At 65.1% G+C, this 54,760-nt stretch carries 57 protein-coding genes and 1 pseudogene (1 of these 58 running past the window's edge); 38 read left to right on the top strand and 20 right to left on the bottom strand.

Going from position 1 to position 54,760, the window contains the following annotated elements:
- On the top strand, window positions 1-1,583 hold the 3' portion of the coding sequence (locus tag ABS45_RS08995) for a DUF3488 and transglutaminase-like domain-containing protein (RefSeq protein ID WP_291555090.1). The gene continues 445 nt to the left of window position 1, outside the view; 1,583 of the gene's 2,028 nt are visible here — the last part of the coding sequence; the start codon falls outside the window, past its left edge; it ends in the stop codon at window positions 1,581-1,583.
- A 37-nt stretch (window positions 1,584-1,620) separates the two neighbouring features.
- Here the strand turns inward: ABS45_RS08995 and ABS45_RS08990 are convergent, their stop codons facing one another.
- Together ABS45_RS08990 and tsaD are read right to left on the bottom strand one after the other, a co-directional pair.
- On the bottom strand, window positions 1,621-2,289 hold the full coding sequence (locus ABS45_RS08990) for a DUF2242 domain-containing protein (protein WP_291555089.1): 669 nt from the start codon (window positions 2,287-2,289) through the stop codon (window positions 1,621-1,623).
- A gap of 182 nt (window positions 2,290-2,471) precedes the next feature.
- Window positions 2,472-3,518: a tRNA (adenosine(37)-N6)-threonylcarbamoyltransferase complex transferase subunit TsaD gene (gene tsaD / locus ABS45_RS08985; protein WP_291555088.1), complete on the bottom strand. Its 1,047-nt coding sequence runs from the start codon at window positions 3,516-3,518 to the stop codon at window positions 2,472-2,474.
- Between the two features lie 169 nt (window positions 3,519-3,687).
- Here tsaD and ABS45_RS08980 point away from each other — a divergent pair, with 169 nt between their 5' ends.
- The 9 genes from ABS45_RS08980 (at window position 3,688) to galU (ending at window position 12,741) form a co-directional block, all read left to right on the top strand.
- The gene (locus tag ABS45_RS08980) at window positions 3,688-5,355 is read left to right on the top strand and encodes a cbb3-type cytochrome c oxidase subunit I (RefSeq protein WP_024536966.1); all 1,668 of its coding nucleotides are present in this window, start codon (window positions 3,688-3,690) and stop codon (window positions 5,353-5,355) included.
- Window positions 5,345-5,932 carry a cbb3-type cytochrome c oxidase subunit II gene (locus tag ABS45_RS08975; RefSeq protein WP_024536967.1) on the top strand — a complete coding sequence of 196 codons (588 nt, stop codon included), beginning with the start codon at window positions 5,345-5,347 and terminating at the stop codon, window positions 5,930-5,932. Before ABS45_RS08980 ends, ABS45_RS08975 begins: the two co-directional genes overlap by 11 nt.
- 33 nt (window positions 5,933-5,965) lie before the next feature.
- Complete coding sequence (locus ABS45_RS08970; protein ID WP_024536968.1) at window positions 5,966-6,568, top strand: cytochrome c; 603 nt, start codon at window positions 5,966-5,968, stop codon at window positions 6,566-6,568.
- A 19-nt stretch (window positions 6,569-6,587) separates the two neighbouring features.
- A complete protein-coding gene (locus ABS45_RS08965) occupies window positions 6,588-7,217 on the top strand; it encodes an SCO family protein (protein ID WP_291555087.1) in 630 nt (209 codons plus the stop codon).
- Window positions 7,214-7,873, top strand: coding sequence for a hypothetical protein (locus ABS45_RS08960; RefSeq protein WP_291555086.1), 660 nt, complete (start codon window positions 7,214-7,216; stop codon window positions 7,871-7,873). The genes ABS45_RS08965 and ABS45_RS08960 overlap by 4 nt, the downstream gene beginning before the upstream one ends.
- 33 nt (window positions 7,874-7,906) lie before the next feature.
- Window positions 7,907-8,377, top strand: coding sequence for a YeeE/YedE thiosulfate transporter family protein (locus ABS45_RS08955; RefSeq protein WP_291555085.1), 471 nt, complete (start codon window positions 7,907-7,909; stop codon window positions 8,375-8,377).
- Complete coding sequence (locus tag ABS45_RS08950) at window positions 8,377-8,790, top strand: DUF6691 family protein (RefSeq protein WP_291555084.1); 414 nt, start codon at window positions 8,377-8,379, stop codon at window positions 8,788-8,790. The genes ABS45_RS08955 and ABS45_RS08950 overlap by 1 nt, the downstream gene beginning before the upstream one ends.
- Before the next feature lie 147 nt (window positions 8,791-8,937).
- Complete coding sequence (locus ABS45_RS08945; RefSeq protein ID WP_291555083.1) at window positions 8,938-11,808, top strand: valine--tRNA ligase; 2,871 nt, start codon at window positions 8,938-8,940, stop codon at window positions 11,806-11,808.
- A gap of 48 nt (window positions 11,809-11,856) precedes the next feature.
- Window positions 11,857-12,741, top strand: a complete 885-nt coding sequence (gene galU / locus ABS45_RS08940) for a UTP--glucose-1-phosphate uridylyltransferase GalU (protein WP_291555081.1) — start codon at window positions 11,857-11,859, stop codon at window positions 12,739-12,741.
- A gap of 6 nt (window positions 12,742-12,747) precedes the next feature.
- Here the strand turns inward: galU and lolA are convergent, their stop codons facing one another.
- Both lolA and ABS45_RS08930 read right to left on the bottom strand, forming a co-directional pair.
- Window positions 12,748-13,383 carry an outer membrane lipoprotein chaperone LolA gene (gene lolA, locus ABS45_RS08935; RefSeq protein ID WP_291555079.1) on the bottom strand — a complete coding sequence of 212 codons (636 nt, stop codon included), beginning with the start codon at window positions 13,381-13,383 and terminating at the stop codon, window positions 12,748-12,750.
- 11 nt (window positions 13,384-13,394) lie between these two features.
- Entirely contained in the window at window positions 13,395-15,719 is a 2,325-nt protein-coding gene (locus tag ABS45_RS08930; RefSeq protein WP_291555077.1) for a DNA translocase FtsK, read from the bottom strand.
- A gap of 111 nt (window positions 15,720-15,830) precedes the next feature.
- Here ABS45_RS08930 and trxB point away from each other — a divergent pair, with 111 nt between their 5' ends.
- From trxB to ABS45_RS08845, 17 genes are all read left to right on the top strand, one after another.
- Complete coding sequence (gene trxB / locus ABS45_RS08925) at window positions 15,831-16,784, top strand: thioredoxin-disulfide reductase (protein WP_291555075.1); 954 nt, start codon at window positions 15,831-15,833, stop codon at window positions 16,782-16,784.
- A 173-nt stretch (window positions 16,785-16,957) separates the two neighbouring features.
- Window positions 16,958-17,191, top strand: a complete 234-nt coding sequence (rpmB, locus tag ABS45_RS08920) for a 50S ribosomal protein L28 (protein WP_291555073.1) — start codon at window positions 16,958-16,960, stop codon at window positions 17,189-17,191.
- A 20-nt stretch (window positions 17,192-17,211) separates the two neighbouring features.
- The gene (gene rpmG / locus ABS45_RS08915) at window positions 17,212-17,382 is read left to right on the top strand and encodes a 50S ribosomal protein L33 (RefSeq protein WP_291555072.1); all 171 of its coding nucleotides are present in this window, start codon (window positions 17,212-17,214) and stop codon (window positions 17,380-17,382) included.
- A 187-nt stretch (window positions 17,383-17,569) separates the two neighbouring features.
- On the top strand, window positions 17,570-19,303 hold the full coding sequence (gene pilB / locus ABS45_RS08910; protein WP_291555071.1) for a type IV-A pilus assembly ATPase PilB: 1,734 nt from the start codon (window positions 17,570-17,572) through the stop codon (window positions 19,301-19,303).
- Between the two features lie 15 nt (window positions 19,304-19,318).
- Entirely contained in the window at window positions 19,319-20,536 is a 1,218-nt protein-coding gene (locus tag ABS45_RS08905) for a type II secretion system F family protein (protein ID WP_291555070.1), read from the top strand.
- 3 nt (window positions 20,537-20,539) lie between these two features.
- Complete coding sequence (locus ABS45_RS08900) at window positions 20,540-21,424, top strand: A24 family peptidase (protein WP_291555069.1); 885 nt, start codon at window positions 20,540-20,542, stop codon at window positions 21,422-21,424.
- The gene (coaE, locus tag ABS45_RS08895; protein WP_291555068.1) at window positions 21,424-22,053 is read left to right on the top strand and encodes a dephospho-CoA kinase; all 630 of its coding nucleotides are present in this window, start codon (window positions 21,424-21,426) and stop codon (window positions 22,051-22,053) included. Before ABS45_RS08900 ends, coaE begins: the two co-directional genes overlap by 1 nt.
- Before the next feature lie 30 nt (window positions 22,054-22,083).
- Window positions 22,084-22,839: a cell division protein ZapD gene (gene zapD / locus ABS45_RS08890; RefSeq protein ID WP_291555066.1), complete on the top strand. Its 756-nt coding sequence runs from the start codon at window positions 22,084-22,086 to the stop codon at window positions 22,837-22,839.
- Window positions 22,840-22,887: 48 nt separating this feature from the next.
- Window positions 22,888-23,175, top strand: a complete 288-nt coding sequence (locus tag ABS45_RS08885; protein WP_291555065.1) for a DUF1330 domain-containing protein — start codon at window positions 22,888-22,890, stop codon at window positions 23,173-23,175.
- Between the two features lie 37 nt (window positions 23,176-23,212).
- The gene (locus ABS45_RS08880) at window positions 23,213-23,644 is read left to right on the top strand and encodes a GFA family protein (protein WP_291555063.1); all 432 of its coding nucleotides are present in this window, start codon (window positions 23,213-23,215) and stop codon (window positions 23,642-23,644) included.
- A 265-nt stretch (window positions 23,645-23,909) separates the two neighbouring features.
- Window positions 23,910-24,467 carry a DUF6622 family protein gene (locus ABS45_RS08875; RefSeq protein WP_291555062.1) on the top strand — a complete coding sequence of 186 codons (558 nt, stop codon included), beginning with the start codon at window positions 23,910-23,912 and terminating at the stop codon, window positions 24,465-24,467.
- 14 nt (window positions 24,468-24,481) lie between these two features.
- Complete coding sequence (locus ABS45_RS08870) at window positions 24,482-24,778, top strand: 2TM domain-containing protein (RefSeq protein WP_291555060.1); 297 nt, start codon at window positions 24,482-24,484, stop codon at window positions 24,776-24,778.
- 4 nt (window positions 24,779-24,782) lie between these two features.
- A complete protein-coding gene (locus ABS45_RS08865) occupies window positions 24,783-25,445 on the top strand; it encodes a glutathione S-transferase (RefSeq protein WP_291555058.1) in 663 nt (220 codons plus the stop codon).
- 80 nt (window positions 25,446-25,525) lie between these two features.
- On the top strand, window positions 25,526-25,780 hold the full coding sequence (locus ABS45_RS08860) for a hypothetical protein (RefSeq protein ID WP_291555056.1): 255 nt from the start codon (window positions 25,526-25,528) through the stop codon (window positions 25,778-25,780).
- A complete protein-coding gene (locus ABS45_RS08855; RefSeq protein ID WP_291555054.1) occupies window positions 25,780-26,367 on the top strand; it encodes a histidine kinase in 588 nt (195 codons plus the stop codon). The genes ABS45_RS08860 and ABS45_RS08855 overlap by 1 nt, the downstream gene beginning before the upstream one ends.
- Window positions 26,364-27,173: a LytTR family DNA-binding domain-containing protein gene (locus ABS45_RS08850; protein ID WP_291555052.1), complete on the top strand. Its 810-nt coding sequence runs from the start codon at window positions 26,364-26,366 to the stop codon at window positions 27,171-27,173. Before ABS45_RS08855 ends, ABS45_RS08850 begins: the two co-directional genes overlap by 4 nt.
- A gap of 55 nt (window positions 27,174-27,228) precedes the next feature.
- Window positions 27,229-28,485, top strand: a complete 1,257-nt coding sequence (locus ABS45_RS08845) for an MFS transporter (RefSeq protein WP_291555050.1) — start codon at window positions 27,229-27,231, stop codon at window positions 28,483-28,485.
- 46 nt (window positions 28,486-28,531) lie between these two features.
- Here the strand turns inward: ABS45_RS08845 and ABS45_RS08840 are convergent, their stop codons facing one another.
- Window positions 28,532-29,548, bottom strand: coding sequence for an OmpA family protein (locus tag ABS45_RS08840; RefSeq protein ID WP_291555048.1), 1,017 nt, complete (start codon window positions 29,546-29,548; stop codon window positions 28,532-28,534).
- Window positions 29,549-29,632: 84 nt separating this feature from the next.
- Window positions 29,633-30,583 (bottom strand): ribosome biogenesis GTPase YlqF, encoded by a 951-nt coding sequence (ylqF, locus tag ABS45_RS08835; RefSeq protein ID WP_291555046.1) that lies wholly within the window; start codon window positions 30,581-30,583, stop codon window positions 29,633-29,635.
- Window positions 30,584-30,663: 80 nt separating this feature from the next.
- Between ylqF and ABS45_RS08830 the strand changes: the two genes are divergently transcribed.
- Entirely contained in the window at window positions 30,664-32,364 is a 1,701-nt protein-coding gene (locus ABS45_RS08830) for a thiamine pyrophosphate-binding protein (protein WP_291555044.1), read from the top strand.
- Here the strand turns inward: ABS45_RS08830 and ABS45_RS08825 are convergent.
- From ABS45_RS08825 to ABS45_RS08810, 4 genes are all read right to left on the bottom strand, one after another.
- Complete coding sequence (locus tag ABS45_RS08825) at window positions 32,337-33,035, bottom strand: Rieske 2Fe-2S domain-containing protein (protein WP_291555043.1); 699 nt, start codon at window positions 33,033-33,035, stop codon at window positions 32,337-32,339. The two genes, ABS45_RS08830 and ABS45_RS08825, sit on opposite strands and share 28 nt — an antisense overlap.
- Window positions 33,036-33,095: 60 nt before the next feature.
- A complete protein-coding gene (locus ABS45_RS08820) occupies window positions 33,096-34,442 on the bottom strand; it encodes an FAD-dependent oxidoreductase (protein ID WP_291555042.1) in 1,347 nt (448 codons plus the stop codon).
- Between the two features lie 300 nt (window positions 34,443-34,742).
- A complete protein-coding gene (locus ABS45_RS08815; RefSeq protein ID WP_291555041.1) occupies window positions 34,743-35,048 on the bottom strand; it encodes a hypothetical protein in 306 nt (101 codons plus the stop codon).
- Window positions 35,049-35,050: 2 nt separating this feature from the next.
- Window positions 35,051-36,517, bottom strand: a complete 1,467-nt coding sequence (locus tag ABS45_RS08810) for a leucyl aminopeptidase (RefSeq protein WP_291555040.1) — start codon at window positions 36,515-36,517, stop codon at window positions 35,051-35,053.
- Window positions 36,518-36,540: 23 nt separating this feature from the next.
- Here ABS45_RS08810 and lptF point away from each other — a divergent pair, with 23 nt between their 5' ends.
- From lptF to ABS45_RS08790, 4 genes are all read left to right on the top strand, one after another.
- Window positions 36,541-37,635, top strand: coding sequence for an LPS export ABC transporter permease LptF (lptF, locus tag ABS45_RS08805; RefSeq protein WP_291555039.1), 1,095 nt, complete (start codon window positions 36,541-36,543; stop codon window positions 37,633-37,635).
- Window positions 37,632-38,732, top strand: a complete 1,101-nt coding sequence (lptG, locus tag ABS45_RS08800; protein ID WP_291555038.1) for an LPS export ABC transporter permease LptG — start codon at window positions 37,632-37,634, stop codon at window positions 38,730-38,732. The genes lptF and lptG overlap by 4 nt, the downstream gene beginning before the upstream one ends.
- Before the next feature lie 56 nt (window positions 38,733-38,788).
- Window positions 38,789-39,730, top strand: coding sequence for a CysB family HTH-type transcriptional regulator (locus ABS45_RS08795; protein ID WP_291555037.1), 942 nt, complete (start codon window positions 38,789-38,791; stop codon window positions 39,728-39,730).
- 132 nt (window positions 39,731-39,862) lie between these two features.
- Window positions 39,863-41,014 (top strand): pyridoxal phosphate-dependent aminotransferase, encoded by a 1,152-nt coding sequence (locus tag ABS45_RS08790; RefSeq protein WP_291555036.1) that lies wholly within the window; start codon window positions 39,863-39,865, stop codon window positions 41,012-41,014.
- Window positions 41,015-41,060: 46 nt separating this feature from the next.
- Here ABS45_RS08790 and rng read toward each other — a convergent pair whose 3' ends face one another.
- Window positions 41,061-42,551: a ribonuclease G gene (rng, locus tag ABS45_RS08785; protein ID WP_291555035.1), complete on the bottom strand. Its 1,491-nt coding sequence runs from the start codon at window positions 42,549-42,551 to the stop codon at window positions 41,061-41,063.
- Window positions 42,552-42,579: 28 nt separating this feature from the next.
- Entirely contained in the window at window positions 42,580-43,200 is a 621-nt protein-coding gene (locus ABS45_RS08780) for a Maf family protein (RefSeq protein ID WP_291555034.1), read from the bottom strand.
- A 40-nt stretch (window positions 43,201-43,240) separates the two neighbouring features.
- On the opposite strand from ABS45_RS08780, the pseudogene ABS45_RS08775 reads away from it, so the two are divergent.
- Window positions 43,241-43,396, top strand: a pseudogene (locus ABS45_RS08775) (ABC transporter permease); the annotation flags it as partial.
- Between the two features lie 15 nt (window positions 43,397-43,411).
- Here the strand turns inward: ABS45_RS08775 and ABS45_RS08770 are convergent.
- From ABS45_RS08770 to ABS45_RS08740, 7 genes are all read right to left on the bottom strand, one after another.
- Window positions 43,412-43,618 (bottom strand): hypothetical protein, encoded by a 207-nt coding sequence (locus tag ABS45_RS08770; protein ID WP_291555032.1) that lies wholly within the window; start codon window positions 43,616-43,618, stop codon window positions 43,412-43,414.
- 195 nt (window positions 43,619-43,813) lie between these two features.
- Complete coding sequence (locus ABS45_RS08765) at window positions 43,814-44,068, bottom strand: hypothetical protein (RefSeq protein ID WP_291555030.1); 255 nt, start codon at window positions 44,066-44,068, stop codon at window positions 43,814-43,816.
- 65 nt (window positions 44,069-44,133) lie between these two features.
- A complete protein-coding gene (rlmH, locus tag ABS45_RS08760; RefSeq protein ID WP_291555028.1) occupies window positions 44,134-44,601 on the bottom strand; it encodes a 23S rRNA (pseudouridine(1915)-N(3))-methyltransferase RlmH in 468 nt (155 codons plus the stop codon).
- A 3-nt stretch (window positions 44,602-44,604) separates the two neighbouring features.
- Window positions 44,605-45,345, bottom strand: coding sequence for a ribosome silencing factor (rsfS, locus tag ABS45_RS08755; RefSeq protein WP_291555026.1), 741 nt, complete (start codon window positions 45,343-45,345; stop codon window positions 44,605-44,607).
- Window positions 45,346-45,445: 100 nt separating this feature from the next.
- A complete protein-coding gene (hemF, locus tag ABS45_RS08750) occupies window positions 45,446-46,384 on the bottom strand; it encodes an oxygen-dependent coproporphyrinogen oxidase (RefSeq protein WP_291555024.1) in 939 nt (312 codons plus the stop codon).
- Complete coding sequence (purD, locus tag ABS45_RS08745) at window positions 46,381-47,655, bottom strand: phosphoribosylamine--glycine ligase (RefSeq protein WP_291555022.1); 1,275 nt, start codon at window positions 47,653-47,655, stop codon at window positions 46,381-46,383. The genes hemF and purD overlap by 4 nt, the downstream gene beginning before the upstream one ends.
- Entirely contained in the window at window positions 47,652-48,371 is a 720-nt protein-coding gene (locus ABS45_RS08740) for a YebC/PmpR family DNA-binding transcriptional regulator (protein ID WP_291555020.1), read from the bottom strand. The genes purD and ABS45_RS08740 overlap by 4 nt, the downstream gene beginning before the upstream one ends.
- Window positions 48,372-48,435: 64 nt before the next feature.
- On the opposite strand from ABS45_RS08740, the gene ABS45_RS08735 reads away from it, so the two are divergent.
- From ABS45_RS08735 to ABS45_RS08715, 5 genes are all read left to right on the top strand, one after another.
- A complete protein-coding gene (locus ABS45_RS08735; protein WP_291555018.1) occupies window positions 48,436-49,959 on the top strand; it encodes a helicase HerA-like domain-containing protein in 1,524 nt (507 codons plus the stop codon).
- A 19-nt stretch (window positions 49,960-49,978) separates the two neighbouring features.
- Window positions 49,979-50,821, top strand: a complete 843-nt coding sequence (locus tag ABS45_RS08730) for an enoyl-CoA hydratase-related protein (protein WP_291555016.1) — start codon at window positions 49,979-49,981, stop codon at window positions 50,819-50,821.
- A gap of 80 nt (window positions 50,822-50,901) precedes the next feature.
- On the top strand, window positions 50,902-51,861 hold the full coding sequence (locus ABS45_RS08725) for a pyridoxal-phosphate dependent enzyme (protein WP_291555013.1): 960 nt from the start codon (window positions 50,902-50,904) through the stop codon (window positions 51,859-51,861).
- Between the two features lie 14 nt (window positions 51,862-51,875).
- Window positions 51,876-52,505: a uracil phosphoribosyltransferase gene (gene upp, locus ABS45_RS08720; protein WP_291555011.1), complete on the top strand. Its 630-nt coding sequence runs from the start codon at window positions 51,876-51,878 to the stop codon at window positions 52,503-52,505.
- A gap of 28 nt (window positions 52,506-52,533) precedes the next feature.
- Complete coding sequence (locus ABS45_RS08715; protein WP_291555010.1) at window positions 52,534-52,908, top strand: pyridoxamine 5'-phosphate oxidase family protein; 375 nt, start codon at window positions 52,534-52,536, stop codon at window positions 52,906-52,908.
- Window positions 52,909-53,000: 92 nt separating this feature from the next.
- On the opposite strand, the gene ABS45_RS08710 is transcribed toward ABS45_RS08715, so the two are convergent.
- Window positions 53,001-54,746, bottom strand: a complete 1,746-nt coding sequence (locus ABS45_RS08710) for a nitrite reductase (RefSeq protein ID WP_291555008.1) — start codon at window positions 54,744-54,746, stop codon at window positions 53,001-53,003.
- Between the last annotated feature and the right edge of the window lie 14 nt (window positions 54,747-54,760).

Genomic DNA, 54,760 nt, shown 5'->3' with positions numbered 1-54,760 from the left:
CGCACCAGCCCGCCGGCCGCCCGCCCTTGAGCGACTCGCTACGCACCGCGCTGCGCATGGCACTGCTGGGCGCGCCCATCATGGTGCTGCTGTTCGTGCTGTTCCCGCGCTTTGCACCGCTGTGGGGCATTCCGAACGACCAGCTGGCCGGGCGCAGCGGCCTGTCGGGAGAGATGAGCGTGGGCGCCATCGCCAAGCTGGCGCTGGACGACAGCGTGGCGCTGCGGGTGCGCTTCCATACGCCCGGCGGTCAGCCACCACCGCAGGCCGAGCTGTACTTTCGCGGGCCGGTGCTCAGTGTCTTCAATGGTCGCGAGTGGTTCGCGCTTTCGCAGCCGCAGGCCCGCACCATCAGCTGGGCGGCCCCGGTTCCTGCGCGGCTGCAAGTCCTGGGTCAACCCATACGCTACGAGATGACGCTCGAAGCCAGCCGCCGCCCCTGGCTGGTGACCCTGGACGTGCCTCAGGATCCTCCCGTGCTGCCCCAGGGCGTGCGCACACACATGACGCCCGAGCTGCAATGGGTCACGGCACAGCCCATCACCAGCGTGCTGCGCTACGAGGCCAGCAGCTACCCGCAGTTTCGCAACGGCCCCTTCGAGCGCACGCCGCTGCTGCGCACCTACACCGAGCTGCCAGCCGGCAGCAACCCGCGCACGGCAGCGCTGGCGGCGCAGATGCGCGCCGACCCAAAGCTGACAGCGGGCGGCGCGCAGGCCATGGTGGATGCAGCGCTGCAGCGCTTGCGCAGCGGCGGCTACGTCTACACGTTGGAGCCCGGCGTGTACGCAGACGACACCGCCGACACCTTCTGGTTCGACCGCAAGGAGGGCTTTTGCGAGCACATCGCTTCGGCCTTCGTGGTGCTGATGCGCGCGCTCGACATTCCGGCGCGCATCGTCACCGGCTACCAGGGGGGAGAACGCAACAGCGTGGATGGCTACTGGACGGTGCGCCAGAGCGATGCCCACGCTTGGACCGAGGTCTGGCTGGCAGGTCGCGGCTGGGTGCGCGTGGACCCGACGGCCGCCGTCTCACCGGGGCGGATCGGGTCGCTGCAACGCCTGCAGGCGCCGCGCACGGTGCTGGGCGAAGCACTGGTCGGCATGATCAGCCCTTCCATGCTCGCACGGCTGCGCGCCGCTTGGGAGGCACTGGACAACCGCTGGACGCAGTGGGTGCTGAACTACACCCAGGACCGGCAGCTCGATCTGCTCAAGCAACTCGGGTTTTCCCAGCCGAACTGGCAGGACCTGGTGCGCCTGATCGGTACCGCCCTGCTGGCCGCCATGCTGGCCGGCATGGTTTGGGCGCTGTGGGAACGCGGCCGCACCACGCCCTGGCAACGCCTGCTGCGCCTGGTGCACCGCAGGCTCGCGCATCTGGGCGCGCCGCTGCCCGCGCACCTGCCGCCGCGCGCCATCGCGACGCAGGTACGGGAGCAATTCGGTGCGCCTGCGCAGCCGCTGGCCGATTGGCTGCTGCAGCTGGAACAGGCGCGTTATGCCGCCCGCCCGCAGGCAACGCTCAAGACACTGCGCAACGCATTGAGAAATCTACCCTGGCCAGAAAAAAAAACATAGCTGATAACGCCCTGTCTGTGGGCGCCAAAAGCAATTTTCACTGTGAATCATCCGACGCAGGCAATGGCTCCACACCCTGCTGCGCCGCCTCGGGCTGGGTGACCGGGCGCACTTTCACATCGCTGGCACGCGCCACAGGCGTCGGGCTCGGCAGGTAGCGCTGGAACAGATCAAAGAATCGTGCGTAGAACTGCGCATCGGAAATCGTCTCGCTGCCGACTTTTACCAAAGTGTCATCGGTCGAATTGAGCGGCAGCGACAGCGAACCCAAGCCGCCCACGCCGACCGAGGCAGAGTTGTTGACCTTCTTGATGACATAGCGGTCTTGCACCGCGCTGGCGAAGACCGAGCTGCGATCGCCCTCCTGCCCTTCGGGGGCACAGACGACACGCATCTGCACCTCATAGTGCACGTCAGGCGTGGGCTGGTAGTACTTGCGACCCTTGACGTCTTCCTTCGCTGCCCCTTCGACGATGTAGCCCTGGCTCAGCAGCGCCCGTCGGGCCGCCTCGCACGCCTGCGCCTGCGTCGCCCGCAGATGGCGCGTGTGCACATCGGCACCGTCAAAGTCATTGGGCGTGAAGGCGATGGCGCGCTCGGACCCCGGCAGAGCCTCGGGCAGGCGCGCGCAGGCGGCGAGCAGGCTGGCCGCCAGCAGCAGCGCAGGCAACCGCGCCGCGCCGCGCCAGGAAAGATCGATGAACATGGTGGGTCGATTGTGCGGCTTCAGAGGTTGAGAGTTTTTTGCCCGTGTCCGAAAGGCGCACCAAAACGCACCGGATCGAGGCGCAAAACGCAGCCATAGCCCGGGCTACGGCGAGTATTTGCAACGATGAAACGGGGTGTTTTGGGGTGCAAGGCGGGCATGAGTGAAAAGCGCTCAACCTCTCAGGCGGCCAATGCAGGGGAAATGGCCTGCAAAGGCCAGCGCGGGCGCACGTCAAATTCGTAACGGCGGTCAGGGAATGCAACACCTACCTGCACCCGCATCGCGGCGGCCATCGCGATCATCGCGCCGTTGTCGGTGCACAACTGCAGCTCGGGGTAGTGCACGCGCACGCCCCGCTCTGCGCAGGCGGCATCCAGCATGGCGCGCAGTTGCCGATTGGCGCCCACGCCACCCGCCACCACCAGGCGCCTGAGCCCTGTCTGCGCCAACGCCTTGAGCGACTTCTTCACCAATACCTCGACGATCGCCGCCTGGGTGCTGGCGGCCAGGTCCGCCTTGTGCGCCGGCAGCGCATCGCCGAGCTTTTTGGCCTGGGTGAGTACCGCGGTTTTCAGGCCGGCAAACAGATCTCCGCTGTGCAGCAGCGGCCGCGGCAGCTTGAAAGCCGCAGGATCGCCCTGCTCGGCCAGCTGCGCCAGCACCGGCCCGCCCGGGTACGGCAGGCCCATGAGCTTGGCGGATTTGTCGAACGCCTCACCCGCCGCATCGTCTATGGTCTCGCCCAGCAAGGCGTAGGCGCCCACGCCATCCACCCGCATCAGCTGCGTATGGCCCCCCGACACCAGCAGCGCCACAAAGGGAAACTCGGGCGGATCGGCGCTCAGGAAGGGCGAGAGCAGGTGCCCTTCCAGATGGTGAATGCCCAGCACCGGTACGTTCAACGCCGCCGCCAGCGCACAGGCCACGCCCGCCCCCACCAGCAGCGCGCCCGCCAGCCCCGGGCCGCGGGTGAACGCAACCAGATCCACTGCATTCAACGGCAACGCGGCCTCGGCCAGCACCGCCCGCGCCAGCGGCAGCACGCGGCGGATATGGTCGCGGCTGGCGAGCTCGGGCACCACGCCGCCATAGGCCTGGTGCATCGCTATCTGGCTGTGCAGCGCATGCGCCAGCAGCACCGGCAACGCCGCACCCTTGCCCTGGCGCACCAGGGCCACGCCGGTTTCATCGCAGGAAGACTCGACGCCAAGGATCAAGAAGTTCATGATGGGCAAGTGTAGGCGCCGCGCCGCAGGCGACCCCACGGTGGCCCCGGTCATCAAATAGTCATCGTCAATGACCTTTATACTCCTCGGGTTTTCCCGTAATTTTTTATAACATAAGCGTATACTTATGTAATTCGCCGTAAAGTCGTAAAGTGAAAGGTAGGTCGCCATGGACAGCGCAGTAGTCAGCCTGTTGTCGGCCTTTGTGCTCTCCCTCATAGGGCTTTTCGCCTTCATGTGGTCGATGCGCAAGGGGCTGCTTGTCGAAAACCCGCGTGCCGCCGGCACCATCTTCGCCGCCGACGAAGTCGGCAAGGCGGACGACCCGTCGCTCACCAAGAGCGGCGAACAGCTGCTGCAGCAGGCCATCAACGAGACGCAGGACAAGGGGCGTGAGCTGGTCCAGGCCGAAGACCCCGAAGAACTCGAAGACCGGACGGAGGCAGACCGCTCCAGCGCCTTCCCCACCTTCATGTTCATCGCCTTCGCGGTGATGTGGCTGGTGGTCGGCTCCGCGGCGGGGCTGACGGCCTCGCTCAAGCTGCACTGGCCCGACTGGCTGGTCTCCGAAGCCTGGGAAACCTTCGGGCGCATGCGCACCTACCACCTCACGGCCGTGCTCTACGGCTGGATCACCAATTGCGAGCTGGGCATCATCGTCTGGCTGATCCCGCGGCTGATGCGCACGCCGCTGCGCAATCCGCTGCTGGTGATGATGGGCGGCGCCTTCATCAATGTCGGCATCGCCAGCGCCATCGGCGGTTTCGGCATGGGCTGGACGGCCGGTATGGAATACCTGGAAATTCCGTGGCAGATCGGCATTTTCCTGGTCATCGGCTTCATTCTCATCATCATCCCGGTGATCTCCACCGTCGTGCACCGCAAGTCGCACGAGATCTACGTCAGCGCCTGGTACCACGTCGGCTCGCTGCTGTGGATCGCGCTGCTGTTCACCGTGGCCAAGATCCCCGGCGCGCACTTCGGCGTGGAGCAGGCGACGATGAACTGGTGGTACGGCCACAACGTGCTCGGCCTGTGGTTCACGCCGGCGGCGCTGGGCGCGATCTATTACTTCCTGCCCAAGGTCATCGGACGGCGCGTGAGCTCCTACAACCTCTCCATCCTGGGCTTCTGGACGCTGGCCTTCTTCTACGCCCAGGTGGGCGGCCACCACCTCATCGGCGGACCGGTGCCCGAATGGCTGATCACGCTCTCGGTCGTGCAGAGCATGATGATGATCGTGCCGGTGGCGGCCTTCACGGTGAACATGGCCGGCACGATGTGGGGCCGCATGAAGCTGGCCCTGTACTCGCCCACGCTGCGCTTCATGATGTTCGGCGGCTTCATGTACATGGTGTCCTCGGTGCAGGGCTCGTTCGAGGCGCTGCGCTCGGTCAACCAGGTGGCCCACTTCACCCACTTCACGGTGGCCCACGCCCACCTGGGTGCGTACGGCTTCGTCACCATGGTGCTGTTTGGCGCCATCTACTACATGCTGCCGCGCGTGCTGCGCTGGGAATGGCCCTTCCCCAAGCTCATCTCCTGGCATTTCTGGCTGGCCGCGATCGGCATCCTGATCTACTTCGGGCCGCTGACCTACGGCGGCTGGCTGCAGGGCAAGGCGATGCTGGACCCGAGCGTGCCCTTCATCGATTCGGTCACGCTGACCATCCCCTATCTGTACTGGCGCAGCGTGGGCGGCTCATTGATGCTGGCAAGCCACCTGATCTTCGCCTTCCACGTGCTGGTGATGGTGCTGCGCTTTGGCCCGAACCGCGCCGGCGCCGCGCTCTTCACGCACGAGCAGAACAAGCTGGAGACCGTCCATGGAAAATGAAGTCAAACTCATCACCGGCACGCTGGTCACCTTCAGCATCGCCGTCGCGGCGCTGATACTGATCCCCTACTTCCAGGTGCGCGACCTCCCCGTCCCCGACGGCCTCAAGCCCTACACCAGCGCCGAGCTGCGCGGGCGCGAGGTCTACATCGCCAATGGCTGCGTCTATTGCCACACCCAGCAGCCGCGCGATGCCAGCTTCGGCCCGGACGCCAAGCGCGGCTGGGGCCGCGTCTCGGTGCCGGCGGATTACATCTACGACCGTCCGCACCTGCTGGGCAGCATGCGCACCGGGCCGGACCTGTTCAACATCGGCGTGCGCCAGCCCAGCCTGGACTGGAACCTGGGGCACCTGTACCAGCCGCGGGCCTACGTCAAAGAATCCATCATGCCTTCCTATCCCTATCTGTTCGACGTCAAGGACAAGGCGGACAAGGATGAGGTCGAGGTGCACCTGCCGCCGGACGCCCAGCCCAAGGGCAAGGTGGTGGTGGCCAAGCCCGAGGCGCTGGATCTCGTGAAATACCTGCAGTCGCTCAAGCACGTCTACCCCATCATCCCGGCAGACCCGCAATGAACGCCGCGCGCACCCATACCGTGGAGGTAAGCCATGCCTGAAAACAACCAGCCCGCCCGCGCCCAGAAGCGCGAAAGCGTCGATCCGGAAGAGCGCATCCGCCCCATGCCCCTGCTGCCGGCCATCATTGCCGTCGGCATGGTGCTCTTCGGTGTCATCTACATCGCGATGTCCGGCCCCTACAGCCGCCCGTGGATGGGCGACGAACGCACGCTGGCCGACCTGCAGGCCAAGCCGGCGGGCGCGGCCGACGCTGGCGGCGGCGCGGTCGATGGCGCTGCCATCTTCGCAGCCAACTGCGCGTCCTGCCACCAGGCGACCGGCGCCGGCCTGCCGGGCGTCTTCCCGCCGCTCGATGGCTCCGAGTGGGTGCACGGCAGCCCCAAGGTGCTGGCCAACATCGTGCTGCACGGCATCAATGGCGAGATCAACGTCAAGGGCACCAGCTACAAGGGGCTGATGCCAAGCTTTCAGCAGCTCAGCGACGCCGAGCTGGCTGGCGTGCTGACGCATATCCGCAGCAGCTGGTCGAACAAGAACGACGCGGTGGGGCCGGATGTGATCGCCGAAGCGCGCAAGAGCGATCGCACCACGCCATTCGAGAGCGAAGCAGAGCTCAAGGCGCTGGACCACTGAGCACCACAGGAAGCCCGCCATGGTACGCACCGCACTGCTGAGCCTGCTGGTCGCGCTGGGCGGCTACTTCAGCGCCGCCTGGCTCACGCACGATTTCCAGGTCTGGACCGACGAGGGTGCACGGCGCCTGGAAGTGGCGCTCAGCCCCGTGCCACTGCCCGCCGTCGAGCTGCGGGGGGAGGATGCGCGCCAGCTTGCCCTGCCCGCCATCGCCCAGGGGCAAGTCACCATTGCCGACTTCTTCTACACGCGCTGCCAGACGGTATGCCTGTCCCTGGGCAGCACCTTCCAGCAGCTGCAGGCGGCGCTGCAGGCCGATGGCGACCGGCCGGGCGCCGCTCCGGTCCGGCTGCTCTCGCTCTCCTTTGACGGCGCGCACGACGGCGCCCCGCAGCTCGCGGCCTACGCCGGCAAGCTCGGCGCAAACCCGGCGCTCTGGCGCTTTGCCAGCGTGCCCGACAGCGGGCAGCAGCAGGCGCTGCTGGCGCAGCTCGGCGTGGTCGTCATTCCTGACGCTCTTGGCGACTACGAGCACAACGCCGCCCTGCTGATCTTCGATGCCCGGGGGCGCATGGTGCGCATCTTCGACCTGGCCGAGCAGCAACTGGCGCTGAACTACGCCCGCCACCTCGCATCCAAGGCCTCATGAAGCTTGACTGGCGCAGGTCCTTGGCACCGGCATTCACCCTGGCGCGCCAGGCGCTGGTTGGTCTGGCCATCGCCGCGCTGCTGGCGTTGCCCGCATCACGGCACCTGTTGGAGGCCAGCATGTGGCGCCACATGGTGCTGCAGTACCCCCTGTGGATGCTCGCCGGCGCATTGCTGGCAGCCGCGCTGCCCAAGCGGGCGCACAGCGGCCTTGCACGCTGGAACGCGTCCGGCATCAGTGGTCTGATGCTGGCAGGGACCGCCCTGCTGGTGCTGATGATTCCGCGGGTGCTCGATCTTGCGTTGCTGCACCCACCCACTGAAATCGCCAAGAGTGCCGCATTGGTGGCCACGGGCAGTGCCCTGCGCCTGTCGTGGCGACGCGCCGGGCTGGTCGTGCAAGGCTTTTTTCTGGGCAACATGCTGCTGATGGGCATAGCCATCGGCCAGCTCTATGCCAATTCCCCGCTGCGCCTGTGCAACGCCTATCTGCTGGACGACCAGGTGCGCCTGGGCCACTGGCTTACCGGCATTTTCACGGCTTTGGCCGTCGCGTGGCTGGTGCAGGTGGCCTGGTGGATCATGCGCCGCGAAGCCGACACCCAGGCCATGGCCGGCTCGGCGCCGCGCCCCTCCAGTCACCGCGCCGCGCCCTGACACGATCCATCGTCCAGCGGGATAATGACCCGCATGACTCTTCTGCATACCCTGTTTCCCCTCGGCTGGGAGCACTACCTCTACGGTGGCATCGTCATCGGCTTGGGCGTCACCTTTCTTTTCGCCATGACCGGCCTGGTCGGCGGCATGAGCAGCGTCTTTTCATCGACCTGGTCCTTCATCGTCGACCGGCCCTTCTTCCAGCAGGCACGTCTGAAGGGCTCCCGCATCTGGCGGCTGGAATACGCTGCGGGCCTGATTCTTGGGGCTTTCCTCTGGTGGCTGTTGTTCGGCGGTCCGGGCCCCGAAACCACCTCGGTGCCGGTCTGGCAACTGCTCTTGGGCGGCTTCATCGGCGGCTACGGCGCACGCCTGGGCCACGGCTGCACATCCGGCCATGGAATCTGCGGCATGGGGTCGCTGCAATGGCCCTCCGCCGTGGCCGTCCTCACCTTCATGGCAACCGCCATGATCACCGCCAACCTCGTCTGGAGGCTGCAATGATGAAACTCGGCAACTCACTGGCCACGCTGGCCGCAGGCGCTCTGTTCGGCTTTGGCCTTGCCGCATCCACCATGATCCGCCCCGAAGTGGTACTGAGCTTTTTGCGCCTGCAGGACTTCGGTCTCATGCTGGTGATGGGCGGCGCGCTCATCGTCACCGCCATCGCCTACGCGCTGCTGCCTCGCCTCATGAAAAAGCCCGTGCTGGGCGGCGAATTTCACAAGCACCCGATTCATTGGGGGCGCAGCACCGTCGTCGGCGCAGCACTGTTTGGCGTGGGCTGGGGCCTGTGCGGCGTCTGCCCGGGCCCGGCCATCGCCGGCTTGGGCGCGGGCAACTGGATGCTGCTGTACGCTGTGGGCGGGCTGGCGCTGGGTGCGCTCGTCCAAGGGCTCACCAGCAAAGGCGATTGACCATATTTTCAAGCCGAAATTGGTCTTTGCGCGCACCAGAAAAGCGCATTCAGCTACATATACAAGAGCGATTTTGAACGCATAAAATCGCATGACTCTTCTCCTTCTGCCCGACACGGCATCCCGCGGGATGCCGTTTTCATTGCTATGAGCGACACCCCCCTCCAACCCGGCCTGCAATCCCTGTCCAAATCGTTCGAGCCCGCCACGCTCGAAGCCCACTGGGGCCCCGAGTGGGAGCGCCGTGGCTACGGCCGCGCCGGCGTGCGCGGCACGGGTGCGCCCGACGCGGCCGCCCCAGCCTTCGCCATCCAGCTGCCGCCGCCCAACGTGACCGGCACGCTGCACATGGGCCACGCGTTCAACCAGACCATCATGGACAGCCTGACGCGCATGCATCGCATGCTGGGCTGCAACACGGCGTGGATTCCGGGCACCGACCACGCCGGCATCGCCACGCAAATCGTGGTGGAGCGCCAGCTGCAAGAACAAGGCGTGAGCCGCCACGACCTGGGCCGCCCGGACTTTGTGAAGAAGGTCTGGGAGTGGAAGGAGCACAGCGGCAACACCATCACCACGCAGATGCGCCGTCTGGGCGACACCGTGGACTGGAGCCGCGAGTACTTCACCATGGACGACAAGCTCTCCACGGTGGTGACCGAGACCTTTGTGAAGCTCTATGAACAGGGCCTGATCTACCGTGGCAAGCGCCTGGTCAACTGGGACCCGGTGCTGCAATCGGCCGTGTCCGATCTGGAGGTGGAAAACGAAGAAAAAGACGGCTCGCTGTGGCATATCGCCTATCCCCTGGCCGACGGTTCGGGCCAACTGGTGGTGGCAACCACCCGGCCTGAGACCATGCTGGGCGACGTGGCCGTGATGGTGCACCCCGAGGACGAGCGCTATGCGCACCTGATCGGCAAGCAGGTCAAGCTGCCGCTGTGCGACCGGGAAATCCCGGTGATTGCCGACGAATACGTGGACAAGGCCTTCGGCACCGGCGTGGTCAAGGTCACACCCGCGCATGACCAGAACGACTATCAGGTAGGCCAGCGCCACAAGCTGCCGATGATTTGCGTGCTGACGCTGACGGCCACCATCAACGACCAGTCGCCCGAGAAATACCGTGGCATGGACCGCTTTGCCGCGCGCAAGGCCGTCGTGGCGGACCTGGAAGCGCTGGGCCTCTTGGTCGAAATCAAGAAGCACAAGCTCATGGTGCCCATCTGCACCCGCACCGGCCAGGTGATCGAACCCATGCTGACCGATCAGTGGTTTGTCGCCATGAACAAGGTGGGCCAGGGCGACGCCACCGGCAAATCCATCGCGCAAAAAGCGATTGACGCCGTCGCCAGCGGCCAGGTGCAATTCGTGCCCGAGAACTGGGTCAACACCTACAACCAGTGGATGAACAACATCCAGGACTGGTGCATCTCGCGCCAGCTCTGGTGGGGCCACCAGATTCCGGCCTGGTACGACGAGGACGGCAAGGTCTACGTGGCCAAGAGCGAGGCCGAGGCGCAGGCACAGGCCCCCGGCAAAACACTCACGCGCGACGCCGACGTGCTCGACACCTGGTACTCCAGCGCGCTGGTGCCGTTTTCCACCATGGGCTGGCCAAATCAAACCGACAGCGCCACCGACGACTACAACCTGTATTTGCCCAGCAGCGTGCTGGTCACGGGCTACGACATCATCTTCTTCTGGGTGGCCCGGATGATCATGATGAGCACCCACTTCACCGGCCGCGTGCCGTTCAAGCATGTCTACATCCACGGCCTGGTGCTCGACGCGCACGGCAAGAAGATGAGCAAGAGCGAGGGCAACGTGCTCGACCCGGTCGATCTGATCGACGGCATCGAGCTCGAACCCCTGCTCGACAAGCGCACCCAGGGCCTGCGCCGCCCCGAGACCGCACCCCAAGTGCGCAAGAACACGCAAAAGGAATTCCCCGAAGGCATTCCGGCCTACGGCGCGGACGCGCTGCGCTTTACCTTCGCCGCGCTGGCGTCCTTGGGCCGCAGCATCAACTTCGACAGCAAGCGCTGCGAGGGTTATCGCAACTTCTGCAACAAGCTCTGGAACGCCAGCCGCTTCGTGCTGATGAATTGCGAGGGTTTTGACTGCGGCTTTGACGGCGACGGCAGCTGCAGCGAGAGCTATCTGCATTTCAGCCAGCCCGATCGCTGGATCGTCTCGCGCCTGCAAAAGGTGGAGGCTGAGGTGGCCCGTGGCTTTGCCGAATACCGCCTGGACAACGCCGCCAACGCCATCTACGACTTCGTCTGGAACGAGTTCTGCGACTGGTACCTGGAAATCGCCAAGGTGCAGATCCAGACCGGCTCCGAGGCGCAAGAGCGCGCCACGCGCCGCACGCTGATCCGCGTGCTGGAAGCCATCCTGCGCCTGGCGCATCCCATCATCCCGTTTGTCACCGAAGCGCTGTGGCAAGTGGTGGCGCCCGTGGCCCGCATTGAGGGCGCATCGATCGCCATCGCCGCCTACCCAGAGGCGCAGCCGGCCAAGATCGACGAGGCGGCTGAAGGCTATGTGGCGCGCCTGAAAACCATGGTGGACGCCTGCCGCACCCTGCGCGGCGAGATGGGCGTGTCGCCCGCGCAGCGCCTGCCGCTTCTGGCCGTGGCCGACACGGCAGAGGACAGCGCCTTCCTGCGTGCCAACGCCGATGTGCTGAAAAACCTGGCCAAGCTCAGCGAAGTCAAGGTGTTCGACGACGCCGCCGCATGGGCCAGCGAGGCGCAGAACGCCCCGGTCAACGTGGTGGGCGGCGCGCGCCTGGCGCTGTTTGTCGAGATCGACGTGGCGGCGGAAAAGGCCCGCCTGGGCAAGGAGGCCACGCGCCTGCAAGGCGAGATCACCAAGGCCAACGCCAAGCTCGGCAACGAAGCCTTCTGCGCCAAGGCCCCCGCCGCCGTGCTGGAGCAAGAGAAAAAGCGCCTGGCCGACTTTGGCAGCACGCTGGCGCGCATCCAGGAACAACTCGCCCGCCTGGGCTGACCCCGGGAGCGCCGGCGTCCCGCCGGCCCTCTCCACCAAGGAACCCCCATGACCAGCACCCGCGTCCGCAAAGCCGTCTTCCCCGTCGCCGGCCTGGGCACTCGCTTTCTGCCCGCCACCAAAGCCAGCCCGAAAGAAATGCTGCCGGTGGTGGACAAGCCCCTCATCCAATACGCCGTCGAGGAAGCCTACGAAGCCGGCATCCGCGACATGGTCTTCGTCACCGGGCGCAGCAAGCGCGCCATCGAAGACCATTTCGACACCGCCTACGAGCTCGAAAGCGAGCTCGAACACGCCGGCAAGCAGGAGCTGCTGCACCTGGTGCACAGCATTACTCCGGCCGACATGAACTGCCTGTTCGTGCGCCAGCCGCGCAGCTTAGGCTTGGGCCACGCCGTGCTGTGCGCCGAGCCGCTGGTGGGCAATGAACCCTTTGCCGTGTTGCTGGCCGACGACCTGATGGTCGGTGAATCTGGCGGCCCCGGCGTGATGGCGCAGATGACCGCCGCCTTTGAAAAACAGGGCCGCTCGCTGCTGGCGGTGCAGGAGGTACCCCACGAGGAAACGCGGCGCTACGGCATCGTCAAGGGGGAGCCCGCAGGCGGGCCGCTGCTGCGCATCGACGAAATTGTCGAAAAACCGGCGCCGGAAGTCGCACCCTCACGCATGGGCGTAGCCGGGCGCTATGTGCTCACGCCGCGCATTTTTGAAGAAATCCGCAACCAGCCACGCGGCGTGGGCGGCGAGATTCAGCTCACGGATGCGATTGCCAGACTGATGGCGCATGAGACGGTTTACGCTTACCAGTACAGCGGCAAACGCTACGATTGCGGTAGCAAAGAAGGTTTTTTGCAGGCCACGGTGGAACTCGCGCTGCAGCACCCGCAGGTCGGCCAGCACTTCCGCGACTGGCTCAGAGCGCTGACGCTGTAGCTCCGCTCACTGCTCGCGCAGCACATCGGCCCCTTGGGGCGGCTTGAAAACAAAGGTGCTGGCCGGCAGCTTCGGATTGAGCGCGAAGTTCGCGAACCGCAGCAACGAGCGCTGGCCGAAGTGGTCCAGGATATCCAGCGCCGCCAACTGCTCGCCGTCAAATCCCACACGCACGCTCGCCAGCTGGCCGTCGCTGGATTTCGGCGTGGCCAGCACCCAGTGCAGGCCTTCGGCATCGGGTGCATCCGCAAGCGTGAAATCCCGGCGCAAGGCGGTGAGGTCCGGCGTGGACGTCAGCAAGGCCGCGGGCGTGCTGCCCAGCGCCTGCGCCTGCGCGCGCTCGGTTACCTGGTTCAGATCCACGTCGTACAGCCACAAGGTCGTGCCATCGGCCACGATGGTCTGGGCAAAGGGCTTGCGGTAGTCAAAGCGAAAACGGCCCGGGCGCTCAAACGCAAAGCTGCCACTGGAAACCTTGGGCGTCACCGCCTTGCCATCGCGTGGTGGCGCCGTCACCGTTTGCGTGAACTGCGCCTCGCCACTATGGGCAACTTGCATGAAATTTTCAAGGATTTTCAGCCCCTGAGCGCTTGCCCACTGAGCGGAAGCAGCTATCAAAATTGTGAACACCAAGCGTTTCATCGACCGTTATCCTATTCCGCCCGTGCCGCCACCAATACCTCACGCTGGCCGCTGGCAGTCAGGGCGCTGATGAGTCCGGCTTTCTCCATATCCTCCAGCAGCCGGGCCGAGCGGTTGTAGCCTATGCGCAGCTTGCGCTGCACGTAGGAGATGCTGGCCTTGCGGTCCTTGAGCACGATCTCCACCGCCTGGTCGTACATCGGATCCTTTTCGCCACCACCGCCTTCGCCATCGTCCAGGCCAAAGCCGCTGTCTTCGCCCTCGCCCCCGCCTTCCAGCACGCCCTCCAGGTAATCGGGCTCGCCCTGACTCTTGAGGTATTCGACAACGCGATGCACCTCCTCGTCGCTGACAAACGCGCCATGCACGCGAATCGGCAAGCCGGTGCCTGACGGCATGTACAGCATGTCACCCATGCCCAGCAGCGCCTCGGCTCCCATCTGGTCGAGGATGGTGCGGCTGTCGATCTTGCTGCTCACCTGGAACGCGATGCGCGTCGGGATGTTGGCCTTGATCAGGCCGGTGATCACGTCCACGCTCGGGCGCTGAGTCGCCAAAATCAGGTGAATGCCCGCGGCGCGCGCCTTCTGCGCCAGGCGCGCGATCAGTTCCTCGATCTTCTTGCCCACCACCATCATCAGGTCGGCCAGTTCGTCGATCACGACAACGATGTGCGGCAGGCGATCGAGTGGCTCGGGCTCCTCGGGCGTAAGGCTGAAGGGATTGCCAATGCTCTCGCCGCGGGCACTCGCCTCGGCGATCTTGGCGTTGTAGCCCGCGAGGTTGCGCACCCCGAGTTTGCTCATGAGCTTGTAGCGCCGCTCCATCTCGCCCACGCACCAGTTCAGCCCGTGCGCCGCCTGCTTCATGTCGGTGACCACCGGGCACAGCAGGTGCGGAATACCCTCGTAGACCGACATTTCCAGCATCTTGGGGTCGATCATCATCAGCCGCACGTCGCGCGGCTCGGCCTTGTACAAGAGCGACAAAATCATTGCATTGATGCCCACCGACTTGCCCGAACCGGTGGTGCCCGCCACCAGGCAGTGCGGCATCTTCGCCAGGTCCGCCACCACCGGGGTGCCTACGATATCCTTGCCCAGGCCCATGGTCAGCAGACTTTTGGCGTCGTGATAGACCTGCGAGCCCAGTACCTCCGACAGCCGGATCATCTGGCGCTTGGCATTGGGCAGCTCCAGCGCCATGAAATTCTTGCCGGGAATCGTCTCGATCACGCGGATCGAGACCAAGCTGAGCGAACGCGCCAGGTCCTTGGCCAGATTGACGATCTGCGAGCCCTTGACGCCCGTCGCCGGTTCGATTTCATAGCGCGTCACTACCGGCCCCGGCATGGCCGCGACCACTGCCACCTCGACGCCGAAATCACGCAGCTTTTTCTCGATCAAGCGGCTGGTCATCTCCAGCGTTTCGCTGGAAACCGTCTCCTGGCGGGCCGAAGCCGCATCCAGCAGATCGATTTGCGGCAACGGGCTGTCGGGCAGTTCGCTGAACAGCGGGCGCTGGCGCTCCTTTGCCACGCGCGTGCTCGGCGCGTGCTCGGGATTCGGCGGCTCCACGATCTGCACTGCGGGTTGCGCAATGGCTGGCTCCTGCTCCTCGTGCTCGCCGAGCACGACCTCCTGGCGTTCGCGCGCCGCGCGCCGTCCTGCGGCTTCGTCGCGTGCCCGCTCGCGGTGGGTCTGCAGCCAGCGCAGCACCCACTCCACCGCCGCGCCCACGCGCTGCGCCAGCCAGCCCCACGAAAAGCCGAACACCCAGCCGATACCGAGCACGATAAGCACCACACCCACCAGCCCCGAGCCCATGAAGCCCAGCCACTTGACCACCAAGGGACCAACGACATAGCCAAGCACGCCGCCGGAATGGCCTGGCAACAGCGGCTCGAAACGGTACAGACGCGACCATTCGAGCGCCACGCTTGCAAGCACAAGCACCACCAGACCGCACCAGAAAACCGCGCTGCGCCGTCCCGGGTTGGCGCGAATCTCGCCGCCGCGCATCCATCGCCGCAGACTGCCCACCCAGGCACCGACGGCCGCAGCCACCAGCCACCAGATGGAATAACCCAGCAAGAAGTAGCTCGCGTCGGCCACCCAGGCGCCCAAGCGCCCACCCCAATTGGCTGCAGACTCCTGCGTGCCCAGACCCGAGGTGGACCAGGCCGCATCCTGCGGTGCATAGCTCCACAAGGCGAGCAGCCAGAAAGCCAGGACCAGCAGGGTCAGCACCAGCACGATTTCATGCCCGAAACGCGCCACCGGGCCACGCACAGGCGTCTTGCCTGCCGCATTCAAACTGTTGAGGGAGTACGACATACCGAAGAGGGGCGAGCTTACTTCATGTCCCTGCACGCCCGCGGCCGATCCAGCGCTTCTTACAATCCTTCACCGCCAATCCCTACCCGCCTTGCGCTCATTTTCCCACCCATGCCTGACACCCAACACGCCAAAGTCCTGATCCTCGGTTCCGGCCCGGCCGGCTACACCGCCGCCATCTATGCCGCGCGCGCCAACCTCGACCCGATGCTGATCACGGGCATGGCGCAGGGCGGGCAGCTCACCACCACCACCGAAGTCGACAACTGGCCGGCGGACGTGAACGGCGTACAGGGGCCGGAACTGATGCAGCGCTTTCTGGAGCATGCCGAGCGCTTCAAGACACGGATCGTGTTCGATCAGATCACGCAGGTGGATCTCTCGCAACGTCCGTTCATGCTCAAGGGCGACAGTGCCAGCTACAGCTGCGATGCGCTCATCATTGCCACCGGCGCCTCCGCCAAGTACCTGGGATTGCCGTCGGAAGAGGCTTTCATGGGCAAAGGAGTCTCGGCCTGCGCCACCTGCGACGGGTTCTTTTACCGCGGGCAGGACGTTTGCGTGATCGGTGGCGGCAATACCGCCGTGGAAGAAGCACTGTACCTGTCCAACATCGCCAGCCAGGTCACGCTGGTCCATCGCCGAGACAAGTTCCGTGCCGAGCCCATCCTGATCGACAAGCTCATGGACAAAGTGGCCAGCGGCAAGATCGTGCTCAAGACCTTTTTCACGCTCGATGAGGTGCTGGGCGATGCCAGTGGCGTGAACGGCATCCGCATCAAGAGCACGCAGGACGGCAGAACCGAGGACATTCGCCTGCAGGGCTGCTTCATCGCCATCGGACACGCACCCAACACGGACATCTTCCAGGGCCAGCTCGCGTTGGAAAATGGCTATATCGTGACGCAAGGCGGTCTCAAGGGCTTTGCCACGCAGACCAGCGTACCCGGCGTGTTCGCGGCAGGCGACGTGCAGGACCATGTCTACCGCCAGGCGATCACCAGCGCCGGCACGGGTTGCATGGCGGCGCTCGATGCCCAGCGTTTTCTCGAGCAGCAAGAATAGCTTGCGCCGCGTTATAATGCCCGGCTTTGCTGCATTCACACGCGCTTTTTCGGGCGCTCGTGCAGCGACGGGTTACCGCCACCCGAATGTCCTGGCGAGGTGAGATGACTGGCATCGCCCTGCTCCTGCAGGATTCCTGATGCCGCCATCGTTGCAATGAACGGAGTGTCCTCATGGCACGCGTATGTGAAATCACGGGCAAGAAGCCCCAGGTGGGACACCATGTCTCCCACTCCAACATCAAGACCAAGCGCCGGTTCCTGCCGAACCTGCAATACAAGCGCTTCTGGGTGGAGAGCGAAAACCGCTGGATCCGCCTGCGCGTTTCCAGCGCAGCGTTGCGCCTGATCGACAAGAACGGCATTGACGCCGTGCTCGCAGACATGCGCGCACGCGGTCAGGCCTGATTCAGCAAAGGAGCAATACCATGGCATCCAAAGGCGGACGCGAAAAAATCAAGCTCGAATCGAGCGCCGGCACCGGTCACTTCTACACCACGACCAAGAACAAGAAGACCATGCCCGAGAAAATGTCTATCATGAAGTTCGACCCCAAGGCTCGCAAGCATGTCGAGTACAAGGAAACCAAGCTGAAATAAGCCGCTGCTTGCTGCAAAAACAACCGCCACCGCCCCAAAGCGTGGCGGTTTTTTCTTGGCTGCCGCCAAATGCAGACACATCAGATGTCGGATAGACCTCAAATGCACCGCTTCTCTGTACACCAGAGGGTGGTTCAGCGATGATAGGATGGCATTTTGGTACTCACATTGCATAGCAAGCACTGACATGGCCACAGCCGGTTTTGCGCAAAAGGACGCTGCACACATCGCTTTGCCGAGCCTGGCCCGTGCGCTGATGTCGGCCGGCAAGCTCACGCAAGCGGGCGCCGAAGAGGTGTTTCGCAAATCGCAATCCAGCCGGACCCCCTTCATCGCCGAACTCATCAGCAGCAAGACGATTGCCGCGCCGGAGCTGGCCTACAGCCTGTCCGGCACCTTTGGTGCTCCGCTGCTGGATGTGGAGGCGATTGACATCAATCGCCTGCCCAAGGGACTGCTGGACGTCAAGCTGTGCCAGGCGTACAAGGTGGTGGTTCTGGCCAAGCGCAACAACCGCCTGATTGCCATTACCGCCGATCCGACCAACCAGGAAGCCGCTGAAAAAATCAAGTTCGCCACGCAGCTGGGCGTGGACTGGGTCGTTGCCGAATACGACAAGCTCGTCAAACTGGTGGAGGCCACCTCCAAGAGCGTCGCGGAGAGCCTTGAAGGCATCACCGGCGGTGATTTCGAATTTGAAGACACCCCCGTCACCGAAGAGGTCGAAGGGCCGGACACGGCCGCCGCCGAAGTGGAAGACGCACCGGTCGTGCGCTTTCTGCAAAAAATGCTGCTGGACGCCTTCAGCATGCGCGCCTCCGACCTGCACTTCGAACCCTATGAGCACAACTACCGCGTGCGCTTTCGCGTCGATGGCGAATTGCAGGAAATCACCTCGCCGCCGATTGCCATCAAGGACAAGCTCGCGTCGCGCATCAAGGTGATCTCGCGCCTGGACATTTCCGAGAAACGCGTGCCGCAGGACGGCCGCATGAAGCTCAAGATCGGCCCCGATCGCGTGATCGATTTCCGTGTCAGCACCCTGCCCACGCTGTTCGGCGAGAAGATCGTGATCCGTATCCTGGACCCCAGCAGCGCGCGCATGGGCATTGAAGCGCTGGGCTATGAACCTGAAGAAAAAGAGCGGCTGCTCACCGCCATCAACCGACCCTACGGCATGATTCTGGTGACCGGCCCGACGGGCTCAGGCAAGACCGTCTCGCTCTACACCTGTCTGAACATCCTGAACAAGCCGGGGGTGAACATTTCCACCGCGGAAGACCCGTCGGAAATCAACATGCCCGGGGTCAACCAGGTGAACGTCAACGAAAAGGCCGGTCTCACTTTTGCCGTGGCCCTCAAGGCCTTTCTGCGCCAGGATCCGGACGTCATCATGGTCGGTGAAATCCGCGACCTGGAAACCGCTGACATCGCCATCAAGGCGGCACAGACTGGCCACCTGGTGCTCTCCACGCTGCACACCAACGATGCCCCCACCACACTGACGCGCATGCGCAACATGGGCATCGCGCCGTTCAACATCGCCTCCAGCGTCATTCTGATCACTGCCCAGCGTCTGGCGCGCCGCCTGTGCCCGCAGTGCAAGCAGCCGGCCGACATCCCGCACGAAAACCTGCTGGAAGCCGGCTACAAGGACGAAGACATCGACGGCAGCTGGGTCACCTATCGACCGGTAGGCTGCTCGGCCTGCAACAACGGCTACAAGGGCCGGGTCGGCATCTATGAGGTGATGCCGATTTCCGAAGAGATGCAGCGCATCATTTTGCGCGATGGCAGCGCACTGGAGATTGCCGCCCAGGCGCGCTCCGAGGGTGTGCGCTCGCTGCGCCAATCCGGCCTGCAGAAAGCCAGACTGGGCCTGACTTCGCTCGAAGAGGTCCTGGCGGTCACCAACGAATAAGCAAGGGAGCATTTCATGGCCACCGTCGCATCCAAGGGCATCAAGGATTTCGTCTTCGAATGGGAAGGCAAGGACCGCAACGGCAAGATCGTGCGCGGCGAGGTGCGTGCCGGCGGCGAAAACCAGGTACAGGCCAGCCTGCGCCGTCAGGGCGTGCTGCCGACGAAGATCAAGAAACGGCGCACAAGCTCGGGCAAGAAGATCAAGCCCAAGGACATTGCCCTGTTCACGCGCCAGATGGCCACCATGATGAAGGCCGGCGTGCCGCTGCTGCAAGCCTTCGACATCGTTGGCCGGGGCAATACCAACGCAAGCGTCACCAAGCTGCTCAACGACATCCGCACGGACGTGGAAACCGGCACCTCGCTCAATGCCGCCTTCCGCAAGTACCCGATGTACTTCGACAACCTTTATTGCAACCTGGTCGAGGCGGGCGAGGCGGCCGGTATTCTGGAAGCGCTGCTGGACCGCCTGGCGACCTACATGGAGAAAACCGAGGCGATCAAGGGCAAGATCAAGTCGGCCCTGATGTACCCGATCTCGGTGGTGATTGTCGCCTTCGTCGTTGTCACCGTCATCATGATTTTCGTGATTCCCGCCTTCAAGGAGGTTTTCACCTCGTTTGGCGCCGACTTGCCCGGCCCGACATTGGTCGTGATGGCGATGAGCGATATTTTCGTGAAATGGTGGTGGCTGATCTTTGGCGTGATCGGTGGCGGCTTCTACTTCTTCATGCAGGCCTGGAAGCGCAGCGAGAAGATGCAGGTGGTGATGGATCGCCTGCTGCTCAAGATTCCGGTGTTCGGCGACCTGATCAACAAATCCGCGATTGCCCGCTGGACGCGCACGCTGTCCACCATGTTCGCCGCCGGCGTGCCACTGGTGGAAGCTCTGGACTCGGTCGGTGGCGCTGCTGGCAACGCCGTCTACGCCATGGCGACCGACAAGATCCAGCAGGAAGTCGCCACCGGCACCAGTCTCACCGCCGCCATGACCAATGCCAACGTGTTCCCTTCGATGGTGCTGCAGATGTGCGCGATTGGCGAAGAGTCCGGCTCCATCGATCACATGCTCGGCAAGGCCGCCGATTTTTACGAAGAGGAAGTCGACGAGATGGTCAAGGGTTTGTCCAGCCTCATGGAGCCCATCATCATCGTGTTTCTGGGCACCATCATCGGCGGCATCGTGGTCGCCATGTACCTGCCCATCTTCAAGCTCGGCCAGGTGGTCTGACGGATGCTCGGATCTCCCTTTTGGGATGCCGTCGCTTTCGGCATCCTCGGCCTGCTGATCGGCAGTTTTCTGAATGTCGTGATCCACCGCCTGCCGCGCATGATGCAGCAGCAGTGGGACGCGGAATGCACTGCCTACGCGCAGGAACATGGCTTGCCAGCGGCTGCGGCGCCCGCGGACGAAGCGCCGCGCTACAACCTGCTCACACCGCATTCGCATTGCCCGGCATGCCAGCGCGCGGTACGCTGGTACGAGAACATCCCCGTCCTCAGCTATCTTTTCTTGCGCGGGCGCTGCGCCGGCTGCGGTGTCCACATCAGCCTGCGCTACCCCGCGGTGGAACTTGCCACGGGCCTGCTTTTTTTCTTCTGCGCCACACGCTGGGGCGCTGGGTGGAGCGCCGTGCTGTGGTGCGGGTTTTCCGCGGCGCTGCTGGCCGCCGCCTGCATTGATTGGGACACCACGCTGCTGCCGGACGACATCACGCTACCGCTGCTCTGGGCAGGGTTGCTTGCACCCACGCTGCACCTGTCGCCGCTGCCGCTGGCCGATGCCGTGCTGGGCGCTGCCGCAGGCTACCTGTCGCTCTGGTGCGTGTACTGGGGCTTCAAGCTGGCCACCGGCAAGGAAGGCATGGGCTACGGTGACTTCAAGCTGTTTGCGGCGCTGGGAGCCTGGTTCGGCTGGCAAGCGTTGGTGCCCATCATCCTGCTGGCTTCGGTCGTAGGGGCTGTCACCGGCATCGCGCTCAAGCTCAAGGGCGGACTGCGTGAGGGCAAGTATGTGCCCTTCGGGCCTTTCCTGGCAGGTGGCGGCTTTGTGGCAATGCTCTGGGGGCCGGAGCGAGTGATGCACACCTTGCTCTCGGCGCTCGGGCTAGCTGCCTGATGGGTGCGAGCGCATCCGTGATTGCGCGCAGCATTCGGCTCGGCCTTACCGGAGGCATAGGCAGCGGCAAGAGCACGGTGGCGCAGATGCTCGCGAGCCAAGGCGCAGCGCTGATCGATGCCGATGCACTGTCGCGTGCCGCCACGGCTGCCGAAGGGGTTGCGATAGAGGCTATCCGCACGGCCTTCGGTCCCGAATTCATCGATGTGTCAGGAGCACTGGACCGCGACCGCATGCGCACCCTCGTCTTTGAGGACCCATCGGCTCGTTCGCGCCTGGAGGGCATCGTGCACCCCGCTGTCGGGCGCTCCATTGCGGCCGCTGCCGCCCATGCACGCGAAAGCGGACACGGGCTGATCGTCTACGACATCCCGCTGCTGACCGAATCCAGCCGCTGGGCATGCACGCTCGATGCCGTCCTGGTGGTCGACTGCCTCGAAACCACGCAAGTGCAGCGGGTGCAGCAGCGCAGCGGCCTCGCGATCGAGGTCATACAAGCCATCATGGCCAGCCAGAGCAGCCGCGCGCGCAGGCGTGCCGCGGCCGATATCGTGCTGTTCAACGACGGCATCACTCTGGCACAACTCGACGCACAGGTACGGCAGATCGGCGCATGGTTCGGGCTATGATGCGTTGCGCCTTTTTGGGAAGCCCGCAGCGTGATCCTGTACGAATATCCTTTCAACGAACGCATCCGAACCTACCTGCGGCTTGAGCAGTTGCTGAGGCGCCTTGGCGAGCTGATGCCACGCAGCCACCCGCTGGACCACCACTACGCCCTGATGACCATTTTCGAGGTCATGGACGTGGCTGCACGCGCTGATCTGAAATCCGACCTCCTCAAGGATCTGGACAAACAAAAATCGATGTATGAAGGCTACCGCGGCGTTCCATCGATTTCGGAGGAAGCGCTGGACGCCGTCATCGGCCAGCTCCAGCGCTGCTTTGCGGCGCTCAACAGCCAAAATGGCAAGGCGGGCCAGGCGCTGCTCGAACATGAATGGCTGATGAGCGTGCGCAGTCGCGGCGCAATCCCGGGCGGCACCTGCAGCTTCGACTTGCCCGCTTACCACGCGTGGCAGCACCAGTCCGCAGATGCGCGCCAGAAAGACCTGCAGCTCTGGGCGGCAACCCTGGCGCCGCTGGCAGATGCAGTCTACGTGCTGCTGCACCTGCTGCGCGATACCGGCACGCCGCAGAGAGTAGCTGCCGAACGCGGCCAATTCCAGCAGAATCTGCCGGCCGGGCGCACTTTTCAGCTGCTGCGTCTGCGCATCGATCCATCGCTGCACCTGATACCGGAAATCAGCGGCAACCGGTTGCTGGTTTCGGTGCGCTTGATGCAGACAGGCGAGGATGGCAAACTGGCCGTGGCGACGCAAGACGCCACGTTTGAACTCACGCTGTGCGCCTGATGCCGGGCATCGCAGCGGCAGTGACACAGCCGTTTCAAGGAGATGGACATGGCCGGCGCATGCCTCATCGGTCGCATTACCGTCAAGAATGCAGACAAGTGGGCGGAGTACCGCAGCAAGGTTCCGGCCACCCTCGCCCCCTGGGGTGCCGAATTGCTGTTTCGCGGCACCCAGAGTGCAAGTTATGCCGGTGATGACAGGCATCAGGATATCGTCGTCATCCGCTTTCCCGACCAGGCCAGCATCGATGGTTGGCATGGCTCGGCCGCCTACCAGGCCCTGCTGCCCATCCGCGCGCAGGCCGCCGATGTGGTACTGATCGCCTACCAGAATTGACACCGGATTTCGCCCCCAACTCCACCAGGAGACATCAATGAGTGATCCCAGCTACCAGGGCCGCTGCTTTTGCGGCGCCGTCGAATTCACCGTCACCGGCGCGCCCGCGCTGATGGGCTACTGCCATTGCGAGTCCTGCCGCACCTGGTCTGCCGGCCCGGTCAATGCCTTCACGCTCTGGCAGCCCGATGCGGTCAAGGTCACCAAAGGGGCCGACAACATCGCCGGCTTCAATAAAACCGAACACAGCTACCGCCGCTGGTGCAAGAGCTGTGGCGGCCATGTCTTCACCGAGCACCCGGGCATGGGCCTGACCGACGTGTTTGCCGCAGTCATCCCGCAGTTCCCGTTCCAGCCCATGCTGCACGTGCACTACCAGGAAACGCGGCTGCCGATCAAGGACGGCCTGCCCAAGATGCGCGACCTGCCCAAGGAGGCGGGCGGCTCGGGCGAAGTCATGCCCGAGTAAGCCCCACGCGCGGGAACACCCGCCCCCTATTCACGCCATTGGTAGCCGCCATGACTTCGCGAGAGGTCCTGGCGGCTTTTGCATGGGGACGCCGCACTCCGCCACGGAAACGGATGCCGCCACTGGCGAGCCACCGTTCACGTCTCCCAGCCGCAGCTGGCGCCGGACACTGGCATTTCGTCGCAAAGCGCTCGCGCGCAGCAGTCCTGCACCGCACCATCCGGTCCATCGCCATCCCTTTTCCAACGTTTGACGGAGATTGACCATGCTGCTCACCCAACTGCTGATCCAGCACCCCGAAGCCATCATCGATATCGTGCGCGGCACACCCGCCTGGGTCGGCGCCCTGCTTGCGGCGCTGCTGGTGCTCGGCATTTCGGCCACGCGCGAGCGCGCCATGCCGCTGGGCCGCCTCGTCCTCCTGCCCATCGCCATGACCGGACTGGCACTTTGGGGCGTGCAGTCGGCCTTCGGCAGCACCGGGCACCTGGCTGCATTGCTGGCGCTCTGGGCTCTTTGCGCCGCCGCGACGATGGCTGTTGGCAGCCGCCTGGCAGCGCCTCGCGGCACGCGCTGGAATGCCGCCACGCGCACCGTGCACCTGCCGGGCAGCTGGGCCACCATGGGATTGATCCTGGCAGTGTTTCTGATGAAGTACGGCATCGGCGTGCAGCTGGCGATGGAGCCCGCGCTGGCGCACGACGCTGGCTTCGCCGCAGCCGTGACTGCACTGTATGGTCTGCTCTCGGGCTTCTTTGCCGCGCGTTTGCTCAGCATCGTGCGGCTGGCGCGCGGCGCGTCCCTGCAGATTCAGCACGCCTGATCGGAGCCCATCCCATGCCGTTGCAAACCGATTCCTCCGAAAACGAGCGCATCGAACACCTGGCACGCAAGCGGGCCGGTGCCAAGATGGGCTGGTATGTGCATGCGCTGGTCTACCTTTGCGTCAACGCAGGCCTGGCGCTGATCTCCTGGCAAAGCGGCCGCCCGTGGTTCCTTTTTCCGCTGGCGGGCTGGGGGCTGGGTCTGGCGATTCACGGTCTGGCCGTGTGGCTCGCGACCGGCGGTGGTGGTGTGCGCGATCGCCTGGTGCAGGTCGAACGCGATAAGCTTGCGCACCGACACCGGAGCTGAACCCATGACGATCACCGTCCACCACCTGAACCAGTCCCGCTCGCAGCGCATCCTGTGGCTGCTGGAAGAACTCGGGCAGCCCTACGAGATCGTGCGCTACCAGCGCGATCCCAAGACCCTGCTCGCGCCGCCCGCGCTCAAGCACATCCATCCCCTGGGCAAATCACCAGTCGTCGTAGTGGATGGCGAAGTGCTGGCCGAATCGGGCGCGATCATCGAGACGCTGGTCGAGCGCTTCGGTGCCCGGCAACTCTCCCCAGCCCCCGGTACGGCGGATTTCGCCCGTTACCGCTACTGGCTGCACTATGCCGAGGGTTCGGCCATGCCACCGCTGCTGCTCAAGCTGGTGTTTGATCGCGTTGCCAGCGCCCCCATGCCGTTTCTCGCCAAGCCCATCGCCCGCGCCATCGCCGCCAAAGTGATGTCCAGCTTCGTCGGCCCCCAGATCACGCTGCACCTGGCTTACATGGAAAGCGAACTCAAGCAGCGCGACTGGTTCGCCGGCGACGCCTTCAGCGCAGCCGACGTGCAACTCAGCTATCCGCTGGAGGCCGCGCAGGAGCGCGCCGGTCTGAATGGCAACGATCACCCGCACCTCGTCGCCTGGCTGACGCGCATCCGCGCCCGGCCTGCCTACCAGCGTGCGCTGGCACGCGAAGCGGCCTGACGTGGCCCAACCCGTTCATTGGTCAAATCCAGCCTTGGCGCGCCGTGGTAAAGCGCCATAAGCCATCTTTTGAGTAGTTCATGGCACTGCGAATCCTCTGGCTCGATGCGCTGCGCCACGGCCTGCAGGTGCTCGCCTTCTGCTGCGTGGTCGCGGTCTTCACCACGCTGGTCTGGCCCAGCGGCGGCTACCCGCGCCAGCTGGTCTACTCGGTATGCATCGGCGGCCTGACCTGGCTGGTGATTGAATTCGGCCGTCTGCTGGTACCGATTGAACATTGCCACCACAACCCGCAGCGCGGCGGGCACGGCTGGCCCAAGGGCTGGCGCGGCTGATGCTGCTGCAAAGCCAGCTCGAACCGCACATGCTGTTCAACACCCTGGTCAATCTGCGCGTGCTGATCGGCCTGGATCCCGCCGCTGCCCAACAGATGCTGGACCGGCTGGGCGACTATCTGCGCGCCACGCTCGGCGGCTCGCGCGCCACGCTGCATCCGCTGACCGACGAGTTCGGGTGCCTTCGCGACTATCTGGAGCTGATCGCCGTGCGCATGGGGCCGCGCCTGGCCTGGCAGCTCGATTTGCCTGACGCGCTGCACGCTGTGCCGGTGCCGCCACTGCTGCTGCAACCGCTGGTGGAAAACGCCATCCGCCACGGGCTGGAGCCCGAAGTGGCAGGCGGCAGCGTGCAGGTGAGTGCGCGCACCACGGCAGACGGCAACCAGCTGCTGCTCCAGGTGCGCAACAGCGGCGCACCGCTGGTCACACCCCAGCCGCAGACGGACGCCCGGCCGGGCCGCTCCTTTGGCTTGGCGCAGGTGCGCGAGCGCCTGAAGACGCTTTACGGCGACGAGGCAACTTTTGAATTGATAGCTGACAGCGCAGGCCAGACCTGCGCCAACATCGTTATTCCCTTGAAATGACTGCACCACGCGCATTGATCGCCGAGGACGAGCCGCTGCTGGCGCAGGCGCTGCAGCAGGCACTGGCCGAGGCTTGGCCGAAGCTGGTGATCGTTGCCACCGTGGGCGACGGCCTCTCGGCCGCGCGTACGGCGCTGACGCTGCGGCCCGAGGTGCTGTTCTTCGACATCCGCATGCCCGGCCAGAGCGGACCGGAGGCCGCCGCCGAGCTGTTCGATGCGTGGCCGCAGGCATCGCCGCTGCCGCTGCTGGTCTTCACCACCGCCTACGACCAGTACGCAGTGCAAGCCTTCGAGGCGCAGGCGGTGGACTACCTGCTCAAGCCCATCGAGCGCTCCAGGCTGGAAAAATCCATACGAAAACTACGTCAAGCGCTTGCTGATAAAGCGTCAGCAGCTATCGATGATGAAGCAACCTTGCAGCGATTGCGCCAACTCCTCGCCGCCCCCGGCCTGGCCCAAGGCAGCGGTGCGGCACGACCGCGCCTGACGGTGCTGCAGGCGAGCAGCGGTTCCACCCTCCACATGGTGCCGGTGACCGCGGTGCTGTACTTTGAAGCGGCGGACAAATACGTGCGCGTGCTCACCGCCATGCACGAGTACCTGATCCGCACGCCGCTCAAGGAGCTCGCGGCGCAGCTCGATCCGCAGGAATTCTGGCAGGTACACCGTGGCACGCTGGTGCGCATCAGCAGTGTCGAAACCGCCCACCGCGATGAAGCCGGCAGACTGTTCCTGCAGCTGCGCCAGCGTCCCGAACGTCTGGCTGTCAGCCGCCTGTACGCGCCGCTGTTCAAGGCCATGTAATCGGGTAGCACGCGCGACAGGTGGCACGTGGCAAAACGCGCTAGTCTCGCCACCCATGCCCCCTGCAACCAGCGCCAGCCCTGCTTCCCCTCTCGCCCCCCGGGCGGCCCTGTGGATGCTGCTGGCACTGATCGCCGCGTTCAACATGAGCCAGGCCTTTCGTACTCTGGGGGCCATCATGGCGCCGCCGCTGCAGGCCGCGTTCGGTCTCACGCCCAGACAGCTTGGCCTGTTCTCCGGCGCCTATCACTTTGCCTTCGGGGCGATGCAGCTCTTCATGGGCATAGGCATAGACCTGTTCGGCATACGCCGCACGCTGCTGGCCACGTTTCCTTTGGCACTGGTGGGCGCGGTGCTCTCGGCACTGGCGCCCGGCGCCACGCCGCTGGTGCTGGCGCAGGTGCTGATCGGGCTGGGCTGCGCACCCACCTTCCTGGTCTGCACCGTATTCATCGCACGGCACTTTGCGCCACAGCGCTTTGCCGCCATTTCGGGCATGACCATCGCCCTGGGCTCCCTGGGCATGCTGCTGACCGGCACGCCGCTGGCCTGGACCATAGAGCAGGGCTCGTGGCGCGCAGGCTTCTGGATGCTGGCGGTGCTGGGACTGCTGGCGTGGCTGTGGATCTGGCGTGCGGTCCACGAGCCCGCACCATCGCGCACGGCAGCGGGCAGCGAGCGGGAAACCGTGGGCCAGGCGCTGCGCCGCTTTGGCGCGCTGTTCGCTCTGCCGCACACCTGGGGCATCGTGGTGCTGGGCAGCACGACCTACGCCGCGCTGATCACGCTGCGCGGTCTGTGGATGGGCCCCATGCTGGTTGACCGCCATGGTTTTTCGCTGGTGCAAAGCGGCAATGCAGCATTGGCCCTGTCGCTCATCCTGATCGTGGCACCGGTGGTATTTGGCCGCCGGGACCCGGGACCAGCCACCCGAAGACGCTGGCTGACCGGCTGGGCCCTGGTTCTGGCCGGTCTGTTCTGCTTGCTCGCCTTCGCCCGCTGGGCTTGGCTGGACGTGGGCTGCATGATGGCCATAGGGCTGGCGTCGGGCTTCATCGTGCTGCAGTATGCGGACGTGCGCAACGCCTACCCTGCCTCCATCACCGGGCGTGCCATGGCCGCCTTCACGATGGCGATGTTCATGGGCGTGGCGGTGATGCAGTGGGCAACAGGGCTGATCGCCACTGCGGCCAGCCATGCAGGGCTGGAACCCTACGCCACCGTCATGCTGTGCATTGCCGCATGGCTGGCACTCTCGGCCCTGGGCTTCGCACTCTTGCCGCAACCGCCCAAAGTCCCCGTCGCAGCTTGATCAGCGCTCAGTGCCCAGCCCAACCATCGACGCATGGACTTGCTGCCTACTGCGGCACCAACTCGACGCGCCGGTTCTTCGCCCGCCCTTCGTCCGTGGTGTTGCTGGCCACCGGCGCCAGCGACGCCACACCATTGCCCGTCAGGCGTGCGGCGGCAATGCCGTAGTCCTTGGCAAGCGCGGCGGCCACGGCCGTCGCACGCTGGCGCGAGAGCGCAAGATTGCTCTCGAAACTGCCAATGCTGTCGGTATGCCCGACCACATGCAGCTTGACCTTGGGGTCGGCCTTCAGGTAGGCAGCGATCTGGTCCAGCGAGGGCTTGGATTCGGGCTTGATATCGGATTTGCCGGTGTCAAAGTGAATGCCGTAGATCGCCACTTTGCCGTTGGCGGTGATGGATTTCTCGATTTCGCTGGCGCTCACCACCACCATGCTCTGCTGCATGGCCTTGGTTTCCAGGATGTCCACGGCGATGTAGGCGCCTTCCTTGGCCTTGTAGACCTCATCGGCCTTGGGCCAGTCAATGGCGATCAGGCGCACGGTGACGTTGTCCTTCTGGAAGGTACCGGTGCGCAAACTGCTGGTGGAGGCAGCGTAGATCACGTACTCCGAGCGGTTGTTCTTGATCGCGTCCTTCTTGCCACCCGAGAGTGAGGCCAGGAAATTGGTCCAACCGGTGGCCTTGGGGTCTTGCGTGGAGTCGTACAAGGCCTTGAAGCCGTTGCCGGTGAGCTCGTTGACGTAATTGCGGTACAGCTCCAGCGCCCGCGTCTGGCCCGGGGCCTCATACCACAGGCGCGTGAGCTTGCCTTCCAGGTGCAACGCCGGCTCGGCATAGACACGCTTGTAGCTGCCAAGATCGAACTCCTTGAAGGTCGAGGTCTGAAAGTCCACCTCGTCGAAGTTGCGCATCTCATAGCCGACGATGCTGGAGCCTGCAAAACGCTTGAGCACCGGGTAGTCCTTGGCTCCCGGCATGTCTTGCGCCAGCGCCGTTCCCGTGAGCACCCCCGATACCGCCAATGCCGCAAGGCCGGCGCGAATCCACTGCATGGGTTTCATGATGCACATCTCCCCTTGGAAGGGGAACATGATGGCGCAGCAAGCCCGGTTTGACAACGCAACACGGCGCCCGTCGCAGCCAGACTACATCGCGGCGCCCCGCCCCTTGCTGGCACGCACGCGCTTGCGCTCCTGCAAACGTTTTTCTCGTTCCGCATCACGCGCCTGGCCCGCAGCCAACCAGAGCGCGTACTCTTCAGGCGTCTCCAGCGTCAGCCGCCCGATGGCCGCCGACCGGAAATCTGTCAGCACGATTTCTGCCGCCTTTTGCCAATCGAGCTTGCCCCCGGCGATCAGCGCACCCCTGCGGCGCGCGACATGCTCCAGCAACTCGTCATCGTGCATTGCTTTGATTTCAGGAGCTGTTCGCGCAATCTGGTAGCGCGCTGCAAGCTGATTTGGATAAAAAACCTTGAGGTAGGCCAGCAGGTCCAGCGCCACCTCTTGTTCATCGTAGGCATTGCGCCCCACCGCCCCGCTGGCGGCCAGACGCATGCCGCTCTCGGGCACGATGATGCGCGGCCAGAGCATGCCGGGCGTATCCCAGAGGTAGAAATCATCGTCGAGCACGATGCGCTGCTCCTGCTTGGTCACGCCCGCCTCATCGCCGGTCTTGGCCTGGCTCTTGCGACTCAGCGTATTGATGAGCGTGGACTTGCCGACGTTGGGCACGCCGACGATCATCACGCGCATCGGCCGCGCCATGCCCCGGCGCAGCGGCGCCAGCTGGCGGCAGGCGTCGATCAGTCGCCGCGCCGGGGCGCGCTCGGAGGCATCGAGCGCAATCGAGCGCGTATCGGCCTGCGCGCCATACCACGCCAGCCACGCTTCTGTGCGCACGGGATCGGCCAGATCCTGCTTGTTGAGCACCTTGAGCGTGGGCTTGTGCCCCGCCAGGTCGGCCAGCAAGGGGTTGCTGCTGGAACCGGGCAGGCGCGCGTCGAGCAGCTCGATCACCACGTCTATGCTTTTCACGCGCTCGGCGATCGCCTGGCGCGTCAGGTGCATGTGGCCGGGAAACCATTGAATGGCCATGTGGTGAATCTCTCTCGTATGCAGTGCGGAAAACGCACAAGGATAATGGTTGCGTCCGCCACACCGACTGGAACGCCGCCATGTCCGCACCACAAACCTCTCCCGCACGCACCGGCGCGCAGATGCTGGTCGATCAACTGTCGCTGCAGGGCGTGCAGCAGCTTTTTTGCGTGCCCGGCGAGAGCTACCTGGCGGTACTCGATGCCCTGCACGACGCGCGCATCGCCGTCACCGTCTGCCGCCAGGAAGGCGGTGCGGCGATGATGGCCGAGGCGCAGGGCAAGCTCACCGGCCACCCCGGGATCTGCTTCGTCACGCGCGGCCCCGGCATCGCCAACGCCCTGGCCGGCATCCACATCGCACAGCAGGATTCCACGCCGCTGATCGTCTTCGTCGGCCAGGTGGCGCGCGATGTGCTGCACCGCGAGGCCTTCCAGGAAGTGGACTACGGCGCGGTCTTCGGCAGCATCACCAAATGGGCGGTGCAGATCGACGATGCGCGCCGCATCCCGGAGCTGGTGGCGCGCGCCTTTCATGTGGCCATGAACGGGCGGCCCGGTCCGGTCGTCGTTGCACTGCCCGAGGACATGCTGACCGACCGCGTGAGCGCAGCCGATGCACGGCCCGCCGCAGTCGTGGAAGCCGCGCCAGACGCCGCAGCGCTGCAAACCCTGACCGAACTTCTGGGCGCGGCGCAGCGCCCGATGGTGATCGCTGGCGGCAGCCGCTGGTCGGCGCAGGCGGTGGCCGATCTGGGCGCCTTTGCACGCCACTGGCAGCTGCCGCTGATCACCGCCTTCCGCCGCCAGACGCTGTGCCCGTTGGATCACCCTGGTGCCGCGGGCGACCTGGGTCTGGGCGCCAACCCTGCGCTGCTGCAACGCCTGCGCGGCGCCGATCTGGTGCTGGCACTGGGCACGCGCCTGGGCGATGTGCCCTCGCAGGGCTACACCCTCTGGCACATCCCGACACCCGCACAGACGCTGGTTCATGTCCACGCCGACGCCGAAGAACTGGGGCAGGTTTACCAGCCGCGACTTGCCATCCACGCCACGCCCCAGCCCATGGCCGCGGCACTGGCCGCCCTGCCCGCGCCCAAGGCCATGCCCTGGGCCGAACACACCCGCGCTGCCCACGCCGACTACCTCGCCTGGACCGACCCCTCGCGCATTCACATTCCGGGCGATCTGCAGATGGGCGCCGTGATGCAGCACCTGCGCGCCGTGCTACCACCCGACACCATCGTCTGCAGCGGCGCAGGCAATTTCACCATCTGGGTACACCGCTTCTGGCCCTTTGGCGCCTGGGCCAGCCAGCTTGCACCGGTCAGCGGCTCTATGGGCTACGGCCTGCCGGCCGCCGTTGGTGCCAAGCGCCTGTGGCCGGAACGCGAGGTGATTGCCTTCGCCGGCGATGGAGATTTTCTGATGCACGGCCAGGAATTTGCCACCGCCGTCCAATACAGCCTGCCGATCACCGTCATCCTGCTGGACAACGGCATGTACGGCACCATCCGCATGCACCAGGAACGCCACTACCCGGGCCGTGTCAGCGCCACCGACCTGAAAAATCCGGATTTCCGCGCCTACGCCCTGGCCTTTGGCGGGCATGGCGAGCGGGTGGAGCGCACCGAAGACTTCGCGCCCGCCCTGGCGCGTGCGCGTGCCAGCGGCAAACCAGCGCTGATCCACTGCCTGATCGACCCGCAAGCCATCACGCCATCGGCAACCATCGCCAGTCTGCGAAAAGCGGCTCAGCAGGCCGGCACTGCCTTGGAGTAGGCGCTCAGCGGCACCGCCACCACGCTGCCCTCCACCTCCTGGCGGTACACGCCAGGGCCGTACTGCTCTATCAGGTCGGCCTTGAAATTCTGGAAGAACCGCTCGAAGAATTTCTGCCCGACCGTCCCGGTGGCCGTCAGCTGGTCTGTGGCCGGGTCCCAGGCCAGGCGTACCGGCATCAGCGGGTTTTGCGTCGGCCCGGTCACGCGCGCGCCGCCTTGCGCCGGGTCGTACACGCTGCCATGGGCACAGCAAACGATGCGACCTGGGCCACCGCCCAGTTCGCTGCCCGACGCGGCGTAGCGCAGATAGCTCGCCGCCGGGGTCGGATAGCTGAGCTGGTGGGTACACACCGCCACAAAGGCAACCAGGCTGCTGGCCGGCCCAACACCTTCCGGATTGGTGTAACTGCCGTCATCCGGCGATGTCAGCTCTTGGGTGGCAACCCTGCGATCACCGAGGTTGATCAAATAGCAGGGAATGCCCTTGAGCGGATAGGCAAACACCAGGGCTTCCTGCGTACCGACTTGCGCGGCCTTGAGCGGGGTGCCATCGGGATGCACCAGTTTGACATGCGCGTAGTCTTGCATCGCAGTGGCCCAGGCGGGCAAGCCCTGCGCCAGCAAGGCGCCCGTGCACGCCTGGGCAAAGCAGCGACGATCCATCAGCATCCCCAAATATGAAAGACTGGAGAAAGCCACCACAAGGGTGGCCTGGACGAGAACTGCGCGTCAGGCGTTGAACATGTCGCGGTACAAGCCCTTGGCCCATTCCAGCGTGGCCTGGCCTTTGGCGGCATCGCGGTTGTTGAATACCTTGGTGTCGGGCGAGAAGCCGGTGATCGCATCCTTGCCCGCGTCGTACACATAGTGCGCCTTGACGGAGATCGCCTCCATCGGAAAGGCGTTCACCACCGAGTAGCAGATGGTCTCTGGCGTGGTCCAGCTGATTTCCTTGCCCTGCGCCCGCGCGGCCAGCACCTTGGCGACGTAGTGCGCCTCGGTGTTGGAAGTATTGGCGCTCTTGGAATACGGATGGGGACGCGAATCGCCGGTCACGTACACCGAAGTATCGCCAATGATGTTGTAGAAGCGCGTATCGATATTGGCCTCGAACTGGTTGGATTTGGTGGCCGGTGCCATCAGGCCGAGCTGCTCGATCAAGGTTGACGCGCGCACGTTGGGATAGATCGCTGCATCGGTGAACTGCACGCTGTCGAAATCGGTCTCTATCGTGCGTTTGACTGGATCGACGCCCTTCACGGCGGCATTGGGGCGGTATTCGAGGATGCCCTTGTAGAGCTGGTCGAACGCGGCGTGAAAACCCTCCGCCTTGATCGTCACCTCGGGGTTGGCGTCGAGGATCACCACCTTGCCCTTGATCTTGTTGTGCTTGATGAGCGAGGCGATCAGGCAGGCGCGCTCATACGGCGCGGGCAGGCAGCGGTAATTGCCGCTGGGGACGGTCTGCACGAACACGCCGCCCTCGAACTCGCGGATCTTGCGGTGCAGCGTGACGTGTTCGATCGGCGAGACAAAGCCGCCGGGATACACCTGCCGCAGTGCCGTCTGGGTGTCGATGTCCTTGACACCGATCTTGCCGTAGTCGTAGGAGATGCCGGGGGCGATCACCAGATAGTCGTACTTGATGTCGCCTTCGCTCGTCACCAGGGTTTTGCCCGCACGGTCCAGCCCTGTCACCGTGGCATTGAAGTACACATACTTGTTGTTGACCGCGGCATCCAGGAAGCTGTGGTTGGCCAGGTTCTCCAGCGTGATGAGGCCGGCATACCACAGGTTGCTGGTGAAGCACGAGGAATACATGTCGCGCTTTTCCACCAGCACCACATCAAATTGCGGGAATTCCTTCTTGGCGTATTTGGCAATCGTCAGACCCGAAGTGCCACCGCCCACCACCACCAGCCGCGGCCCCCTGGCCTTGGGCAGCGCCGCCATGCGGCCGGTACCCACCGCCGGCCCGGCAGCCGTTGCGCAGCCACTGCCGCCCAACATCACGCCAGCGGCACCTGCCGCGGCGGCCAATCCGCCATTCCTCAAAAACCCTCTGCGATCCGACATGGAAATCTCCTTTGCGTTGCGGTGAAACAAGGTTCACGCTGCAAACGCAAGTCGCCGGACAGAGGCTACGGACACAAGAACGAGGCATCAGGCACAAGCGCCCTGGAACACCCTCTGCTTCAGGACGCCAGGTCCGGTGAGACGCACACCGCAAAACACTGGAGCCGGGACTCGCGAGATTGCCTCCGTGTCCCTCTGCGCTGCATTCTAAGCAGGTGTATTCATCGTCGCAAATATATGCAAATATCCAAAATGCATAGCGCATGGCGCTGATGGAGCATGCGCTACAGGCTTGTTTTCCTACAAATTCCCGCGTGGAGGCTGTTCCGCCAGGGCCTGGGCCACCGCCTCCCGCACCAGCGGCCGCAGCTCGTCCAGCACCTGGTGCACGGCCTGATCCAGGCGTGCCTGCAACAAGGTGTGCACGCGCTGCGCAATGGCGCTCTCCATCTCCGCCGCTTCACGGGGCGGCGTGACCACCGGCAGCTCAGGGATCACGGGTTCAGGCGTTGCCAGCGCAGCGGGCGGCGCCATGACCAGTGGCGGCAGGTGCACCACGTCGGTCAAGGTCGGAATGAAACGCGGCAACGGCCTGGGTTCGGGCATGGCTACTTTCCGCGTCCCGCGCCACGAGAGACGCTGGCCGCAGTCACAAGGTAGTGCACCAGCAAGCCTACCGGTCGCCCCGTCGCGCCCTTGGCAGCCCCGCTCTTCCATGCCGTGCCGGCGATATCCAGATGCGCCCAGGGATAGCTGCCGACAAAGCGCTGCAGGAACTTGGCTGCAGTCACCGCACCGGCATCGCGCCCTGCCACATTGGCGACATCGGCGAAGGCGCTCTTGAGCCCTTCGGCGTAGTCGTCATCGAGCGGCATGCGCCAGCACGGATCCAGCGCCTGCTCGCCTGCGGCCTGCAACTGCGCCGCCAGCGCCTCGTCGTTGGCAAACAGGCCGCTACGCACCCCGCCCAGCGCGACCACGCAGGCGCCGGTGAGCGTGGCTATGTCCACCACGGCGGCAGGCTTGAAGCGCGCCGCATACGCCAGCGCATCGCACAGTGCGAGGCGCCCTTCGGCATCGGTGTTGAGAATTTCTATGGTCTGGCCGCTCATGCTGGTGACCACATCACCGGGCTTCACCGCCTTGCCGTCGGGCAGGTTTTCGCACGCGGGAATCAGCCCGACGACATTGATCTTCGGCGTGAGCTCGACCAGCGCGCGGAAGGTGCCGAGCACACTCGCCGCTCCACCCATGTCGAATTTCATCTCATCCATGCCGGCCGCCGGCTTGATCGAGATGCCACCCGAATCGAAGGTGATGCCCTTGCCTACCAGCACCACCGGCGCCTGCCCCTTGGCGGCACCCTGGTAGTGCAGCTCGATGAAGCGCAGCGGCTCGCTGGAGCCCTGCGCCACCGCCATGAAGGCACCCATGCCCAGCTTGGCCACCTGCGCCGGACCATGCAGCTTGCACTGGATGGACTTGTGTTTGGCCAGCGACCGCGCCGCGTCGCCCAGCAGCGTGGGCGTGGCGTGGTTGGCCGGGCGGTTGGCCCATTCGCGCGCAAACTCGACCCCGGCGACCACCGCCACCGCCGTATCGAACGCGTCGCGTACCTCGGCCTTCGCCGGCACGCCGATCACGGCCCGCGCCAGGGATCGCGGCTCGGGCTTGCTCTTGGTGCTGGTGTAGACGTAGCTGATCTCGGCCAGCGAACGCACGACGACGGCGACCACATCGGGCTGCGGCGCCTGGGCAAACACGGCTACCAGCTGCTGGATGCCGCGCACCTTGAGCACCGGCGCCAGCGCCAGCACCGCCTTGCGCACCGCAGCCGCGCTGCCATCGCCAGCGCCCAGCAACACCACCCTGCGCGCGGCCACCCCAGGCGGCGCGTAGCACTGCAGCAGGCTGGCGGCGCGGGTTTGCAAATCGCCCTGTTTGAGCGCCAGCGCTGCCAGCGACGAAAGCGCATCCTGGCCTGGCGCAAAGCCTTCGGCCACGAGCAGCACCAGCAAATCGCAGCGCTGGGACGGGGCGGCGGCAAGCGCCAGCGTTTTCAGTTCAAAATCCATGGTTCTTCGTTCCCTTTGATTCAATGTTATTCGATTCATCCCTGCGCAAGGAGCTCTCGCGCAGCTTCGGCGCCACCCTGGTCGTGATCGTCACCATCGTGATGACCATCATGCTGGTGCGGACGCTGGGACAGGCCTCGCGCGGCAGCGTGGATCCCGGCGACGTGCTGCTGGTGATGGGTTTCACCGTGCTGGGGCAGCTGCCGACCATCCTCAGCCTGAGCCTGTTCGTGGCCATCGTCAACACGCTCTCGCGCATGTACCGCGACAGCGAGATGGTGATCTGGTTCGGCGCCGGGCGCGGGCTTTTCAGCATGCTGGCGCCGCTGCTGCGTTTTGCCTGGCCCATCGTGCTGGCCGTCGGCGCGCTGGCCCTCGTCATCTGGCCCTGGGCCAACCAGCAGATCGACGAACTCAAGACCCGCTATGAGCAACGCAGCGACGTGGACCGCATCGCGCCCGGCGAATTCCAGGAAACGGCCGGCGGCTCGCGCGTGTTCTTCATCGACAAGGACACGCCCAGCGCCAACACCGCCAGCAAGATTTTCGTCGCTACCACCGCGCCTGACCGCGAAACCGTCACCTCCGCCAAGAGCGCGCGTCTGAAGATCGAAGACGGCCAGCGCACGGCGCTGTTGTCCAACGGCGAGCGGCTGGAAATCCTGCTCGCCAAGCCGGGGCTGCGCATCAGTGAATTTGCCGAGTACGGCACACGCATCGGGCAGGCGCAGGCGTCAGACCATGGCGCCGGCTCCACCAAAACGGCGACCACGCTGGCACTCATCGAAAGCAGCTCTCCCGTGCTGCGCGCCGAGCTCGGCTGGCGCCTGGGGCTGGTGTTTGCCGTGCTCAACCTGGTGGTGCTGGGGCTGGCCGTGGCGGTGGTGCAGCCACGGGCCGGGCGTAGCGCCGGCGTGATGTTTGCGCTGTTCGCCTTCATGGCCTACTACAACCTGATGAATGTCGGGCAGAGCTGGGTCGGCGCCCAGCGCCTGAGCCTGCCGGCACTGGTGCTGGGCCTGCACGGCGGGATGCTGGCCGTCGGCCTTCTGGTGCTCGCGGCGCGCCACAACCACTGGAGCTGGCGGGCATTGCTGCCGCGCCGGCAGGCCGCATGAAAACCCTGCGCCGCTACATTTTCCGCGAGGTGGCCCTGAGCGTCGGCTTCGCCACATTGGCCTTTGTCGCACTGTTCTTCTTCTTCGACATGGTCGACGAGCTGCGCAGCGTGGGCGTGGCGGGCGGCAGCTATCCGCTTTCCACCGCGCTGCTCTATGTGCTGTTGCGCCAGCCGCAGCACATCTATGAGCTGCTGCCCATCACCGTGCTGATCGGCACGATTTTCGTGATGGCGCGCCTGGCGCAAAACTCTGAATTCACCATCATGCGCACCAGCGGCATGGGGCCCTGGAAAGCACTCGGGACCGTGCTGATTCTCGGGCTGCTGTTTGCCACGGGCACCTTTGCCATCGGTGACTACATCGCCCCCGCCAGCGAACGCGCGGCGCAGATCGTGCAAGCGCGGCAATTCGGGCCGCTCAGCGCCGGTGCCACCGGCGCCTGGCTCAAGGAGCAGCAGGGCAGCGATGCCTACGCCGTCAACGTCCGCGCGCTGGAGCCTGACGGTCTGATGCGCGGCGTGCGCATCTTCGGTTTCGATGCGGACGGCCATGTGCTGATGACGGTGCATGCACAGCAAGGCAGATTCAATGCCGACGGCTGGGATCTCACCGGCGTGCAGCGCAATGTCTTCGCGCATCCCGCCAGCGACCAGGCGCAGGTGCAGCGCCTTGCCGAAGATACCTGGCACTGGCCGACGCAGATCACGCCGACGATGGTGGCGGCATCGCTGCTGAACCCGCAGAAGATGGCCACGCTGGACCTGTTCAACTACGTGCGCCACCTGCAGGCCAACGGGCAATCGGCGCAGCGCTACGAGATCGAACTCTGGCACAAGGTGTTCTACCCGCTCTCCTGCCTGGTGATGGTGGTGCTCTCGCTGCCCTTCGGCTACCTGCACTTTCGCTCGGGCGGTATTGCCGGCTACGTGTTCGGCGGCGTCATGGCAGGCATCAGCTTCTTCCTGCTGAACAACGTGTTCGGGTTCGCCGGCAATCTGCAGAACTGGTCGCCCTGGCTCAGTGCCGCGGCCCCGGGGCTGATTTACTCCGTGCTTTCACTGGCGGCTTTCAGCTGGCTGGTGCTGCGGCGCTAGCGGGCTATCCCGAACGCCGGCGGCATAATGGTTGCCATATTCAATAGCGTTTGGTTATGAATCTGCACCAATTCCGCTTCGTCCAGGAGGCCGCGCGGCGCCAGCTCAACCTGACCGAAGCCGCCAAGGCGCTGCACACCTCGCAGCCCGGCGTCTCCAAGGCCATTCTGGAGCTGGAAGACGAGCTGGGCGTGGACATCTTCGCGCGCCACGGCAAGCGCCTCAAGCGCATCACCGAGCCGGGCCAGCATGTGCTCAAAAGCATTGAAGTGATCATGCGCGAGGTGGGGAACCTGAAGCGCATCGGCGAGCAGTTCAGCGCCGAAGACAGCGGCACGCTCTCCATCGCCACCACCCACACCCAGGCGCGCTACGTGCTGCCGACGGCCGTGGCCAGGCTGCGCGAGCAATACCCCAAGGTCACCATCAGCCTGCACCAGGCCAAGCCCGACGAAGTGGCGCGCATGGTGCTTGATGAGGCGGCGGAGATCGGCATGGCGACGGAATCGCTGTCCGACTACCCTGACCTCGTCACCCTGCCCTGCTACGAATGGCAGCATGTGCTGGTACTGCCCGCCACACACCCGCTGGCAAGCCGCGAGCGCATCGACATCGAAGACCTGGCGCATGAGCCCCTTGTCACCTATCACCCGTCCTTCACCGGCCGCAGCCGCATCGACCAGGCCTTCGCCGCGCGCCGACTGCAACCGCGCATCGTGCTGGAGGCCATGGATTCGGACATCATCAAGACCTATGTGCGCCTGGGCATGGGCATAGGCCTGGTGGCCGAGATGGCCACCCACGAAGGTCTGCCGCCGGAGCTCGTCGCCCGCCCCTGTGGGCATCTGTTTGGCCGCAGCGTGACGCGCATCGCGCTCAAGCGTGGCGCCTGGCTGCGCCATTTTGTCTACCGCCTGGCCGAACTGGTCAGCGACCGGCTGACGCGCGAGCTGATCGAGCGCGCGATGTCCGGCCAGGCTGAGGACTACGGACTTTGAAAGAGGTTCAGCGTTGGGCGTTCAGCGTTCAGCGTGAACTTCCGAGACGCGCACCGCTTCCTCACGCTCACCGCTCACCGCTCACCGCTCACCGCCCACCGCCCACCGCTCAACGCTCAACCTTCCCCCCTGATGCCCACCCCTGCCATCACCAGCCGCCTGCCCCAGGTCGGCACCACCATCTTCACCACCATGTCGGCGCTGGCCGTGGAGCATGACGCCATCAACCTCGGCCAGGGCTTTCCGAATTTCAACTGCGACCCGGCGCTGACCGAGGCCGTGGCACACGCCATGCAGGCGGGCCACAACCAGTACCCGCCGATGGCCGGGGTGCGCGCGCTGCGCGAAGTGGTGAGTGGCAAGACCGAAGCGCTCTACGGCCACCATTACGACGTGGATGCCGAGGTGACGATCACCGCCGGCGCGACGCAAGCCATCCTCACCGCCATTCTGTGCTGCGTGCATCCGGGCGACGAGGTCATCGTGCTCGATCCGTGCTACGACAGCTACCTCCCGAACGTCGAGCTGGCGGGCGGCGTGGCAGTGCATGTGCCGCTCACGCCGCACGGCTTCCAGCCCGATATGGCAAAAATCGCCGCCGCGATCACGCCGCGCACGCGCCTCCTCATCATCAACTCGCCGCACAACCCGAGCGCCAGCGTCTGGAGCCGCGAAGACATGCTGGCGCTGCAAGAGGTGCTTGCGCCCACCAACGTGCTGCTGCTCTCTGACGAGGTCTACGAGCACATGGTCTACGACGGCGCGCCGCATCAGAGCGCCGCGCGCTTTGCCGGCCTGGCCGAGCGCGCCTTCGTCGTCTCCAGCTTTGGCAAGACGCTGCACGTGACAGGCTGGAAGATCGGCTCGGTCTGCGCCCCGGCCGCGCTGATGGCGGAATTTCGCAAGGTGCATCAGTTCAACGTCTTCAGCGTCAACACACCGATGCAGCACGGCATCGCCGCCTACATGGCCAGCCCCGCCAGCTACCAAGGATTGAGCCGCTTTTACCAGGCCAAGCGCGACCTGTTCCGCGCCGGTCTGGGGCACACGCGCCTCAAGCTCCTGCCCTCCTCGGGCAGCTTCTTCCAATGCGTGGACATCTCTGCCGTGAGTGACCTGGGGGATGCCGAGTTCTGCCAGTGGCTCACGCGCGAGATCGGCGTGGCGGCCATTCCACTGTCGGCGTTCTACGCCGACGGCTTCGATCAGCGCGTGGTGCGTTTTTGCTATGCCAAGCAGGACGAGACGCTGCACACCGCGCTCGCCCGGCTGAAAAAACTATGATTTACATAGCTTGTCGCGCTTTACCAGCAAGTGTTACAAGCCTATTTCATAGCAAAACAATATCGTACTGCTCCTGAGCCAGCGCATTTTCGGCGCGCAGCGAGATCGGTTTGCCGATGAAGTCCGACAGGCCCGCGAGATGCTGGCTCTCCTCATCGAGAAACAATTCGATCACCTTGGGCGCGGCGATCACGCGAAATTCCCTGGGGTTGAACTGGCGCGCCTCGCGCAGCACCTCGCGCAGAATGTCGTAGCAGACGCTGCGCGCGGTTTTCACCTCGCCGACGCCGGCGCAGGTGGGGCACGGCTCGCACAGCATGTGCGCGAGCGACTCGCGCGTGCGCTTGCGCGTCATCTCGACGAGACCGAGCGGCGAAAACCCGCCCACCACGGTTTTGACCCGGTCGCGCGCGAGCTGCTTGCGAAATTCGGCCAGCACCGCCTCCTGGTGTTCGGGGCGCAGCATGTCGATGAAATCCACCACCACGATGCCGCCCAGGTTGCGCAGCCGCAGCTGCCGCGCAATGGCTCCGGCCGCCTCCAGATTGGTCTTGAAGATGGTCTCGTCGAAATTGCGCGCGCCGACGTAGCCGCCGGTGTTCACGTCCATGGTGGTGAGCGCCTCGGTCTGGTCAACGATCAGGTAGCCGCCGGACTTGAGCTCCACGCGCCGCCCGAGCGCGCGCGCGATCTCCTCGTCGATGCCGAACAGATCGAAGATCGGCCGCTCGCCCTTGTACAGCTGCAGCTTGGCGGCTGCCTTGGGCATGTACTCGCTGGCGTACGCCTGCAAGGCCGCGAACTGCTCGCGCGAATCGATGCGCACCGTCACCGTCTGCTCGCCGACCAGATCGCGCAGCACACGCTGCAGCAGGCTCAGGTCCTGGTGCAGCAGCGACTGCACCGGCAGGCGCTGCGACGCCGCGCGTATGCCCGCCCAGGTCTTGCGCAGGTAGGCAATGTCTTCGGCAAGTTCGGTGTCGCTCGCATCCTCGCCATTGGTGCGCAGGATGAAACCGCCGCCGCCACCACCGCCGCCGCCCTCCTTTTCGCCCACCAGCGCGATGAGGCGCGTGCGCAGTGCGTCGCGCTCCTCCTGCGGAATTTTTTGCGACACGCCCACGTGCTGGTCCTGCGGCAGAAACACCAGCAGGCGCCCGGCCACGCTGATCTGCGTGGACAGGCGCGCGCCCTTGGTGCCTATCGGGTCCTTGATGACCTGCACCATCAGCGGCTGACCGTCGAAGATCAGCTTCTCTATCGGCGTCTGCACCTCGCCCTTGCGTGGCGGGCCATCGCCACTCTCGCGGTGCTGCCAGACGTCGGCCACGTGCAGGAACGCCGCGCGCTCCAGGCCGATGTCGATGAACGCGGACTGCATGCCCGGCAGCACGCGCGCCACCTTGCCGAGGTAGATATTGCCCACCAGCCCGCGTTCGAGCACGCGCTCGATGTGCAGCTCCTGCACCGCGCCGTTTTCCACCACCGCGACACGCGTGTCCTGCGGCGACCAGTTGATGAGGATGTCGTTTTGCATGTCGGGTTTTCGTTTCCCCGATCATGCATCAAGGCGCAAGCACGCCGGCCGCGCGCAGCAGCCGCGCAGTCTCGAACAGCGGCAGACCCATGATGCCGCTGTAGCTGCCAGAGAGATGCTCGACATGCTGCGCCGCCGCGCCCTGGATGGCGTAGGCCCCGGCCTTGCCCAAGGGCTCGCCGCTGGCGACGTAGGCGTCGATCTGCGCCGCGCTCATGGGCGCAAAGCGCACGCGAGAAACACTGAGTGCCGCCAGCCGCCGATCGCCATCGACCTGCAGCGCAACGGCGGTGAGCACGCGGTGCTCATGCCCGGCAAGCTCAGCCAGCATGCGCCGCGCCTCGCTGGCATCCGCCGGTTTGCCGTAAATGGTGCGGCCCAGCGCCACCGTGGTGTCGCTGCAGAGAATCGGCGCGGGCCGCAGACTTCGACGTTCGCGCCGTGCCACCGCTGCATCGAGCTTGAGCGCCGTGACGCGCTGCACGTAGGCGCTGGGCGATTCGCCCCGGCGCAGCACCTCGATCGCCTCCACATCCTCGGCTACATCACCTGGTGCGTTCGCCAGCAGCAATTCATGGCCCACGCCGAGTTGGTCGAGCAGCTGACGCCGACGAGGGCTTTGCGAGGCCAAGTAGATGAAATGCGTCATCGCTTCATTTTGGCTCAATCCCGGGCGTTTCTGCCTGGACATCCTGTCAGCCGAGAGGCGTTTCGACATCAACACCGTGATGGCAGGGATCCGGGTGCTCACGGCCTTTGCGCTGGCGCTCGAAGAAATGGTCGACGCGATCGAAAAGCGGCTGATGGCGTGGCAGCCGAGGGCGGGGGAGACGGAGAGGTTGTGAGCGCCGCGCGCCCAGTCAGGCCTGGTCTTGCTTCAGGGGATTGCGGATGCGAAGTTGTGGAAATTGGCTGAAATCCCTGTCTGCCGTCCACAACTCATCATGCACGCCGTGGCCCAGGCAAATCGCCGCGATACGTGCATCGTGCACCATCGGCCTGCGAATATTCCCATGCTTGAGAAGCTCGCCCAGCGCACGCCAATGCTCTCCTGTTTCATTGCTCACACGCACGCTCCGCCGACGTGGGCTGCTTGAAGATGCGGGGGTGGGTGACTACCGAGTAGAACTCGTGCAAGCAAGGCCAGGCGATCGCCCAGGGCGCGCGCCCCTGCGCCAGCACACGCAGGCATCGCTCTGCCGGCACATGAAAGGGGCTATCCGATCGGTGGGCGTACACCAGCACCTTGGTATCGACCGCAATCACGCGCCGCGCCCTTCGTAAGCAACGTCACGCACCTGCTCCCAACGGGCCGATTCAAATTCCGGCGTGTAGCCGCCCTTTCCGCGGAAGCTCGCGTCGTGCAGGACGAAAGGTGCACTCTCGGGCGGCCGCGCCATCGCGCCACGCAGTCCCTGCTCGATCAGCGCCTTGAGCGTCATGCTGCGCTCGGCAGCGTAACGCTTGGCCTGTACGAACAAGGGCTCAGGCAGCTCAATGGTGGTTTTGATCGTCATGAGTCGTCTTTGAAATACGGGTACCCGTATTCTCAAAACCAAGGCGGATCATCACAACACGCCGCTCACTCACGGTGGTACGGATGCCCCGCATTCACCGACCAGGCGCGGTAAAGCTGCTCGATCAGGAGCACCCGCACCAGCACGTGCGGCAAGGTCAGATCCGACAGGCGAATGCGTTCGTGCGCGGATTGCAGCAGCGCAGGATCGAGGCCATCGGGGCCGCCGATGACAAGCGCCACGTCGTCGCCGCCGAGTTGCCAGTCTTTCAGCCGCGCGGCCAGCGCGTGCGTGGTCAGGCGCGTGCCATGCTCGTCGAGCGCCACGCGGCGCACGCCGCGCGGGATGGCAGCTTCGATGCGCTCACGCTCGGCCGCCTGCAGCGTCTGCACGGTTTTGGAGCCGCGCGGCTCGGTCTTGATGGCCTTGAACTCTACTTTGAGTTCGGGCGGAAGGCGCTTGGCATAGTCGTCCCAGGCGGTTTGGGCCCAGGCGGGCACGCGCTGGCCCACCGCGACGATGCCCAAGCGCATCGGCTAACCTCGGGTGCGACCGATGGCGCCAGACTTTTTTGCAGGCGCCTTGCGGGCAGCGGACCCGACCGGCGCCTTCTTGGCCGCTGGTGCGTTGACAACGACGGTTTTCGCGGGTGCCGCCTTCCTGGTGGGTGCCTTCTTCACGGCAAGCTTGCGGTCGGCCGCGCCCGTTGCCGCAGGCTGCCTGGTGGACGCTGCCTTCCTGGCTGGTGCCTTTTTCGCAGCCACCGTTGGGACCGGTGTTGCCTTCAGAGGAGCCTTCTTTGCGACGACCTTCTTGGCAGGCGCCTTCCTGGCCGCAGCCTTGCGCGCCGGCGTCGCTTGCTCGTCCGGTGGCGCGATGAGCGAACGCGGCTTGGCCGCGCCGATTTTCATGCGCACGGGCTTCTCGCCCCAGATGTCTTCGAGCCGGTAGTACTGGCGAATCGTCGGTTGCATGATGTGGCAGACCGCCGCGCCGCAGTCGACGATGATCCACTCGCCGTTGTCCTCGCCCTCGCTGCGCGGCTTGGCAAAGCCGGCATCGCGCACCGCGTCGCGCACGCTCGCGGCCAATGCCTTGGTCTGGCGGTTGGAGTTGCCGCTGGCGACGATCACGCGCTCGAACAGCGGTGAGAGGTGCTCGGTATCGAACACGCGGATGTCTGCCGCCTTCACGTCTTCCAGACCGTCAACGATGGCGCGCTGCAGTTTGGTGATCAATTTTTTGGCGGCAGCGTCTGAGGCGGGTGCAGTGGTCATCGGCAATGGGAAGGTAGTGTTGGGGAATGCACAGTGTCGGGGATTTGGATTTTTAGATCAAATATGGCTGCAGCGCTTTACAGGCAAGCGCTGACAGCTATCAAATCCACGAACGCGGCTTGAGATAGTGGCTGGTCAGACGCTCTTCGGGCGAGCCCGGTTCGGCCTTGTGCCGGTAGCTCCAGGCGGCCAGCGGCGGCATGGAGAGCAGGATGGACTCGGTGCGCCCGCCCGATTGCAGGCCGAAGTGCGTGCCGCGGTCCCAGACCAGATTGAATTCGACGTAGCGCCCGCGCCGGTAGAGCTGGAAGTCCCGCTGCCGATCACCGTAAGGCATGTTCTTGCGCGCATGCACGATGGGCAGGTAGGCGGTGAGCAGGGCATCGCCCACGCTTTGCAGCATGGCAAAGCCCTGCTCGAAGCCGAGCTCGGAAAAGTCATCGAAAAAGATGCCGCCTATGCCGCGCTGCTCGCCGCGGTGCTGGTTGCAGAAGTAGTCGTCGCACCAGGTTTTGAAACGCGGGTAGAGCTGCTCGCTGTAAGGCTTGAGCGCATCGCGGCAGACGCGGTGAAAGTGCACCGCGTCTTCGTCGAAGCCGTAGTACGGCGTCAGGTCCATGCCGCCGCCAAACCAGCACACCGGTTCCTGCCCGGCGTGACCGGCGGCGATCATGCGCACGTTCATGTGCACCGTCGGCACATAGGGGTTGCGCGGGTGGAACACGAGCGAGACACCCATGGCCTCGAACGGCGCGCCCGCCAGCTCCGGGCGATGCTGCGTGGCCGAGGGCGGCAGCTGCGGGCCGCTGACGTCGGAAAACCCGCAGCCCGCGCGCTCGAACACCAGGCCACCCTCGATGATGCGGGTAATACCGTTGCCCTGCAGCTTTTCGCCGGCCGGTTTTTCCCAGGCATCGGTCAGCGCGCGCGCGCCGCCCACGCCTTCGATTTCTTCGAGCGCATTCATGATGCGTGCCTGCAGCCCCACGAGGTAGCTGCGCACCGGCTGCACCGTTCCCGCCGGATTGAATTGGCTCATTTGATCGCCCTGTGTCCTATGTCGTTGCGGTAGTGCGCGCCGTCAAAGTGGATGGCGTGCACCACCTCGTAGGCGCGCTGCTGTGCCTGGCGCACGCTGTCGGCCAATGCCGTCACGCACAGCACGCGCCCGCCCGTCACCCGCAGCGTGCCATGTTCCAGTTGCGTGCCCGCATGAAAGACCACCGCATCGTCCTGCTCGGGCGCGATGCCGGTGATCGTGTCGCCCTGGCGCGGGTGCTCAGGATAGCCATGCGCGGCCATCACCACGCCCAGCGCGACGCGCCTGTCCCACTGCAGTTCCACTCCATCGAGTTTGCCATCCACCGCCGCGTTGATCAGATCGACCAGGTCGCTTTTCAGACGCATCAGGATGGGCTGGGTCTCCGGGTCGCCCATGCGGCAGTTGAATTCCAGCACCTTGATCTGGCCCTGCTGGTCGATCATCAAGCCGGCGTAGAGAAAGCCGGTGTAGGGAATGCCGTCCTTTTCCATGCCGCGCACCGCCGGCAGGATGACCTCGCGCATCGCGCGCGCGTGCACGTCGGCGGTGACCACTGGCGCGGGCGAATAGGCGCCCATGCCACCGGTGTTGGGACCAAGGTCGCCATTCTTCAGCCGCTTGTGATCCTGGCTGGTGGCCAGAGCCGCCACATGCCGCCCGTCCGAGAGCACGATGAAGCTGGCTTCTTCACCCTCGAGGAACTGCTCGATCACCACGCGCGCCACACCCTCATCGGCACCGCCATAGGCGTTGTCCACCAGCATGAAATCGACCGCCGCATGGGCTTCTTCCAGGGTTGCCGCCACCACCACGCCCTTGCCCGCTGCCAAGCCGTCGGCCTTGATGACGATGGGAGCACCCAACCGGTCAACGAAGGCGTGTGCCGCCACCGGGTCGGTGAAAGTGTCGTAATCGGCCGTGGGGATGCCGTGGCGGCGCATGAAGGCCTTGGAAAAGGCCTTGGAGCTCTCCAGTTGCGCCGCCGCGCGCGTTGGTCCGAAGATGCGCAGGCCCCGGGCGCGAAAAACGTCGACCACGCCGGCGGCCAGCGGCGCTTCGGGTCCGACCACCGTCAGGCCGATCTTGTTGGCAACGGCCCAGTCTGCAAGCTGCTGCACATCGGTGATGGGCAGGTTCTCCAGCCGCGGCGACAAGGCCGTGCCGCCGTTGCCCGGCGCCACGTACACCTTGCTGGCCTTGGGCGAAGCCACCAGCTTCCAGGCCAGCGCGTGTTCGCGCCCGCCACCGCCGATCACGAGGATTTTCATAGTGCAGCGTTGTGGTAGACGTCCTGCACGTCGTCCAGGTCTTCGATCATGTCCAGCAGCTTCTGCATGCGCTCGGCATCGTCGCCGGAAAGCTCGATGGTGTTTTCGGCCCGCATCGTCACCTCGGCGACTTCCGGCGTGAGGCCGGCGGCTTCCAGCGCCTGCTTCACCGCCTCGAAGCTGGCGGGCTCGGTCAGCACCTCGATCGCGCCTTCATCATCGGCGATCACGTCGTCGGCGCCCGCCTCCAGCGCCACTTCCATCACCTTGTCCTCATCGGTGCCGGGCGCGAAGATGAGCTGGCCGCAGTGCTTGAACTGGAACGCCACCGAACCTTCGGTGCCCATGTTGCCGCCGTACTTGCTGAACACGTGGCGCACGTCGGCCACGGTGCGCACGCGGTTGTCGGTCATGGTGTCGACGATGATGGCCGCGCCGCCTATGCCGTAGCCCTCGTAGCGGATTTCCTCGTAAGTCACGCCGTCCAGGTTGCCGGTGGCCTTGTCGATGTTGCGCTTGATGGTGTCGGCCGGCATGTTGGCCGCCTTGGCCTTGTCGATCGCCAGGCGCAGGCGCGGGTTGGCCGTGGGGTCGCCCCCGCCGGTGCGCGCCGCCACCATGATCTCGCGCACCACGCGGGTCCAGATGCGCTGGCGCTTTTCATCCTGACGCCCCTTGCGGTGCTGGATGTTGGCCCATTTGCTGTGTCCTGCCACGACGCTTTCCTTTGATCTGCTTTGGTTTAATCTGCAGCCTGCGATTCTACTTTTTGAGGATGCCATGGCCGACCCCCTTCTGATTGCCCAGAACGGCACCACCCTTTGCCAGTTGTTGCCAGGCCTGGCCAACCGCCACGGCCTGATCACCGGCGCCACCGGCACCGGCAAGACGGTGACGCTGCAAAAGCTCACGGAGGCGTTCTCGCGCATCGGCGTGCCGGTCTTCATGGCCGACGTGAAGGGCGACCTGACCGGCATCAGCCAGAAGGGCAGCGTGGGCGGCAAGCTGGCCGATGTGCTCAAGGAGCGCGGTCTCCCGATCCCGGAACCCACCGCCTGCCCCACCACGCTGTGGGACGTATTCGGCCAGCAGGGCCACCCGGTGCGAGCCACCATCAGCGACATGGGGCCGCTGCTGCTTGCGCGCATGCTCGACCTGAACGAAACGCAATCGGGCGTGCTCAACCTGGTGTTCAAGATCGCCGACGACAACGGGCTGCTGCTGCTCGATCTGAAAGACCTGCGCGCGATGCTGCAGCACGTTGGCGACAACGCCAAGGAGTTCACCACCAAGTACGGCAACATCAGCAGCGCCAGCGTTGGCGCGATCCAGCGCGGCCTGATGCAAATCGAGACCCAGGGCGGTGACCAGTTCTTCGGCGAGCCCATGCTCAATATTGAAGACTTCATGCAGACCGTGGGCGGCCAGGGCGTGATCAACGTGCTCGCCGCCGACAAGCTGATGCAGGCGCCGCGCCTGTACGCCAGCTTTTTGCTGTGGATGCTGTCGGACCTGTTCGAACGCCTGCCCGAAATCGGCGACCCGGAGAAACCCAAGCTGGTGTTTTTCTTCGACGAGGCGCACCTGCTGTTCGCCGACGCGCCCAAGGTGCTCATCGAGCGCATCGAGCTCGTCGTGCGCCTGGTGCGCTCCAAGGGCGTGGGCGTGTACTTCGCGACGCAAAACCCGCTGGACATTCCCGACACGGTGCTGGCGCAATTGGGCAACCGCGTGCAGCACGCGCTGCGGGCGTTCACTCCGCGCGACCAGAAGGCGGTCAAGGCCACGGCCAGCACCATGCGGCCCAAGGCGGGGCTGGACATCGAAGCGGCAATCACCGAACTCGCCGTGGGTGAGGCACTGGTGAGCCTGCTGGACGCCAAGGGGCGCCCGAGCGAGACCGAGCGCGTCTACGTGCTGCTGCCCGGCAGCCAGCTCGGGCCGATCACCGCCGAGCAGCGCCAGGCACTCATCAAGGGCTCACTCGTGGCCGGCACCTACGACACCGCAGTCGACCGACAATCCGCCTATGAGCTGCTGGCGCAGCGCGGCGCCAACGCCACGGCTGGCGCGACAGGCACGGCCGATGCCAGTGCCGGTGCCGGCACGCCCGAAGCCCAGGGCGGCGGCATGTTCGACGGCATAGGCACGATGGTGAAAGAGGCGCTGTTTGGCCGCACCGGCCCGCGCGGCGGCCAGTACGACGGGCTGGTGCAGAACATCGTCAAGGGCGAGGCCAGGCGCATGGGGCGCGAACTGCTGCGCGGCGCGCTGGGCAGCCTGATCGGCGGCAAGCGCCGTTGAACACCAGGAGCAAGCCACCATGCAGCACTTGCAGCTCACGATTGAAAACAACATCGCCCACCTGGTTCTGAACCGCCCCGAGGCGCTCAACACCATGGGGCCGCGCTTCTGGCGCGAGCTCGATGAGGTGCTCGATGCATTGCACCGCGGCAACGAGGCGCGCGTGCTGCTCATCAGCAGCCGCGGCAAGCATTTCAGCGCCGGCATGGCGCTGGATGTCTTTGGCAGCGCGATTCAACTGGATGACGGCAGTGCCGCCGGCCGGGCGGCGATCTCCGACCTGCTGGCCGAGTTGCAGGCCACCTTCACCCGGCTGGAGCTGCTGCGCATCCCGGTGATCACCGCCATCCAGGGCGGCTGCATCGGCGGCGCGGTCGACCTGGTGACCGCCGCCTGCATGCGCTATTGCACGCGCGATGCGTTTTTCTGCATTCAGGAGATCAACATCGGCATCGTCGCCGACGTCGGCACGCTGCAGCGCCTGCCCAAGCTCATCCCCATGGGGGTGGTGCGTGAAATGGCCTATACCGGCCGCCGCCTGCCCGCCAGCCGTGCGCTCGCCACCGGCCTGGTCAACGAAGTTTTCGACACGCAAGAGGCGATGCTGGAAGCGGCGCTACAAACCGCCCGCGAGATCGCCGCCAAGCCACCCGCCGCCCTCTGGGGCAGCAAGCAGGCGCTGAACTATGCGCGCGACCATTCCGTGGCCGACAGCCTGCAGCAGATGGGCTGGCTGCAGGGCGTGGTCTGGAGCGGTGCGCAGGTGCAGGAGGCCGTGAGCGCCATGCAGCAAAAGCGCCCGGCCACGTTCGCGCCGCTGGCGACGCTGCAGCGTTTCATGGATGCTTCATCCGACGTTTGAACTTGTTTTTTGATAGCTGCTACCACATATAGGGAAAGCGCTGGAGCCATATTTGACTTGAAGATAGCGAGGTGCACGCCATGTCCCTTCCCACCCCCGAAGACGTCCAGGCCGCCGCACGCTTGCTCGCGGGCGTGGCGCCGCGCACGCCGGTGCTGCGCTCGACGACGATAGACCAGTTGTTCGGCGCTCAGCTGTACTTCAAGTGCGAGAACGTGCAGCGCACCGGCTCGTTCAAGTTCCGCGGCGCCTACTGCGCCCTCGCCCAATTCAGTGAGCCGCAGCGCGGCAAGGGCGTGCTGTCGTATTCCTCAGGCAACCACGCGCAGGCGATCGCGCTGGCGGCGCGGCTGCACGACATCCCGGCGCTGGTCGTGGTGCCGCACGATGCCGACGTCGCCAAGATGGAAGCAGCGCGCGGCTATGGCGCGCAGGTGGTGACCTACGACCGCACCAAGGAAGACCGCGAGGCGCTGAGCCAGCGCCTGGCGCTGGAGCGCGGCATGAGCGTGGTGCCGCCGGCCGATCACCCGCAGGTCATCGCGGGCCAGGGCACGGTGGCGCTGGAGCTGCTGCAAGACTTTCCCAGGCTGGACTACCTCTTCGTTCCCGTCGGCGGCGGCGCGCTGCTCGCGGGCAGCCTGCTGGCTCGCGAGGCGCTGGGCAGTGACTGCGAAATCGTGGGGGTCGAACCCGAAGCCGCCAACCGCGCACGGCAGTCACTCAAAGCGGGGCACCCCGTGACCATCGCTCACTCGCGCACCATCGCCGATGCGGCGCAGGCGACAGCGCTGGCCCCGTTGGCGTTTGACATCATCCGCAGCGCCGCGCCGCCGATGCCCAGCGCCACCGATGCGCAACTGCTGGACGCGCTGCGCTTCTTTGCCCAGCGCATGAAGCTGGTGGTGGAGCCCACCGGCGCACTGGCCTTTGCCGGCGCGCGCGACGGCGGCATGGACATCCGTGGCAAGCGCGTGGGCATCATCGTGAGCGGGGGCAATGTCGATCTGGCGCGCTACGCTCGCTTTCTTTCCGATTGAATCCAACCCTTTTCATGAGCAACATTCACGTCATCGAACACCCGCTGGTGCAGCACAAGCTCACGCTGATGCGCAAGAAGGAGGCCAGCACCAGCAGCTTTCGCCGCCTGCTGGGCGAACTCGCCTCGCTCATGGCCTATGAGGTCACGCGCGACATGCCGCTGCAGGAGGTGCAGATCGAAACCCCGCTGGAAACGATGACGGGCAAGGTGATCGACGGCAAGAAACTGGTGCTGGTGTCCATCCTGCGCGCCGGCAACGGCTTTCTGGACGGCATGCTCGATGTCGTGCCCGGTGCGCGCGTGGGCCACATCGGCCTGTACCGCGACCCGCAGACGCTGCAGGCGGTGGAGTACTACTTCAAGATGCCCTCCGAGATGGTCGAGCGCGACGTGATCGTCGTCGATCCGATGCTGGCCACCGGCAACTCCGCCAGCGCCGCGCTCACGCGCCTGAAGCAGACCCATCCGCGCTCGATCAAGTTCGTCTGTCTGCTGGCCGCGCCGGAGGGCATCGCCACGCTGCAGGCTGCACACCCCGACGTCCCCATCTACACCGCGGCCATCGACCGCCAGCTGAACGAGCACGGCTACATCCTGCCAGGCCTGGGCGACGCCGGCGACCGCATCTTCGGCACCAAGTGAGCACCATCCACCTCAAGAGGCATGAACCATGAGCATTCCCGTTGAACTTCCCGAACTCGCGCAGACCATGGCGCGCTATCGCTTCGCCTACCTGCTGACCGGCACCGATCACGGCGCGCCGCACGCCGTCGCCGTCTCGCCGGTGCTGCAGGCGGGCGTGCTCACCATCCAGGGTGTGGGGCGGCGCACCGGCAAGAACCTGGCTGCCCGTCCCGAGGTCGGTCTCGTCTGGCCACCGGCAGACGCCGCCGGCTACTCGCTGATCGTCGATGGCACGGCCAGCGTGGTGGGCGAGCAGATCCAGATCCAGCCCACACGCGCCGTGTTGCACCGCTCCGCGCCCTCGCCCGAGCCGGCGGCGCCTGGCGCCTGCGGCTCGGACTGCAAGGAAATCACGCTGTAAGCCGTTGCACCCGCCCAAGCAAAAGGCCAGCGTTGCGCTGGCCTTTTGCGTTGCCGGGGCCCGGTGCGCGATGCACACCGGGCCTTGCCGCATCAATACACGTCGTGCTGCGTGTTGTAGACGTTGAACTTGCCGGTCGGCGTGACGATGCGCTTGTCGTCGATCACCGCCTTGCAGGTGCGCGTCTTGTCGTCCACCACCACGATGGCGGATTGCTTGTCCTTGGCGCTCCAGACCGAGAACCAGACCTCGTCACCCTTCTGGTTGTACTCGGGCTGCACCACGCGCTTGGCGCCGTCGTCCTTGAGGTTGGCGCAGGCCGCGATGTCGATGATCTGCGGCGCCTTGGACAGGTCGCGGATGTCGAACACCGCCACGCTCTGGCTGATCTTGGCATCCGGGTTGAGCGTGGTGTCGACCCACAGGTTGTTGGACTTGGGGTGCGTCTTGATGAACAGCGAACCACCGCCCTGGCCCTTGAGCGACTGCACCACCTTCCAGGCGTTGCCCTTGTGACCCTTGGGGTCGGTGCCGATGATGGCGATGCTCTCGTCACCCAGACCCGAGGTGGCCCAGACCGGGCCGTACTTGGGGTGCTTGAAGTTGGCGCCACGACCCGGGTGGGGAATCTTGCCCACGTCGATCAGCGCCGCCATCTTGCTTTCCTTGGTGTCGACCACCGCGATCTTGTTGGACGAGTTGGCCGCCGTCAGGAAGTAGCGCCCCGATGCATCAAAGCCTCCGTCGTGCAGGAACTTGGCGGCATCGAGCTGCTTGGCCTTGAGGTTGACCAGATCGGTGTAGTCCACCATCCAGATCTTGCCGGTTTCCTTGGCGTTGACCAGGAACTCGGGCTTCTGATGACTGGAGACGATGGCCGCGACGCGCGGCTCGGGGTGGTACTCGTTGTCCACGGTCATCCCGCGCGTGGAGACGACCTTGCGCGGCTTGAGCGTATCGCCATCCATCAGCACGAACTGCGGCGGCCAGTAGGTGCCGGCGATCGCGATCTTGTCTTCCCAGCCCTTGAACTTGGAGGTCTCGACCGAACGCGCCTCCAGGCCGACCTTGATTTCGGCCACGTTGTCGGGCTTTTCCATCCACAGGTCGATCAGGTTCAGGCGCGCGTCGCGGCCGATCACGTACAGATAGCGGCCCTTGGCGCCCATGCGCGAGATGTGCACCGCGTAGCCGGTCTTGACGATGTTGATGATTTCCTTGGTATCGCCATCGATCAGCGCAATCTCGCCGGCGTCGCGCAGCGTCACCGAGAAGATGTTCTCGATGTTGTACTTGTTCATCTTCTTCGTCGGGCGCTGCGCCAGCGGCACGTATTCCTTGCGCGACTTCTCCATGTCCTCGAGCGAGAACTCGGGCGGCGTGGGCGGGTCGTGCTGGATGTAGCGCGCCATCAGGTCGACGGTGGCTTCGTCAAAATCGCCCGAGGTCAGCCAGTTGGGCATGCCCGCGGGCGAACCATAGGCGATGAAAACTTTCAGGTACTCGGTGCCCTTGGGCACCGTCACATCGGGCGTCAGTGCCTTGCCGGTCGCGCCCTTGCGCAGCACGCCGTGGCAGCCGGCGCAGCGCTCAAAGTAAATCTGGCGCGCCTTGTCGAACTCGGCCTCGGTCATCGGCGGCGCCTTGGCGTTGCTCGTCGGGTGCATGGCCTCGCCGGTCGAGGCATAGGGCGCGCTCTCAAACTTGGCCTCGGGGCTGGTGGTTTTGGTGGTCGGACCGTCGGCCTTGGCGGGCTCGCCAGCCTTCTGGGCCACCGCGGTCATGGCCATCGTCGACAGCAGCAGGGCGGCCAAGCTGGTCAATGGGCGGATTTTCATTGGGCAATCCTCTC

This window comes from Comamonas sp. SCN 65-56 (genome assembly GCF_001724135.1).
Lineage (GTDB): Bacteria > Pseudomonadota > Gammaproteobacteria > Burkholderiales > Burkholderiaceae_C > Comamonas_C.
The sequence above is the reverse complement of the archived record's forward strand: the minus strand, read 5'-3'. Positions and strand labels throughout refer to the sequence as shown.

Bases quoted from the DNA above. Each gene is read 5' to 3' on its own strand.
- ABS45_RS08970 (WP_024536968.1), top strand. From the start codon at position 5,966: ATGCCTGAAAACAACCAGCCCGCCCGCGCCCAGAAGCGCGAAAGCGTC.
- ABS45_RS08900 (WP_291555069.1), top strand. From the start codon at position 20,540: ATGCTCGGATCTCCCTTTTGGGATGCCGTCGCTTTCGGCATCCTCGGC.
- ABS45_RS08950 (WP_291555084.1), top strand. From the start codon at position 8,377: ATGAAACTCGGCAACTCACTGGCCACGCTGGCCGCAGGCGCTCTGTTC.
- galU (WP_291555081.1), top strand. From the start codon at position 11,857: ATGACCAGCACCCGCGTCCGCAAAGCCGTCTTCCCCGTCGCCGGCCTG.
- ABS45_RS08780 (WP_291555034.1), bottom strand. From the start codon at position 43,200: ATGACGCATTTCATCTACTTGGCCTCGCAAAGCCCTCGTCGGCGTCAG.
- rlmH (WP_291555028.1), bottom strand. From the start codon at position 44,601: ATGCGCTTGGGCATCGTCGCGGTGGGCCAGCGCGTGCCCGCCTGGGCC.
- ylqF (WP_291555046.1), bottom strand. From the start codon at position 30,583: ATGGCCATTCAATGGTTTCCCGGCCACATGCACCTGACGCGCCAGGCG.
- ABS45_RS08945 (WP_291555083.1), top strand. From the start codon at position 8,938: ATGAGCGACACCCCCCTCCAACCCGGCCTGCAATCCCTGTCCAAATCG.
- ABS45_RS08860 (WP_291555056.1), top strand. From the start codon at position 25,526: ATGGCACTGCGAATCCTCTGGCTCGATGCGCTGCGCCACGGCCTGCAG.
- tsaD (WP_291555088.1), bottom strand. From the start codon at position 3,518: ATGAACTTCTTGATCCTTGGCGTCGAGTCTTCCTGCGATGAAACCGGC.
- lptF (WP_291555039.1), top strand. From the start codon at position 36,541: ATGTTATTCGATTCATCCCTGCGCAAGGAGCTCTCGCGCAGCTTCGGC.
- ABS45_RS08815 (WP_291555041.1), bottom strand. From the start codon at position 35,048: ATGCCCGAACCCAGGCCGTTGCCGCGTTTCATTCCGACCTTGACCGAC.
- ABS45_RS08965 (WP_291555087.1), top strand. From the start codon at position 6,588: ATGGTACGCACCGCACTGCTGAGCCTGCTGGTCGCGCTGGGCGGCTAC.
- ABS45_RS08955 (WP_291555085.1), top strand. From the start codon at position 7,907: ATGACTCTTCTGCATACCCTGTTTCCCCTCGGCTGGGAGCACTACCTC.
- ABS45_RS08795 (WP_291555037.1), top strand. From the start codon at position 38,789: ATGAATCTGCACCAATTCCGCTTCGTCCAGGAGGCCGCGCGGCGCCAG.
- ABS45_RS08855 (WP_291555054.1), top strand. From the start codon at position 25,780: ATGCTGCTGCAAAGCCAGCTCGAACCGCACATGCTGTTCAACACCCTG.
- rpmG (WP_291555072.1), top strand. From the start codon at position 17,212: ATGGCATCCAAAGGCGGACGCGAAAAAATCAAGCTCGAATCGAGCGCC.
- ABS45_RS08850 (WP_291555052.1), top strand. From the start codon at position 26,364: ATGACTGCACCACGCGCATTGATCGCCGAGGACGAGCCGCTGCTGGCG.
- ABS45_RS08975 (WP_024536967.1), top strand. From the start codon at position 5,345: ATGGAAAATGAAGTCAAACTCATCACCGGCACGCTGGTCACCTTCAGC.
- ABS45_RS08810 (WP_291555040.1), bottom strand. From the start codon at position 36,517: ATGGATTTTGAACTGAAAACGCTGGCGCTTGCCGCCGCCCCGTCCCAG.
- ABS45_RS08715 (WP_291555010.1), top strand. From the start codon at position 52,534: ATGAGCATTCCCGTTGAACTTCCCGAACTCGCGCAGACCATGGCGCGC.
- ABS45_RS08790 (WP_291555036.1), top strand. From the start codon at position 39,863: ATGCCCACCCCTGCCATCACCAGCCGCCTGCCCCAGGTCGGCACCACC.
- ABS45_RS08845 (WP_291555050.1), top strand. From the start codon at position 27,229: ATGCCCCCTGCAACCAGCGCCAGCCCTGCTTCCCCTCTCGCCCCCCGG.
- rpmB (WP_291555073.1), top strand. From the start codon at position 16,958: ATGGCACGCGTATGTGAAATCACGGGCAAGAAGCCCCAGGTGGGACAC.
- rng (WP_291555035.1), bottom strand. From the start codon at position 42,551: ATGCAAAACGACATCCTCATCAACTGGTCGCCGCAGGACACGCGTGTC.
- pilB (WP_291555071.1), top strand. From the start codon at position 17,570: ATGGCCACAGCCGGTTTTGCGCAAAAGGACGCTGCACACATCGCTTTG.
- ABS45_RS08730 (WP_291555016.1), top strand. From the start codon at position 49,979: ATGCAGCACTTGCAGCTCACGATTGAAAACAACATCGCCCACCTGGTT.
- ABS45_RS08960 (WP_291555086.1), top strand. From the start codon at position 7,214: ATGAAGCTTGACTGGCGCAGGTCCTTGGCACCGGCATTCACCCTGGCG.
- ABS45_RS08865 (WP_291555058.1), top strand. From the start codon at position 24,783: ATGACGATCACCGTCCACCACCTGAACCAGTCCCGCTCGCAGCGCATC.
- ABS45_RS08830 (WP_291555044.1), top strand. From the start codon at position 30,664: ATGTCCGCACCACAAACCTCTCCCGCACGCACCGGCGCGCAGATGCTG.
- ABS45_RS08905 (WP_291555070.1), top strand. From the start codon at position 19,319: ATGGCCACCGTCGCATCCAAGGGCATCAAGGATTTCGTCTTCGAATGG.
- ABS45_RS08930 (WP_291555077.1), bottom strand. From the start codon at position 15,719: ATGTCGTACTCCCTCAACAGTTTGAATGCGGCAGGCAAGACGCCTGTG.
- rsfS (WP_291555026.1), bottom strand. From the start codon at position 45,345: ATGACCACTGCACCCGCCTCAGACGCTGCCGCCAAAAAATTGATCACC.
- upp (WP_291555011.1), top strand. From the start codon at position 51,876: ATGAGCAACATTCACGTCATCGAACACCCGCTGGTGCAGCACAAGCTC.
- ABS45_RS08990 (WP_291555089.1), bottom strand. From the start codon at position 2,289: ATGTTCATCGATCTTTCCTGGCGCGGCGCGGCGCGGTTGCCTGCGCTG.
- lptG (WP_291555038.1), top strand. From the start codon at position 37,632: ATGAAAACCCTGCGCCGCTACATTTTCCGCGAGGTGGCCCTGAGCGTC.
- ABS45_RS08885 (WP_291555065.1), top strand. From the start codon at position 22,888: ATGGCCGGCGCATGCCTCATCGGTCGCATTACCGTCAAGAATGCAGAC.
- ABS45_RS08880 (WP_291555063.1), top strand. From the start codon at position 23,213: ATGAGTGATCCCAGCTACCAGGGCCGCTGCTTTTGCGGCGCCGTCGAA.
- ABS45_RS08980 (WP_024536966.1), top strand. From the start codon at position 3,688: ATGGACAGCGCAGTAGTCAGCCTGTTGTCGGCCTTTGTGCTCTCCCTC.
- ABS45_RS08710 (WP_291555008.1), bottom strand. From the start codon at position 54,746: ATGAAAATCCGCCCATTGACCAGCTTGGCCGCCCTGCTGCTGTCGACG.
- ABS45_RS08820 (WP_291555042.1), bottom strand. From the start codon at position 34,442: ATGTCGGATCGCAGAGGGTTTTTGAGGAATGGCGGATTGGCCGCCGCG.
- ABS45_RS08875 (WP_291555062.1), top strand. From the start codon at position 23,910: ATGCTGCTCACCCAACTGCTGATCCAGCACCCCGAAGCCATCATCGAT.
- ABS45_RS08825 (WP_291555043.1), bottom strand. From the start codon at position 33,035: ATGCTGATGGATCGTCGCTGCTTTGCCCAGGCGTGCACGGGCGCCTTG.
- ABS45_RS08765 (WP_291555030.1), bottom strand. From the start codon at position 44,068: ATGACGATCAAAACCACCATTGAGCTGCCTGAGCCCTTGTTCGTACAG.
- ABS45_RS08870 (WP_291555060.1), top strand. From the start codon at position 24,482: ATGCCGTTGCAAACCGATTCCTCCGAAAACGAGCGCATCGAACACCTG.
- ABS45_RS08735 (WP_291555018.1), top strand. From the start codon at position 48,436: ATGGCCGACCCCCTTCTGATTGCCCAGAACGGCACCACCCTTTGCCAG.
- hemF (WP_291555024.1), bottom strand. From the start codon at position 46,384: ATGAGCCAATTCAATCCGGCGGGAACGGTGCAGCCGGTGCGCAGCTAC.
- purD (WP_291555022.1), bottom strand. From the start codon at position 47,655: ATGAAAATCCTCGTGATCGGCGGTGGCGGGCGCGAACACGCGCTGGCC.
- ABS45_RS08725 (WP_291555013.1), top strand. From the start codon at position 50,902: ATGTCCCTTCCCACCCCCGAAGACGTCCAGGCCGCCGCACGCTTGCTC.
- ABS45_RS08840 (WP_291555048.1), bottom strand. From the start codon at position 29,548: ATGAAACCCATGCAGTGGATTCGCGCCGGCCTTGCGGCATTGGCGGTA.
- coaE (WP_291555068.1), top strand. From the start codon at position 21,424: ATGGGTGCGAGCGCATCCGTGATTGCGCGCAGCATTCGGCTCGGCCTT.
- lolA (WP_291555079.1), bottom strand. From the start codon at position 13,383: ATGAAACGCTTGGTGTTCACAATTTTGATAGCTGCTTCCGCTCAGTGG.
- trxB (WP_291555075.1), top strand. From the start codon at position 15,831: ATGCCTGACACCCAACACGCCAAAGTCCTGATCCTCGGTTCCGGCCCG.